This is a genomic window from Hydrogenophaga sp. NH-16, assembly GCF_004006415.1.
GTDB lineage: Bacteria > Pseudomonadota > Gammaproteobacteria > Burkholderiales > Burkholderiaceae_C > Hydrogenophaga > Hydrogenophaga pseudoflava.
The window spans coordinates 3142059-3196233 of record NZ_CP029344.1 but is presented as its reverse complement, the minus strand read 5'-3'; the positions used below and the strand labels follow the sequence as shown (position 1 = coordinate 3196233).

Here is a 54175-nt window from a genome sequence, read left to right as displayed (position 1 = left end):
CCATGATGAACGCCAATCCGCTGTAGCCCGTGAGGTACAGCGTGCCGGCCATGCCGATGAACGACGCCGCCGACATCCAGTCGGCACCGGTCGCCATGCCGTTGTAGACCGCGGGCACCCGGCGCCCCGCCACGTAGTACTCGGCAGCGTCCGTCGTGCGGCTCATGATGCCGATGCCGGCGTACAGACCGATGGTCGCGAGAAGGAAGATGAAGCCGATCCATTCGCGGGACAGTCCCATCTGCTCAAGGATGGCCAACGTGATCACAAAGACGAAAAAGCCCCCCGTGTACCACTTGTAAACCTTGTTGAGCTGCTGCTTGAAGGCCTTGTTGGAGCCTCCGGCAGCGCCTGCAGTTTCAAACATGCCTGCCATGGTTCACTCCTCGGATTCTTCGACACCGTGCTCGATGTCAAGGCGGTTCATGTACCAAGCGTAGTACCCGATGATCAGGCAGTACACCACCAGCGCACCCTGCGCGCCCATCCAGAAGCTGAACGGCCAACCGAAGAAGTTGAAGTTCAGGTCACGGGCGAAGTAGCTCACAACGAAGGTCACCACGAACCAGATTGCTAGCAATATGGCGGTGATCTTCAGGTTTTTCCGCCAGTATCGGCGGTGGTTCTCAGTCAATTCCATGGCATCGACCACTTTTCAAGAACACCCTTTCGGGCAGATCACGGGCGCCACCCGTCTCCTTCCGGTGGCCTGCAACCGACCCGTGCGTGAGCAAACTCGCGTCACTGCACCTGCGCCAGGAAAATGACTGCCGGCATGTCGCCGGCAGGCACTCAGGTCGGGGCAACGCCCAGACCCGTCTCGCGTTCGAGCTGTGCCGCCACTTTCGGCTCGAACTTTTTGAGATGGCGAATGATCTTCGCCGCCTCTTCGGGCTCTTGCCGGTCAACATGAACCCTGGCCAGTTGGTACCAGCCGTAGGGACTCATGGGTTGCAATTCGGTGTTCTTGCGCAGAGCCACCACGGCGTCGTCGAAACGGCGCAGGCGGATCAGGCACAGCGCCAGGCCGTACCAGGCGCGATCCAGTTGGGGGTCGATGTCGGTGGCCCGACGAAAGGCCTCTTCGGCCTGCTCCAGCCGTCCCACCTCTTCCCGCAGAAATCCCAGGTTGAACCAGGCCGAAGCCTGACGCGGCTGCACGCTGACCAGCCGTTCGATCGAGTCAATGGCGCCGGACTTGTCCCCCAGTTCGGCCTGCAGATGGGCTCGGGTCGCCAGGGCATAGGCGTTGTCCGGACGCGAAGCCAGATGGCGCTCGATGCGGGTCAGGGCCTGCGTTTTCTGTCCAGCCAGCAACAGCAGACGGACCTGCCATCGCACATACCCGTCTTCGAAGGATCCCTTCATCAGCACAATTGCACCCCGATCTTCACGCAATGGGAGATCTTGGCCACGGTCGCTCCCGCCCATACCAGCCCCAACAACAGAAACGCCACCAGAGGGTGGTGGCGTTCAAGCACGAAACGTGGCGTGATGAAGCGAGCTAGCAGCACAAAGGGCCGCCCGATCTGTTCGAGCACCTGGTAGAACAGGTTGGTCGATTTGCGCTCCCCCGCAAGCAGCCCAAGCACCCATTGCCCGAACAACGCCATGAGGGCAATTTCGGCAATCAGTTTGATCGCGAGAATGAGCGTCAACATGTAAGGATCGTGTAACGGTGAGCCCATTCTGATTTGGCAACTTACCAACTCCTTACAAACCCGCCCTGCAAGAGCACCCCCGGTCAAACACCGAGAGGGTTTTCCCTGATTCACCCCGGCCCGGATGTAGGATCGATTCATCTCGTCACACAATCGTTGGGCCATGGACCACGCATCTTCCTCTTCCTGCTTGCTGGCCCGCGCGCTGGAGAACCACCGGGTTTTGGGCATGCTGGCGCCACCGACGCGGTCTTCCCTCTCAAAAGCCCTGATCCCGGTTCAGGCGTCGGCCGGCGAGCGGCTGACCGGAGGCGAGCGGTTCGGGGAGCACCTCTACTGGCTGATCGAAGGCCAAGCGCAACTGCTCGATGCGGATGGCGACGGGGTGCTGGATCTGCAGGCTGGGGACCTGTTCGGCCTTGGCCTCGGCGATGCGCTGGGCATCTGCGGTGCCAGGGCCACAACAGCCGTCACCTGCGCCCGGCTGGACGCACTCACGGTGCAGACCCTGTGCCGAGAAACACCTGGTCTGACCTATTTCCTTGGCAGCCTCCCCGGCGCCTCCAGGCCAGTACCCGGCGCCCGGGCCGGTGGTGGCGGGCCGAGCGACCCCGCACTCAACCTCATGACCACGCCAGTCCGAGCCCTGATCAAGCGCGAGCCGGTCGCGCTGTCACCGCAGACCAGCATCCGCGAAGCGGCCCAGGCGATGAGCGACCAGCGCGTGTCCTCGGTGCTGATCACTGAGCAGGGCCTGCTGTTCGGCCTCATCACCGACCGCGACCTGCGCAACCGCGTGATCGCGGCCGGGCTCGACACCTCGCGCCCCATCGCCGACATCGCCACCCTCGCGCCCATGAGCATCGATGTGCACAGCCCGGCGTTTGACGCCCTGCTGCTGATGGCGCGCCACAACATCCACCACGTGCCGGTGCTCGACGGCCAGCGCATCGTGGGCATGATCACCGCCACCGACCTGACCGAGCAGCACAGCACCTCGGCGGTCTACCTGGCGGGCGACATCTACAAGCAGACCACGCTCGATGGCCTGCAGGCCGTGGCCAGCAAGGTCCGGCGCCTGCAGCAGAACCTGGCCGCGGCCGAGGCCTCGGCCCACAGCACCGGCCACGTCGTCACCGCCATCACCGACGCGATCACCTGCCGGCTGCTGCAGCTGGGCGAGGCGCAGCTCGGACCGGCCCCGGTCGACTATGTGTGGGTGGCGGCGGGTTCGCAGGCCCGCAGCGAGCAGACCGCCAAGTCCGACCAGGACAACTGCATGGTGCTCGACGATGCCTACGACGAGGTGCGGCACGGGGTCTATTTCAAGGCCCTGTCGACCTTCGTCTGCGACGGGCTTGACGCCTGCGGCTACGTCCACTGTCCGGGCGAGATGATGGCAATGACGGACGAGTGGCGGCAGCCTCGGCGCAAGTGGATGGAGTACTTCGCGCGCTGGACCGGCCAGCCCGATCCAAAGTCGCTGATGCTGACCTGTGTGTTCTTCGACCTGCGCGCCATCCACGGCAACATGGAGATGCTCGACAAGCTGCGGCAGGACGTCCTGCAGCGCACCCAGGGCAACAGCATCTTTCTGGCCTACATGGTCGGCAACGCGCTCCTGCACCAGCCGCCGCTGGGCATGTTCAAGGGCCTCACCACCATCCGCAGCGGTGAGCACAAGGGAACCATCGACCTCAAACACAGCGGCATCGTTCCCATCGTCGACCTGGCCCGTGTCTACGCGCTCGCGGGTGGCGACAGCGCCGTCAACACGCACGACCGCCTGCTCGGCGCGGCAGCGGGTGGCGCCATCAGCGAGCAGAGCGCCCGCGACCTGCGCGACGCCCTGGAGTTCCTGGCCTTTCTGCGCATCCAGCACCAGTCGCGCCAGATCACCGCGGGCCAGAACCCCGACAACTTCCTCGACCCCGACGAGATCTCCAATTTCGAGCGCACCCAGCTCAAGGACGCGTTCGCCGTGGTGGCCTCGCTGCAAGGTGTGCTGGCCCAGCGGTACAGGATGTGACCCCCCGCGCCGCCTGCGGCGCGGGAGTCAATATTTCAGTCGCGCGTAGTAGGTCTTCTGCGCGGCTTCGCGCGCCTGGCCCAGGGTATGGATGCCCTTTTCGGCCAGCAGCGGAATCAGCTTGAGGAACACCTCGGCCGTCACCATGGCGTCGCCCATCGCGGTGTGGCGGCCGATGACGGTGACGTTGAAACGCTCCGCGATCGCTTCCAGGCGGTGCGAGTCCTGGTTCGGGTGGATGACCGCCGACAGCAGCAGCGTGTCCAGCACCGGCTGGTCGAACACCACGCCGGTCTGTCCTTCCTTGAGCTGCAGGAAGCGCATGTCGAACGCCGCGTTGTGCGCCACCAGCACCGTGTCCTGCGCGAAGGCGTGGAAGGCCGGCAGCACCTGGTCGATGGTCGGCTGGCCGATCACCATTTCGGGCTGGATGCCGTGGATCGGAATGGTGGCCGGCGGGATGGGCCGCTTCGGGTCCACCAGCTGTTCGAAGCACTCCTGCCGCAGCAGCTTGTTGTTCACCAGGCGCGCGGCACCGATCTGGATGATCTCGTCACCCTGCGACGGGTTCAGGCCCGTGGTCTCGGTGTCAAACACGGTGTAGGTCAGCTCGGTCAGCAGGCGGTCGTCCATTGAGCGCGTCTGCTCGGTAGTCTTGAACAGGTCGAAGTCGTAGTACTCGGGTCGGCTGTCGCTGCGTACGAAGGTGGCGGCGTCCACCTGTTCCTGCGGGCTGGCCAGCGGCAGCAGGAGGCGGAAGAAGGCCTGGTGGCGGATGCGCTCGCGCTCGAACCAGAAGGCGCCGTTGTGCCGCTCGACCACGTCGCGCACCGTCAGCCGCAGGGTCTCGTCCCCCACCTTCATCGGATCCATCTCCCAGCTCATCACGGTCTCGGTGCTCATGGCCTGGCCGCTCCAGATCAGGTCCAGCCAGGCCTTGCCCGCCGAGCCGGCGGCCGGCTGCAGGCGCAGCTGCACGAAGCGCACGTCGAACTCGTCGGACAGGCGCCCCGCCAGGTACGCCAGAGCCTGGATCAGCGAGAAGCTCTCGATCCGCAACCACAGCCCGCCATCCACCTCGGCGGCCGACACCGGCACAGAGGTTGCCACCTCGATGCGCCTCAGAGCCGCCGTCACGAAGTCGACGCCCAGCATGTCCTCCAGCGGCCAGCGGGTCTTGAGGCTGTCGGCCGAGCCGGCCTCCAGATCGCCAATGCGCCGGCTGAGGGCCGTCGTCTCGTCCCGGATCACACCCAGGAAACGCTCGCGCATGGCCGCATCCAGGTCGGGGTAGTCCAGCATGTCCAGCGCCGCCTGCATGTTGGCCAGCGCCGCCCGACTGCGCTCGGTCAGCGTGTGCAGCACCTGGTCCTTGGCCGCCTCGACCTCGAACTCGCGCGTGATGTTGTCCAGCATGAGCACGAAACCTGTCAATGCCGGGCTCGAGTCCTCGGCGCCACCGCCAGACGGCGCACGCACCGGCGCCATCTGCACCCGCAGCAGCTGCCCGGCAGGCGTGGTGGTGACGAACTGGGCCGAGGGTTGCGCGGCGCCGCGCGCCATGCGCTGCTGGATGTTCTCCAGCGCGTGCGCCACCAGCTTGCGGTCGAACACGCTGTAGACCGAACGCCCCAGCCCGATCAGCTCGGCGCCCCCGGCCACGCCCGGCGCCTGCGACAGCGCGCGGAACTGCATGCGCGCCCGGTTGTTGTAGAGCAGGATGCGCCCGTCCAGGTTGCACACCACCACGCTCTGGGTAAGTTCGGACATCAGCGCGGCCAGCCGGCTCTTTTCCTGCTCGATGCCGCGCGCCGCCTCGTGCACCTTGTGGTCCATCTCGCGGCGCAGGTCTTCCCGCTGCGCCACCAACTGGTTGAACAGGCCCACCAGCACCTTGGTTTCGGCATTGCCCTTGGGCGTGAGTGCGCGCACCACGTCGGTCTTGAGCAGCACCTGGGCCTCCTCGGCCAGCTGCACCGAGGGCGTCACCCACAGGTCGAACCAGCGCTTGAGGCCCCAGCCGATCACCCCCATGCCCGCCGCCCAGGTCAGCACGATCAGCACCAGCCGGTCGCCCACGGTCTGCAGCACCGCCTGGCGCTCCTGCGCATCCATGGCAGAGCCGATGAGGCCGAAGGTCGCCCCCAGCCACAGCAAAGAGGCCACCGCGGCCGCGCCCAGCAACCACCACAGGCGCGGGTCGGTCTTCTTCTGAAGACTCATGCACCGCCTCCCAGCAGCTCCCGCACCTTCTGCACCAGCTCCTTGGTCGAAAACGGCTTGGTCATGTAGGCATTGGCGCCCAGCGCGAGGCCCTTGGCCACGTCGGTGTCGCGGCCCTTGGCCGTGAGCATGACGATCAGCGTGTCTCGCACGGCTTCGTGGGCGCGCACCTCGCAACAGACGTCGAAACCGGTCTTGATCGGCATCATCACGTCCAGCAGCACCAGTGCGGGACGTTCACGGACGATGGCGTCCATCGCTTCCTGGCCGTCGCGCGCCAGCACCACCTCGTAGCCCTCGCGCTTCATCAGGAACTCCAGCGAAATCAGGATGTTCGGTTCATCGTCGGCAATCAGGATCTTCGTGCTCATGTGTCTTGTCTCCTCTGTGGGCCTGTCTGTTCACCTCCGGCCACCACCGGCAGCGAGAACCCGAAGCAGGCGCCCTGCCCCGCCTCTGACCGCAGCCACATGCACCCGCCGAAATGCTCGACGATCTGGCGGCTGATCGGCAGCCCCAGCCCGGTGCCGCCAGGCCGGTAGTGTGCGTCGCCGGCCACCTGCCGGAACTTCTCGAACACCATGGCCTGCTGATCCGGCGGAATACCGGGGCCGTTGTCCTGCACCTCGATGCGCACGCGGCCGCCATCGCAGTCCAGGCGCAACACCACCTGTCCGTTCTCGCGCGGCGCGTACTTCAGCGCATTCGACAGAAGGTTCAGCACCACCTGGGTCAGGCGGTCGGCATCGGCCTTCACCAGAGGCACATGCTCGGCCAGCACCCGCTGCAGCAGCACGCCACGCTCCCGGTACATCTCGGCCATGCTGTCGGCCGCCTGCTCGGCCACCTCGCGCAGATCCACCTCGGCCACGGTCCACTCCGCATGCCCTGCCTCGATCTTGGCCATGTCCAGCACCTGGTTGACCAAGCGGCTCAGGCGCTCGGCTTCGGTCACGATGATGCCCAGGAACTGCTGCCGCTGCGCCAATTCCATGGCGTCATCGTCCCGCATGAGTTCCGACAGCGCCCTGATCGATGTCAAGGGCGTGCGCAGCTCGTGCGTCACCGACGACATGAAATCGTCCTTGAGGCGGTCCAGGCTCTTCAGCTTCTCGTTCGCCTCCCGCAGCTCGGTGGTGGCGCGCTCCAGGGACTGCGATTTCTCCTCCAGCGCCATCGAGTAGGCCCGCAGCTGCGAGGCCTCGTCCAGGATGCGCATGACGTCGTCGAGGTCGAGCTGTTCTTCCTCGGCCACCGAGGCCACCATCACCCGGGCCGAGGCGCTGCCGATGGCACCCGCCAGCTGGGTTTCCACAAACTGCACCAGCCGCGCGTCGGCCGGGATGTCGGCCACCTGTGCCACCCCGCGGTCCCGCGCATGGGCCTGCAGCAACTGCCCTGCCCGGGTGGGCCCCAGGAACCGGACCATCAGGGCCTGCAGGTCGGGCACCTGCGCCCTGCCCTGCCAGAACACCGGACGGGGGGCACCCTCGGTGCGGTGGAACACGTCGACGAACAACAGGGCCTGGCTGGTCTCCGCCGCCGACGGGGCTCGCCAGAGCGACACCGCCACATAGGCCCCCACATTGGCCAGCAGGCTCCAGAACAGCGAATGGGTCAGGTTGTCGAGCCCGCTCAAGCCCAGAAAGGCCTCGGGTCTGAGCCATGTCCATCCGAACAGGCCGTGGTCCAGGAATCCGTCGGACAGCCAGCCCGACTTCGCCAGCGAAGGCAGCATCAGCGTGTAGGCCCAGAAGCCAAAGCCCAGCACCAGCCCCGCGAGCGCGCCTCGCTGCGTCCCGCCCTTCCAGTACATGCCGCCCAGCATCGCGGGGGCGAACTGTGCAACCGCGGCAAAGCTGATCAGGCCGATGCTCACCAGCGCGTAAGCCTCGCCCGCCAGGTGGAAATACAGGTAGCCCAGCAGCAGGATCAGAAGGATCGCCAGCCGCCGGATCTGCAGCAGCAGCCCGGTCAGATCGCTGGCCGAGCGCATGCCGACCCGGCGGCTGCGCAGCAGCATCGGCATCACCAGGTCGTTGCACAGCATGGTGGATACAGCGATGGCCTCGACGATCACCATGCCCGTGGCGGCCGACAGCCCGCCCACGAAGGCCAGCAGCGCCAGACCGTTCAGGCCCTCGGACAGCGGCAGCGACAGCACGAAGGTTTCCGGGTCCATGCGACCGGGGCCGAAATGCATCAGACCGCCGATGGCGATCGGCAGCACGAACAGGTTGATCAGCAACAGGTACAGCGGAAACACCCAGACCGCGCGGCGCAGGTGCTGCTCGCGAACGTTTTCCACCACCATGACCTGGAACTGGCGCGGTAGGAACAGCACCGACAGCATGGCCAGCAGGGTCTGTCCGGTCCACTGAGCGTAGGCGAAGGGCTGGCCCTGGTCAAACTGCAGCAGCCGGTTGATGGCCTCCTGCGCCGCCGCCTGCGCGAACAAGTTCCCCAGCCCGTCGTACAGGCCGTAGGCGACGAACAGGCCCACCGCGAGAAACGCCACCAGCTTGACCACCGACTCGAAGGCGATCGCCGCCACCATGCCCTCGTGGCGCTCGGTGCTGTCCAGGTGCCGTGCGCCGAACACCATGGTGAAGCCGGCCAGCGCCAGCGCCACATAGAGCGTGCTGTCGCGCCACCACTGTTGTGGCGGAGGCGCCGCCTCGCCCAGCGGGGAGGTCAGCACCGCATAACCGCTGGCAATAGCCTTGAGCTGCAGCGCGATGTAGGGAACGATGCCCACCAACGTGATCAGCGTCACCAGCCCGGCCAGCAGCGGGCTCTTGCCGTATCGGCTGGCGATGAAATCGGCGATGGAGGTGATGCGGTAGGTGCGCGCGATGCGGATCATCTTGCGCACCACCATCCAGGCCAGCACCATGGCCAGCATGGGCCCCAGGTAGATCGGCAGGAACCACACGCCCGAACTGGCGGCGCGGCCGACGCTGCCAAAGTAGGTCCAGGCCGTGCAATAGACCGCCATCGACAGCGCATAGACCCAGGCGTTGCCGATGACCGAGCGCCCCGCCTGCGCGCGGCGGTCGCCCCAATAGGCCACCGCGAACAGCAGCAGCAGGTAGGCAAAGGAGACGCCGATGACCAGCGGGGCGGACAGCATGGTTCAGTGGCGATCGCCGCCGGGCGACGTGTCCGGCGAACGCTCGACGATCCAGGCCAGCGCGCAGATGAGCAGTGCCCAGATCAGGAACAGCGCCGCCGGGAACAGGGGCAGCCCCAGCACGCGGATGTCATGGTCCCAGAGCGCGAGCAGCGGAAAGTTGAACAGCAACAGACCGGCCACGAACAGGGCCACCAGGCGTTGGGCGTCCAGTCCTCGAAACATGCGCGTCTCCTCTGTCGGCGGCGACCTCGTGGGGTCGCCTTTGTGCCTGATTGTGCGCCAGGCACTGACCCCGGCCTTACGCTGGAGCACAAAGAAAAACGGCCGGACAGAGCCCGGCCGTTTCGGCATTCAAAGACCGGCGGTCACTTGGCGGAAGACGCCAGCAACTGCCAGGTGTCGACCACCGAGTCCGGGTTCAGGGAGATCGAGCTGATGCCCTCGTCGCGCAGCCACTGGGCGAAGTCCGGGTGGTCGCTGGGGCCCTGGCCGCAGATGCCCACGTACTTGCCCTCGGCCCTGCAGGCGCCGATGGCCAGCCTGAGCAGCGCCTTGACGGCCGGATCGCGCTCGTCGAAGTCGTGTGCCAGCAATTCCAGACCGGAGTCGCGGTCCAGGCCCAGGGTGAGCTGGGTCAGGTCGTTGGAGCCGATCGAGAAGCCGTCGAAGTACTGCAGGAAGTCCTTGGCCAGTACCGCGTTGCTCGGGATCTCGCACATCATGATCAGCTTGAGCTCGTGCTCGCCGCGCTTGAGACCCTTGGCCGCCAGCAGCTCGGTGACCTTGCGCGCCTGCTCCAGCGTGCGCACGAAAGGCACCATCACCTGCACGTTGGTCAGGCCCATGTCCTCGCGCACGCGTTTGAGGGCTTCGCATTCCATGGCAAAGGCTTCGGCGAAGTCCTCGCTGATGTAGCGTGCGGCGCCGCGGAAACCCAGCATCGGGTTCTCTTCGTCGGGCTCGTAGCGGCTGCCGCCCACCAGCTTGCGGTACTCGTTGGACTTGAAGTCCGACAGACGCACGATGACCGGCTTGGGCCAGAACGCGGCAGCAATCGTCGCCACACCTTCGGCCACCTTGTCGACGTAGAAGGCGCGCGGCGAGGCGTGGCCGCGGGCCACCGACTCCACCGCCTTCTTCAGATCGGCGTCGACGGCCGGATAGTCCAGGATGGCCTTGGGGTGCACGCCGATGTTGTTGTTGATGATGAACTCCAGCCGCGCCAGACCGACGCCACCATTGGGCACCTGGGCGAAGTCGAAGGCCAGCTGCGGGTTGCCGACGTTCATCATGATCTTGACGTCGACTTCGGGCATGGTGCCGCGCTGCACCTCGGTCACCTCGGTCTCCAGCAACCCGTCGTAGATGTGACCGGTGTCGCCCTCGGCGCAGCTGACCGTCACCAGCGTGCCGTCCTTCAGGTGGTCGGTGGCGTTGCCGCAGCCCACCACGGCCGGGATGCCCAGCTCGCGCGCGATGATGGCAGCGTGGCAGGTGCGGCCGCCGCGGTTGGTCACGATGGCGCTGGCGCGCTTCATCACCGGCTCCCAGTTCGGGTCGGTCATGTCGGTCACCAGCACGTCGCCGGGCTGCACCTTGTCCATCTCGCTGATGTTGTGCACCAGTCGCACCGGGCCGGTGCCGACCTTCTGGCCGATGGCGCGGCCACTGGCCAGCACGGCACCCTTGCCCTTGAGCTTGTAGCGCACCTCGGTCTTGCCGGCCGACTGGCTCTTCACCGTCTCGGGGCGGGCCTGCAGGATGTAGAGCTGGCCGTCGGTGCCGTCCTTGCCCCACTCGATGTCCATCGGACGGCCGTAGTGCTGCTCGATCACCAGCGCGTAGTGCGCCAGCTGCTCGACCTCGGCGTTGGTCAGGCTGTAGCGGTTGCGCAGCTCGACCGGCACGTCCACGGTCTTCACCAGCTTCTTCGTCGCAGCCTTCTCCTCGGGTGTGGAGAACACCATCTCGATCAGCTTGCTGCCCAGGTTGCGGCGGATCACCGCCTGCTTGCCCGCCTTGAGCATGGGCTTGTGCACGTAGAACTCGTCGGGGTTCACGGCGCCCTGCACCACCGTTTCGCCCAGGCCGTAGCTGGAGGTGATGAAGACCACGTCTTCAAAGCCCGACTCGGTGTCGATGGTGAACATCACGCCCGCGGCGCCCAGGTCGGAGCGCACCATGCGCTGTACGCCGGCCGACAGGGCCACGTCGGCGTGGGCGAAGCCCTTATGCACGCGGTAGCTGATGGCGCGGTCGTTGTACAGGGAGGCGAACACCTCCTTCATCTTGTGCAGCACGTCCTCGATGCCGTGCACGTTCAGGAATGTCTCCTGCTGACCGGCGAACGAGGCGTCGGGCAGGTCCTCGGCGGTGGCGGAGGAGCGCACCGCGAAAGACGCGTCGGGGTTGCCTTCGCTCAGGCGGGCGAACTCCTCACGGATGGCCTTTTCCAGATCGGCCGGGAACGGCTGGTTCTCGACCATGGCGCGGATCTCGGCACCGGCCTCGGCCAGCGCGCGCACGTCCTCGGTGTCCAGCGCGTCCAGGCGCGCGTTGATGCGGTCGGTCAGGCCATCGGCCTTGAGGAACTCGCGGAAGGCGTGGGCCGTGGTGGCAAAGCCCGTGGGCACTTTCACCCCCTGGGGCAGTTGCGAAATCATCTCGCCGAGGCTGGCATTCTTGCCGCCGACGATCTCGACATCGCTCATTCGCAGTTTTTCGAAGGGCACGACCAGGGCGGTCGGCTCGAACAGGTTGGACATGGAAGACTCCTAAGGTTGAAAAACCGGGGGCTCCATGCGCCAGCGGGTGACCTGTGGTTCTGTTATGGGTCGTGCACCGGGCAGGGGGCAAGCATTCTGGGCGTCCATGATTGTAGGATGGTGCCGCCAGCCCCGGACCACCCCGGGCCGGCCACCCCCGTGAAATCAGCGTGGGGTGGTCCTGAAATTTCTTGAACCCGAGCGAGCCTTGCCATGCCCAACCGCACCGTCTTTTTCATCTCCGATGGCACCGGCATCACCGCCGAAACCTTTGGCAACGCCATCCTGGCCCAATTCGAAGCCACGGTCCGCCGGGTGCGGCTGCCGTTCCTGGACAGTGTGGACAAGGCCCACCAGGCCGTGCGCCAGATCAACCACACCGCCGAGGTCGAAGGCCGCCGCCCCCTGGTGTTCGCCACCGTGGTCAACATGGAGGTGCTGGCAGTGGTCAAGGAGCACTGCCACGGCATGATGCTGGACATGTTCGGCACTTTCGTCGAGCCGCTGGAGGAAGAGCTGGGCATCAAGTCCAACCACCGGGTCGGCCGTTTCTCGGACGCCTCCAAGAGCAAGGAGTACAACGACCGCATCGAGGCCATCAACTTCGCGCTCATGCACGACGACGGCCAGAGCCACAGGGACCTGGAGGGCTCGGACGTGATCCTGGTGGGTGTCAGCCGCAGCGGCAAGACGCCGACCTCGCTCTACCTGGCCATGCAGCACGGCCTGAAGGCGTCCAACTACCCGCTGATTCCGGAAGACTTCGAACGCCGCAAGCTGCCGCCGGCGCTGATGCCCCATCGCAAGAAGATCTTCGGCCTGACCATCGCCCCCGAGCGGCTCTCGGAGATCCGCAACGAGCGCCGCCCGAATTCGCGCTACGCCAGCCTGGAAAACTGCCGGGCCGAGGTGAGCGAGGCCGAGGCCATGATGCGGCGCGAGGGCATCCGCTGGCTTTCGACCACGACCAAGTCGATCGAAGAAATCGCCACCACGATCCTGCAGGAAATCCGTCCGGAACGGCTGGCTTACTGAGAGCGGCGTACCGGATCGCGCAGCCTGCGCCGCCGGCCACCGCTCAACCCTTGGCCTTCTTCTCCCGCGCCTCGGCCGATTTCTTGGCCAGCTCCGTCATGCCACCGTGTGCGTGGCGACCCAGCGCGAACGACAGGAACAGCTTCGTCCACAGGGTGGAGCCGGCAATGGCCACCCAGTCCTCGCTGGCCAGCGCCTGAAAGCCCAGCACCGCCACCAGCACCACCACCATCACCACGCCACCGACCAGGTTGATGACCATTTCGTAGGGAGCGAATTTCTCGGGGTTGGGCGGTGGCAGGCCTTTTTTCAGGGCCACCTCGGAAAAGTCGCGTTTGACCAGAATGCGCCAGGCCCTGCGCAGCCAGAAGAAGGCCACCGGAAACAAGGCCAGCAGGAAGATCCAGTTGAAAATGAAAATGCTCATGCCATCCAGTCGATAGGCCGGGTGCGGACTGCACCCTTGTTGGGATTCTCTCAATAAAAAAAGCCCCGTTGGTCACCCAACGGGGCTTCCGGTCAGGGGATGCTCATCCCCTGCAGGTGTCGCTCACACCATCAGTGGGCCACAGCACCGCCGGCGCCCTTGGGCACGCGAACGGATTCGACCAGCTCGGCGATGTGGGCCGGCACCGGCTTGGTGGCCTTGCTCACCAGGTAAGCCACGATGAAGTTCACCAGGGCGCCCACGGTGCCAATGCCTTCCGGCGAGATGCCGAAGAAGCCGTTGTTGCCGCCAACCAGGTTCAGGAACTCGGTGCCCTTGATGAAGAACAGGCCCTTGTGTGCGAACACATAGAACAGGGTCACGAACAGACCTGCCAGCATGCCGGCACTGGCGCCCTTGTCGTTGATGGACTTACTGAAGATACCCATCATGATGGCCGGGAAGATCGACGAGGCAGCGATGCCGAAGGCCAGGGCCACGGTACCGGCCGCAAAGCTCGGCGGGTTCAGACCCAGCCAGCCCGAGATCACGATGGCCACGGCCATGGAGATCTTGCCTGCCAGCAGTTCGTTCTTCTCGCTGATGTTCGGGTTGATGGAACCCTTGATCAGGTCGTGCGACACGGCAGAGGAGATGGCCATCAGCAGACCGGCGGCGGTGGACAGCGCGGCGGCCAGACCACCGGCGGCGACCAGGGCGATCACCCAGTTGGGCAGCTGAGCGATTTCCGGGTTGGCCAGCACGATGATGTCGGCGTTCACGGTCAGCTCGTTGCCCTTCCAGCCGGCGGCTTCGGCCTTGCCCTTGACGGCTTCGTTCTTGGTGGCGTCGTTGTAGTACTGGATGCGGCCGTCACCGTTCTTGTCTTCGAACTTCAGCAGGCCGGTCTTTTCCCAGCGCTTCATCCACTCCGGGCGGTCTTCGTACTTCAGGCTGGCTTCGGCGGCGAACAGGTCGGCGTTGGCCTTGACCACATCAGCCTTCACGACCATCTGGCCATCCGGGCCAGCGCCGATACCGACGGCGGTGTTGGCGGTGCCGATCAGGTTCAGGCGGGCCATGGCACCGACGGCGGGGGCCGTGGTGTACAGCAGGGCGATGAACACCAGGGCCCAGCCGGCCGACATGCGGGCGTCAGAGACCTTGGGCACGGTGAAGAAGCGGACGATCACGTGCGGCAGACCGGCGGTACCGATCATCAGCGACAGCGTGAAGCAGAACATGTTCAGCATGGAACCGGCAGAAGCGGTCGTGTACTGGCTGAAGCCCAGATCGGTCACCACCTGGTCCAGCTTGGCCAGCAGGGACACGTCGGTACCAGCCAGGTCAGAGCCAAGACCCAACTGCGGCAGGAAGTTGCCGGTCAGGTTCAGGGAGATGAAGATCGCCGGGATGACGTAGGCCAGGATCAGCACGATGTACTGGGCCACCTGGGTGTAGGTGATGCCCTTCATGCCGCCGAACACCGCGTAGAAGAACACGATGGCTTGGCCGATGTAGATACCGGTTTCGCTGGACACGCCCAGGAAGCGCGAGAAGGTCACGCCCACACCGGTCATCTGACCGATGATGTAGGTGGTGGAGGCCACCAGCAGGCAGACCACGGCCACGGTACGCGCCGTCTGCGAGTAGTAGCGGTCACCGATGAACTGGGGCACGGTGAACTTGCCGAACTTGCGCAGGTACGGAGCCAGCAGGCAGGCCAGCAGCACGTAGCCACCGGTCCAGCCCATCAGGAACACGGCGCCGCCGTAGCCCATGTTGGAGATCAGGCCGGCCATCGAAATGAACGAAGCGGCCGACATCCAGTCGGCCGCCGTGGCCATGCCGTTGGTGATGGGGTGCACGCCGCCACCGGCCACGTAGAACTCGGAGGTGCTGCCGGCACGTGCCCAGAAGGCAATGCCGAGGTAGAGCGCAAAGGTTGCGCCCACAACCACATAGGTCAGGGTTTGAAGATCCATGGTGTGATGTCCTCTTGATCAGTCTTCTTGCATGCCGAACTTGCGATCGATGTCACCAATCTTCTTCGCGTACCAGAAGATCAGCGCGATGAAGATGTAGATGGATCCCTGGTGGGCGAACCAGAAGCCCAGGGGGTAGCCGCCCAGCTTGATGCTGTTGAGCGCGCTGGCAAAAATGATGCCGGCCAGGTAGGACACGACGAACCAGATGACCAGCACCTTGGTCAGCAGTCCCAGCGTTGCAGACCAATAGGCCTTCGCGTTGCTTTCACTACTCATGAAAGTTGTCTCCTCTAAGTGATGCGTTTGCAGTTTCGACGGCTGACGCCGCCACGCTGTGTGTACCCGAAAAAGGGCTTTCCCAAGTACTACGCGGCGGACTTTGGTTGCGATTCCTTACAGCTAAATTGCTGCGGCCCGTCAGCTGCTGTAATCCAAGGGTAAGTCCTAGGTAAGAGGGTCCACTTAGCCTGCGGAGCGTTTCCATCCAAAGGAGGACTCCATGGAAGACAAGATGGTCCAGCGCATCCTGGACAACCCCAAATACCAGCAACTCAGGCGCAAGCGTTCCAGCTTCGGCTGGTGGCTGACCGCCGCAATGATGATCGTCTACTACGGCTTCATCCTGCTGGTGGCCTTCAACAAGGAGTGGCTGTCGCAGCGCCTGGGTGAAGGCGTCATGACGGTGGGCATCCCCGTCGGTTTCGGAGTGATCCTGTTCACTATCGTGATCACCGCGATCTACGTCCGCCGCGCCAACAGCGAGTTCGACGACCTCTCCCACGCCATCATCACCGAGGTGCACAAATGAACACCCGCACCTTGCTGCGCCCCGCCCTGACCCTCGCCTCGCTGTTCGCCGTTTCTGCCGCCGCTCTGGCTGCGGGGGCCGATCTCGGCCAGGCCGAAAAACAGGCCACCAACTGGACCGCGATCACCATGTTCGCGCTGTTCGTGGTGGCCACGCTGTTCATCACCAAGTGGGCCGCCGCCAAGACCAAGAGCGCCGCCGATTTCTACACCGCCGGAGGCGGCATCACCGGCTTCCAGAACGGTCTGGCCATCGCAGGCGACTACATGTCGGCAGCGTCCTTCCTGGGTATCTCGGCGGCCGTGATGGCCTCGGGTTTTGACGGCCTGATCTACTCCATCGGCTTCCTGGTCGGCTGGCCGGTCATCACCTTCCTGATGGCCGAGCGCCTGCGCAACCTGGGCAAGTTCACTTTCGCCGACGTGGCCGCCTTCCGCTTCGAGCAGAAGCCCATCCGCATCTTCGCGGCCTCGGGCACGCTGGTCGTGGTGGCTTTCTACCTCATCGCCCAGATGGTGGGCGCGGGCCAGCTGATCAAGCTGCTGTTCGGCCTGGAGTACTACATCGCGGTGATCATCGTCGGCGCGCTGATGATGGTCTACGTGTTGTTCGGCGGCATGACAGCCACCACCTGGGTGCAGATCATCAAGGCCTGCCTGCTGCTGGGCGGCGCCTCGTTCATGGCCTTCATGGTGCTGTGGCACTTCGGCTTCAGCCCCGAGGCGATGTTCGCCAAGTCGGTCGAGATCAAGGCGGGCCTGGCCAGCGCGGCGGGCAAGACGTCCGAAGAAGCCGCTGCGGCCGGCCAGTCCATCATGGGCCCCGGCAACTTCGTGAAGGACCCGATCTCTGCCATCAGCTTCGGCATGGCGCTGATGTTCGGCACCGCCGGCCTGCCCCACATCCTGATGCGCTTCTTCACCGTGCCCTCGGCCAAGGAAGCGCGCAAGAGCGTGATGTGGGCCACCGGCTGGATCGGCTACTTCTACCTGCTGACCTTCATCATCGGCTTCGGCGCCATCACCTTCGTGCTGACCAACCCCGACTTCCTCGACGCCAAGGGCGGCCTGCTGGGTGGCAACAACATGGCGGCGGTGCACCTGGCCAACGCCGTGGGTGGCAACGTGTTCCTGGGCTTCATCTCGGCCGTGGCCTTCGCGACCATCCTGGCCGTGGTGGCCGGCCTGACGCTCTCGGGCGCCTCGGCCGTGTCGCACGACATCTACGGCACCGTGATCAAGAAGGGCAAGGCCAACAGTGCCGACGAGCTGCGCGTGTCCCGGATGACCACCATTGCACTGGGCATCATCGCCGTGGTGCTGGGCATTGCCTTCGAGAAGCAGAACATCGCCTTCATGGTGTCGCTGGCCTTCGCGATTGCCGCCTCGGCCAACTTCCCGGTGCTCTTCATGAGCGTGCTGTGGAAGGACTGCACCACCAAGGGCGCGGTGATCGGCGGCTTCCTGGGCCTGATCTCGTCGGTCGCGCTGACCGTCGTGTCGCCCTCGGTGTGGGAAGCCACGCTGGGCAACCCCAAGGGCTCGGCGCTGTTCCCCTACACCTCGCCCGCGCTGTTCTCCATGACCATCGGCTTCGTCGGCATCTGGCTGTTCTCCATCCTGGACAACAGCGCGCGTGCCAAGAAGGACCGCGCGGGCTTCGTGGCCCAGCAGGTTCGCTCCGAGACCGGCATCGGTGCATCGGGCGCATCGGGTCACTGAGTTTCTGACCTTGTCATGGAAAAGGGCCACCGCTCATGCTGTGGCCCTTTTTTCTTTTCCCCCAACGACGCCCTGGTTGTGAGGTTCAGGCCGGCGCCATCTCGGCCGGCACGGGGGTGCGGATCAGGTGGTCGAACGCGCTGAGCGCGGCCTTGGCGCCCTCGCCCGCGGCGATCACGATCTGCTTGTAGGGCACCGTGGTGCAGTCGCCCGCGGCGAACACGCCTTCCACATTGGTGTGGCCCTTCGCATCGACCACGATCTCGCCGAAGCGGCTGAGTTCGACCGTGCCCTTGAGGAACTCGGTGTTGGGCACGAGGCCGATCTGCACGAACACGCCTTCGAGTGGAACCAGCTGTTCTTCACCACCCACGCGGTCCTTGAACTTCAGTCCGTTCACCTTGCTGCCGTCGCCGGTGATCTCGGTCGTCTGCGCGTTCACGTGGATGGTCACGTTGGGCAGGCTCTTGAGCTTGCTCACCAGCACCGCGTCCGCCTTGAGCTGGTCGGCAAATTCGATCAGCGTGACGTGCTGGACGATGCCGGCCAGGTCGATGGCCGCTTCCACGCCCGAGTTGCCGCCACCGATGACCGCCGTGCGCTTGCCCTTGAACAGGGGGCCATCGCAGTGCGGGCAGTAGGCCACGCCCTTGTTCTTGTATTCCTGCTCGCCCGGCACGTTGACGTTGCGCCAGCGCGCGCCGGTGGACAGGATCACGCTGCGCGCCTTGAGCACGCCGCCATTGGCCATCTGCACCTGCACCAGGCCACCCGGCTCGCTCGCAGGGATCAGCTTGTCGGCGCGCTGCAGGTTCATCACATCCACCTCGTAGTGACGCACCTGGGCCTCCAGCGCGGCGGCGAACTTGGGGCCGTCGGTTTCCAGCACCGAGATGTAGTTCTCGATGGCCATGGTGTCGTTGACCTGGCCGCCCATGCGCTCGGCTGCGATGCCCACACGGATGCCCTTGCGGGCCGCGTACACGGCCGCCGCGGCACCGGCCGGGCCACCGCCGACGATCAGCACGTCGTAGGCGTCCTTGGCGTTGAGCTTGGCGGCTTCGCGCTCACCCGACTTCGTGTCGAGCTTGGCGACGATCTCTTCCACGGTCATGCGGCCGGAGGCGAACACCTGGCCGTTCATGAACACCATGGGCACGGCCATGATCTCGCGCTCGGTCACTTCCTGCTGGAAGGCGCCACCCTCGATCACCACGGTGCGAATCTTCGGGTTGACGATCGCCATGAGCGACAGCGCCTGCACCACGTCCGGGCAGTTGTGGCAGGTCAGGGACATGTAGACCTCGAAGCTGTACTCGCCGTCGAGCGACTTGATCGAGTCGATCACCTCCTGCTCGACCTTGGGCGGGTGGCCACCGGTCCACAGCAGCGCCAGCACCAGCGAGGTGAACTCGTGGCCCAGCGGCAGGCCGGCGAAGCGCACGCCTGTGGTTTCGCCGGCGCGGGCGATCACGAAGGACGGCTTGCGAGCGTCGTTGCCCGAGGTGTCCAGCGTGACCTTGTTCGACAGGCTGGCAATGGTCTGCAACAGCTCACGCATCTCGGCGCCGGTGTCGCTCTCGTCCAGCGACGCGATCAGCGTGATGGGCTGGCGCAGCATGCCGAGGTACTGCTGCAACTGGGCTTTGAGGGTGTCGTCGAGCATGGTGGACTCCTTGAATGTGGTGCGTTGTGCGCGAAGCGTTGGGTGAAGGGCGCTCGGCGGATAGCCGCCGAACGCCCGACGCTCAACACTCAGCGGGGATCAGATCTTGCCGACCAGGTCCAGCGAGGGGGCCAGGGTCTTGGCGCCTTCGTTCCACTTGGCGGGGCACACCTGGCCGGGGTTGGCGGCGGTGTACTGGGCGGCCTTGAGCTTGCGCACGGTTTCCTTGACGTCGCGGGCGATTTCGTTGGAGTGCACTTCCATCGTCTTGATCACGCCTTCGGGGCTGATCACGAAGGTGCCGCGCAGGGCCAGGCCTTCTTCTTCGATGTGCACGCCGAATGCGCGGGTCAGCTGGTGCGTCGGGTCGCCGACCAGGGGGAACTTGGCCTTGCCCACGGCGGGGCTGGTCTCGTGCCACACCTTGTGCGAGAAGTGGGTGTCGGTGGTGACGATGTAGACCTCGGCGCCGGCTTTCTGGAACTCGGCGTAGTTGTCGGCGGCGTCCTCGATCTCGGTCGGGCAGTTGAACGTGAAGGCGGCCGGCATGAAGATCAGCACGGACCACTTGCCCTGCAGGCTCTTCTCGGTCACTTCGATGAACTCGCCCTTGCCCGTGCGGTTGACGAAGGCGGTGGTCTTGAAGGGCTGCACTTGCGTGTTGATGATGGACAGCGCGTTGATCATGGACATGGTTTTTCCTGTGAAGAGGTTGAAGGGAATCGGAAACGGGAAGCGATGGATATCGCGACGGGATAAATCATAGTCGACATCTATCAATTTTCCGCATTGATAGTTTACATGAGGCCGATAGTTTCTGCTGCTGTGCAGCAATCACCCACCCCGTCGACAGGCTCGGATGCTGTGGACTGCTTGCTACAAATAGCGCAAAAAATGTCTGCCGGGTAAAGACTTTATTGAGAATCGTTTTTGTTTGCAATATCATCGGCGATCCAGCCAGCCACAGCGCCTTGCGTTGAAGCCAGCCGACAACCTGTTCGACCCGAGCTTCCATGTCCCAACGTCGCAAGAACCTGCGCGCCCGTGCCGGCCGCCCCCTCCCCGCCCCATCCGCCAACCTGCCAGCCGCCTCCGGCGTGATGCTGCCCCTGGGTGCCATGCTGCTGGCCAGCTCCTTTGGCGCCCTGGCCCAGACCGCTCCCGCCAGCGAAGACAAGCAACTGCCCACCGTGGTCGTGCGCGAAAAGGCCCTGGCCCCTGAAGGCAAGGACGCGCTGCAGGCCACCGAGACCACCATCGGCAAGGGCAAGCAGCAGCTGCGCGACATCCCTCAATCGGTCACGGTCGTGACCGAACGCCTGATCGACGACCGCAACCTCGACACCGTCAAGGAAGCGCTCAAGAACACCGCCGGCATCACCTTCCTGGCCGCCGAGGGTGGCGAGGAAGACATCCGCCTGCGCGGCTTCGCCCTGCAGGCCACCGGCGACCTGTTCATCGACGGCATGCGCGACCCCGCGATCTACGACCGCGACACCTTCGCCATGGACCGCATGGAAGTGCTGCGCGGCTCGGCCTCGATGCTGTTCGGCCGTGGCTCCACCGGCGGCGCCGTCAACCAGGTGTCCAAGGTGCCCCGGCTGATCGACGAGCACCAGGTCGACCTCACCCTGGGCAACCACAAGTACGTGCGCGCCACGGGCGACTTCAACATCATGACCGGCGAAAGCTCCGCGCTGCGCCTGAACGCCATGGCCACCAAGGCCGACAACAACGGCAGCGGCGCCAGCCTGGACAAGCGCGGCATGGCGGTGGCCTACCGCACTGGCATCGGCGAGCGCGACGAATTCCTCGCCAGCCTCTACCACCTGGACAACAACAACGGTGTCAACTACGGCATGCCGTTCATTGCCCCGGCCCGCGGTTCCAGCGACCGCACGCTGCTGCCGGTCGACCCCGACACCAACTACGGCCTGGCCAGCGACTACAACGACTCCAGCGCCACCATCGCCGGCTTGGCCCACACCCACCGCTTCAGCCGCGACAGCGAACTCAAGACCCAGGTGCGCGTGGGCAAGTTCGACCGCGATCTGCGCTCGGGTGCGATCCGCTTCTGCACGCAGGGCGTGAACCAGCAGACCGGCGCCATCACCAACCCGAACTGCCCGACCTCGGTCAGCCTGGACAACTTCGGCCCCGGCACCGTGCTCACCCGCGGCACCCACCTGAAGATCCAGAAGCTCGACTCGGTGCAGGCGCAGTCGGACTTCAGCACCAAGTTCGACGCGCTGGGCGTGAAGCACGAGCTGATCGCCGGTGTCGATGTCTCCCGCGAGGAGCGCACGGTCTACGCCGCGCGCTCGGCCGCGCAGGGTGGCGTCACCATCACCAAGCCCACAACCACCGTCGGCACCCCGGACGACGGCGCCTCGGTGAACGAAGCCAGCCGCGTGCTGCGCGTGAACAACGCTTACGTCGCGACCGGCGTCGGTGCCTACGTGCAGGACGTGATCCAGGTCGCTCCGGCCTGGAAGGTCGTCGGCGGCGTGCGCTACGACAACCTCAACGGCGACTACGACATCAACGCCATCCCGGACGCAGCCCCCGGCCCGGTCACGGCCACCAAGTACCGGATGCATGTCTCGGAGTTCAGCCCGCGCATCGGTGCGCTGTTCCAACCAACGCCGCTGCACTCCTTCCACGTGTCCGCCGGCTCCTCGTTCAACACCTCGGGCGACGCCTACTCGCTGAGCGCCTCCAACGCCGACACCGATCCGGAAAAGAGCGTCAACCTCGAACTCGGCGCGAAGCTCGACTCGACGGACAAGCGTTTCTCCACCCGCCTGGCCATCTTCCGCTCGACCAAGACCAACGAGCGCAACACCGACCCGGACCTGCCGGTCACGGTGCTCAGCGGCAAGCGACACGTGGCTGGTTTTGAGGCCGACATCACCGGCCGCCTGACCCCCCAGTGGGAGGTCTACGGTTCCTACATGTGGTTGCCGGTGGCGCGCGTCGACAAGGCCGCGCCCTGCCCGGCCAATGGCCAGTGCGCGCAAGGCGCGATCGGCGAGCGCCCCGGCGACCGCCCGGCTCTCACGCCCGAGCACAGCGGCACGGTGTGGAGCACCTACCAGGTCACCCCGCGCCTGCGCATGGGTGCCGGCCTGAACTTCCGCAGCGCCCAGAGCCCGACCCGCGTGGCCTTCAAGGTGCCGTCCTACACCACCGTCGACCTGATGGCCGAGTACACGTTCGACTTCGAGCGCCTGTCGATCAAGGCCTACCTGGCCAACGCCACCGACAAGCTCTACGCGGACCAGCTCTACCCGGCGCACTACATCCCGGGTGCCGGTCGCACGCTGCAGGTGACCGCCAGCCTGAAGTTCTGACGCCCACACCGCGCCGAACCCACCGCCGCCCCGCGCAAGCCGGGCGGCTTTTCCGCTGAAAGACCACGACAGATCCCACGATGCTGCTGACCCTGCCCGACATCCTGTCGCCCGACGACATCCGCACCGCGCGCGCCCTGCTGCGCAGCGCCCCCTGGGCCGATGGCCGCGACAGCGCCGGCCCGCAGGCGCTCACCGTCAAGAACAACCAGCAGCTGCCGCACGACTGCGAAGCCGCGACCCGCATCCGGCAGATGGTGCTGGGCGGCCTGAACCGCTCCGCCCAGTTCTTCAGCGCCGCGCTGCCGCTGCGCATCTTCACCCCGCGCATCAACCGCTACGGTGGCGAACACAACACCTACGGCAACCACATCGACAACGCCGTGCGCCTCAAGGCCACGGCCGCCGGCACCGAGTACGTGCGCACCGACGTCTCCTGCACCGTGTTCCTGAACGACCCCGGCGAGTACGACGGCGGCGAGCTCACCGTCAGCGACACCTACGGCACGCGCGGCGTCAAGCTGCCCGCCGGCCACGCCGTGCTCTACCCCGGCACCAGCCTGCACCAGGTCACACCGGTCACGCGCGGCGAGCGCCTGGCCTGCTTCCTCTGGGTGCAGAGCATGGTGCGCAGCGACGAACAGCGCCGCCTGCTCTACGAACTCGACATGAACCTGCTCGCACTGCGCCAGCGCCACGGCGAGACCACCGAAACGACGGGCCTGACCGGGACGTACCACAACCTGCTGCGCATGTGGGCAGAAACATGACCGAGCCCGTCACGCTGGAAGACCACGAACGCCTTGCGAAAGAGCGCATGGCACCAGACATCTGGGCTTACCTCTGCGGTGGGGCCGCCGACGAGATCACCTTGCGTGACAACCGCGCCGCCTGGCAGCGCCTGCAGTTGCGCCCCCGGGTGCTGTGTCCGCTCGCCGGCGGCCACACGCGCCGCACGCTGCTCGGTCGGGAACTGGCCCACCCGCTGCTGGTGGCCCCCATGGCCTACCAGCGACTGGCACACCCACAGGGTGAACGGGCCAGCACACTGGCGGCGGCGGTGATGGGGCTGGGCTATGTGCTGAGCACGCAGGCCTCGGTGCCCATGGAAGAAGTCGCCCGCCTCGCCCACGGCGAGGCCGCCCGCGGACCGCTGTGGTTCCAGCTCTACCTGCAGCCCGACCGCAGCCTGACGCAGTCGCTGCTGGCGCGCGCCGAGGCCGCCGGCTACGAGGCCCTCGTGCTCACGGTGGACGCCCCCGTGCAGGGCAGCCGCGACCAGGAGCGCCGCACCGGTTTCCAGCTGCCCCCTGGGGTGGCGGCGGTCAACCTGCCTGAGGGCGTTGCCATGGCGACTGGTGGCCCTGGCCTCTGTGGTGGCCTGGCGGAACACACCCCAACCTGGGAGGACCTGACCTGGCTGCGCTCGGTCACACGGCTGCCCATCCTGCTCAAAGGCATCACCCACCCGGACGACGCCCATCTGGCAGTCGAACACGGCGCGAGCGGCGTGATCGTCTCCAACCATGGGGGGCGCACCCTGGACACCCTGCCCGCCACCGCCACCCTGCTGCCCGAGGTCGTGGCCGCGGTGGAGGGTCACGTGCCCGTGCTGGTCGATGGCGGCGTGCGCCGCGGCACCGACGTGCTCAAGGCGCTGGCGCTGGGTGCCAGCGCCGTGCTGGTCGGGCGACCGGTGCTGCACGGGCTGGCGAACGCCGGTGCGACGGGTGTCGCCCAGGTGCTGCGCCTGATCTGCGACGAGTTGGAGATCGCCATGGCGCTGTGCGGCTGCCGCACGCTCGATGCACTGGGACCCGCGCATCTGCAGCCGCGCTCGTGAGCACAAAAATTTTTCCTCATCAATAGAATACGAACCATTCTCATTTATAATCAAGACATCGTTTTTCGGCCCAACGCCTTCACCAGAGAGCTCACCATGACCGGAACCCTGACCACCCTCTTCGTCAGCCTTGCCCTGCTTCTGGGCGCTCTGTGGTGGGTGTTCCGCCCCTGACAAGGACCGGCTCCGTTCCGACGACACCTACACTATGAGTTCCGCCGCTCTTGGCCTTCCCGTCCCTCCGGCAACGTCTGCCGGCAAAGCACGCAAGGCACGTTCCAACCCAGCTCCCATGGACCGCCGTCTGTTCATCGTGGCCGCCGTCATCGGCTTTCACGTGCTGGGCCTCTGGGCCCTGCAGGCCGGTCTGCTGCGCCGCGCCGTGGAACTGGTGGTGCCCGTGACGGTGATGGCCGAGCTGATCGAGCCGCCCCAGCCCCTGGTCGCGCCGGAGCCCACCCCGCCCAAGCCACAGCCGGCCCCGAAGCCGGTGGCGCCGGTGCAGCGCACGGTGAAACAGGCCCCGATGCCGCTGGCCGTTCCCGACCCGGCTCCAGTGCCCGAAGCGCCCACGGGCGTGGTCAGCGCACCACCCGAACCCCAGCCGGCGGTCACCGAACCGGTGGCGGCCGCTCCCGTCGCGCCACCAGCCCCGCCCAAGGTGGAACTGCCCTCCAGCGACGCCAGTTACCTGAACAACCCGCCACCGCCCTACCCGCAGATGTCCAAGCGGCTGCGGGAGCAGGGCCGTGTCGTGGTCCGTGTCCACATCAGCACCGACGGCATCGCCACCCGCGCCGAAGTCCAGAAATCCAGCGGCTTTCCGCGCCTGGACGAAACCGCCGTCCAGACCGTGCTGCGTTGGCGCTATGTACCAGGCAAACGGGCCGGCGTTCCCGAAGCCATGTCGTACCTGATTCCCATCGATTTCCGTCTCGAAGACTGACCGTCGTCAACCCTCCGCCTTCTCAGAATCTTTCATGGACACTCCTCTCGCAAGCTCGGGCCTGGCCCACGTCTGGTCGCAAGGCGACGCCGTCACCCGCACCGTCGCCCTGGTGCTGCTGGTCATGTCGCTGGCCACCTGGATCATCATTCTCTGGAAGGTGCTGGACCAGCGCGCCCAGCGCCAGCAGGCCAAGGCCAGCGAAGGCTTCTGGCACAGCGCCGATTTCGCCGAGGGGCTGGACAAGCTCGGTGCCGCCGACAACAACCCCTTCCGCGCCCTGGCGGTCGAAGGCCGTGAGGCACAGCGCCACATCCTGCACAAGGACGGCCGCCAGGTCCCGCAGCTGCACGACAGCCTGGACGTGAGCGACTGGATCGAGCGCTGCCTGCGCCGCACGCTGGACGACCACGTCGCCAAGGCACAGAGCGGCCTGACGGTGCTGGCCTCCATCGCCTCCACCGCACCCTTCGTGGGCCTGTTCGGCACCGTCTGGGGCATCTACCACGCCCTGCTGGGCATCGGCGCCGCGGGCCAGGTCAGCATCGACCAGGTGGCCGGCCCGATCGGCGAGGCGCTGATCATGACGGCCCTGGGCCTGCTGGTCGCCATCCCCGCGGTGCTGGGCTACAACGCCCTGGTGCGCGGCAACAAGGCCATCCTGCACAAGCTCAACCGCTTCGCCCACGACCTGCACGCCTACTTCGTCACCGGTGCCCGCGTCAGCTCCGGCGCCGACGCCAAGGTGCTGCCGATGAAGAAGGCCTGATCAAGGAGTCCCCATGGCCATCGGAACCCAGGACGACAGCGACGAAATGATGGCGGAGATCAACATGATCCCGTTCATCGACGTCATGCTGGTGCTGCTCATCATCTTCATCATCACCGTGCCGGTCATCAAGCACGCGGTCAAGGTCGACCTGCCCCGCGCCAGCAATGAAAAGCTGGTCGACAAGCCGGAGAACGTGCGCCTGTCGGTCGACGCCTCGGGCGCCTACTACTGGAACGAAACGCCCATCGCCGACGCAGAGCTGAACACCCGCCTGTCGCAGATCGCGGCCATGGAGCCGCAGCCCGAGCTGCACATGCGCGGCGACAAGGACGTGCGCTACGAGCGCGTGGCACTGGCCATGGCCAGCGCCCAACGCGCGGGCGTGCGCAAGATCGGTTTCATCACGGAGCCCGCACAGCCATGAACCGTCCGACCGCCTCCACTCCCGTGGCGACCAGCCCGGTCACGGCCCCAGCACCGGCGTCCGCCTCGACCGCTGCGCCCGTGCTCAGCAGCCAGTCGGTGCTGCAGGGCCGGTCGCAGGTGGCCATCGAACACAACGGCGCGGTCTACCGCCTGCAGACCACCCGTCAGGGCAAGCTCATCCTGACCAAGTGAGCGACCCGACCAGAACGCTTTCTTCAATCGTGGGGCGACCCGGGGTATGAGCAATTCCCCGAGCGTCGTTTTTCGCCAGCCAGGGGGCCGAAGGCCCCGTTAGCCAGGCGTTTTTTCAGATCACAGGCCGATTGCAGCGATGCCTGCCTTGGCGATCTGCGCGTCCTCGCTGGACTTCACACCGCTGACGCCCACCGCGCCGATGCACTGGCCATCCTTGATCACCGGCACCCCACCTTCGAGCAGGCCCTGAATCGTCGGCGCGCTCAGGAACGAGGTGCGGCCCTGGTTGATGACGTCCTCATAGACCTTGCTCTCCTTGCGGCTGAGCGCAGCCGTGTGGGCCTTGGCCGGTGCGATGTGCGAGGACATCGCCGGCGCGCCGTCCAGGCGCTGCAGCCAGAGCAGATGACCGCCGTCGTCGACGATGGCAATGGTGACGGCCCACTGGTTTTTCATGGCTTCGGCTTCGGCAGCGGCGGCAATGGCCTTGACATCGGCGAGTTCGAGCACGGCTTTGGTTTTCATGAAGGCAATCCTGCGGAAAATGGAATGAAGGGCGAACGATAACGCGTTCATTGCAGAACTGGCGATCAAAACTGTTCTCACCACGCGGTGGCCTGGCAGCACATTCCACACACCAACGAGCGCCGCCCTACAATTCGCCGCAAGCGGCGTTCCGCCAACCACCAGGAGAGACCATGACCGACTTCACCCAATACCAAGGCACTGCCGGCGCCCTCAGCGCCGAACGCAACAAGGTGCTGCGCAACACCTACTGGTTGCTGGCCCTGTGCCTGCTTCCGACCGTGCTGGGCGCCTGGATCGGCGTGAGCACCGGCATCACCCGCAACCTCGGCGGCATCGTCGGCATGGTGCTGTTCATCGGCGGCATGATGGCCTTCCAGTTCGCGATCTACCGTTTCCGCAACTCCGGCGCGGGTGTGGCCATCCTGATGGCCTTCACCTTCTTCATGGGCCTGATGCTCTCGCGCTTGCTGGGCATGGTGCTGGGCATGGGCAACGGCACCACGCTGGTGATGGCCGCCTTCGCCAGCACGGCCGGCGTGTTCTTCACCATGGCCACGCTGGCCACCGTGATCAAGCGCGACCTCAGCGGCATGGGCCGCTGGCTGTTCGCCGGCATGATCGCCATCCTGATCGCGGCCGTGGTCAACATCTTCATCGGCAGCTCGGCCATGATGCTGGCCCTGACCGCCCTGAGCACGCTGGTCTTCAGCCTGTACATGCTCTACGACGTGAAGAACATCGTCGACGGTGGCGAGACCAACTACATCGTGGCCGCCACCCAGCTGTTCATCGACATCTTCGCGGTGTTCCAGAACCTGCTGGCGCTGTTCGGCATCATGGGCGGTGACGACTGATCCGTCGGACTGCACATTCGACTCAAGGGGACCTCCGGGTCCCCTTTTTCATGCCTGCGCGCGCTCAAGTTCCCGTCCGCCCGGCCGAAAACGAAGACACACCCCGTTCAAGCACCATGCGACACCTTGCCCTGCCCCTCTGCCTCTGCTCCGCCCTGCTGGCCGGCTGCGACGCACTGGGCATCGAAAGTGCCTCCCAGCTGGCCGAGCGCAAGCAGGCCGAGGCCCACGCCATCGGCAGCGCCTGCCGACACGCGATCCGCAGCATCGAGGACTGCTTCAAGGCCAACCCCAAGGCTGGCAAGGCCGCCGTGTTTGCGGGCTGGAAGGAAATGGACCAGTACATGCGCGACAACCAGATCGTCGGCATGCCGTCTGCCATCGAGTCGCCCACTGGCGAAGAGGTCGTCGAACACGAAGACACCGCGGCCCCGGACGAACACGCTTCGGGTGATGCGAAGCCATCCGCCGGGAAGAAGGCGGCCGACAAGACCCCGGCCACCAGGTCGTCCGGCGACGCCAAAACCCAAAGATCCTGACGCCCTGGGCCCACACCGAGACCGGCTGAGCCTCAGGGCAGCTCGAACACCGCCATGCTTTCGACGTGTGCTGTGTGCGGGAACATGTTGACCACCCCCGCCGCCGTGCAGCGGTAGCCCGCCTGGTGCACCAGCAGGCCGGCGTCGCGCGCCAGCGTGGCCGGGTTGCAGCTCACGTAGACGATGCGCCGGGGCGGTGTCCAGCCAGCGCGCAGCTCCGGCTGCTGGTGCAGGTCGGCCAGCGCCTTGGTCAGCGCAAACGCGCCCTCCCGCGGCGGGTCGACCAGCCACTTGTCCGCCACCCCATCGGCCACCAGCATCTCGGGCGTCATCTCGAACAGGTTGCGCGCCACGAAGGTCGTGGGCGCCAGCGGTGACGGACGCCCCTGCTGGTTGAACGCGAGGTTCTCACACGAGCGCGCCACCAGCGCCTCGCTGCCCTCGATGCCCAGCACCTCGCCGGCGCCCGTGGCAATCGGCAGGGTGAAGTTGCCCAGACCGCAGAACCAGTCGATCACGCGCTCGCTCTTTTGCGCATCCAGCAGGCGCAGCGCACGCGCCACCAGCACCCGGTTGATGTGCGGATTGACCTGCGTGAAGTCGGTCGGTTTGAACGGCATGGTGATGCCGAACTCGGGCAGGCGGTAGCTCAGCTGCGGTCCGCCCTCGTCCAGCAGCCGGACCGTGTCAGGGCCCTTGGGCTGCAACCACCATTGCACGCCGTTCTGCTGACCAAAGGCGCGCAGCCGGGCCAGATCGTCGTCGCTCAGGGGCTCCAGATGCCGGAGCACCAGGGCGGTCACGTCATCGCCGCAGGCCAGTTCGATCTGCGGGCAGGTCTCGCGCGCGTCCATGCCGTAGATCAGCTCGCGCAAGGGCATGAGCAGGTTGCTCACGTGGAGAGGCAGCACACGGCAGACCTGCATGTCGGCCACGTAGCGGCTCTTGCGCTCGTGGAAACCGATCAGCACCACCCCCTTCTTGTGCACGAAGCGCACCGACAGGCGCGCGCGGTAGCGGTAGCCCCAGGCCGGCCCTTCGATCGGGCGCAGCAGCGTTTCGGCCTTGACCTTGGCCAGATGCCAGAGGTTGTCCTCCAGCACGCGCTGCTTGATGGCCACCTGCGAGCTGGCATGCAGGTGCTGCATCTTGCAGCCACCGCACGCACCTTCGTGCAGACCGAAATGCGGACAGCCGGGCGTGACGCGCTGGGGCGACTCGCGGTGGATCTCGGTCAGCGTCGCCGCTTCCCAGTTGTTCTTCTTGCGATGGACCTTGGCGCTGACGATCTCGAACGGCAACGCGCCGTCGATGAACACGACCTTGCCGTCGGGCCGGTGGGCGATGCCCTGCGCCTCGATGTCGAGCGACTCGACAAACAGCTGGCCTTCGGACAGACCGGCGGAGGGCGACATGGGGGTGTGGGGATCTTGTTGTGTGGGGCTGTCTTGGCTCATGCCCCGATTGTCTCAGGCCCAGGCGGCGAGGTATTCCTGCCAGTGGCTCTCAGCGGGCGCCATCCGCCCCAGCGTCTCTTTCACGAACGCGATTTCCTGCTCGTACTCGGCCTCCGTGAGGCCGCCACGCATCTTCTGGAAACGGCAGTACACCAGATAGGTGTTCATCACGTCCGTTTCGCAGTAGCGGCGGATGTCCTCCAGCCGGCCTTCCAGGTACTGCGGATAGACCTGCGAGCCGTCCATGCCCAGCTTGCCGGGAAAGCCGCACAGCTTGGCCAGCGCGTCCAGAGGCGCGTTGTTCTTGGGGCTGTACATCGCCAGCAGGTCCATCAGGTCCAGATGGCGCATGTGGTATCGGCTGATGTAGTTGTTCCACTTGTACTCGCGGTCGTCCTCGCCCATATCCCAGTACTTGCTGGCCTCGACGCCGTGGCGCAGTCCGCGGTAGTGCAGCACGGGCAGGTCGAAGCCGCCGCCGTTCCAGCTCACCAGCTGCGGCTGGTGCTTTTCGATACTGTTGAAGAAGGTCTGGATGACCCGGCCTTCACCCTGGCCGTCGCGGTCGACGAAGGAGTGCACGCGCAGGCCTTCGGCGTTGCGGAACACCACGCTGATGACCAGCACGCGCTGCAGGTGCAGCGGTGCGAAATCGCTCTGGCCCTTGTCCTTGCGCTCGTTCAGCCAGGCCTCGTAGACCTGGGCATCGGTGGCATCGGCAGGCGCACCCCGCAACGCGCGCAACCCGTCGACATCCGGAATCGACTCGATGTCAAAAACGAGAACCGGCCAGGCCATGCACCGGCCAGCTCAGCGCTTGGGCAGGTAGGCCACCGGATCGACAGGCTTGCCGTTGCGGCGCACCTCGAAGTGCAGCTTGACGCGGTCGGCGTCGCTGCTGCCCATCTCGGCGATGCGCTGTCCCTGCTTCACGGTCTGGTCCTCGCGCACCAGCAGGGCCTGGTTGTGGGCGTAGGCCGTGAGGAAGGTGTTGTTGTGCTTGAGGATGATCAGGTTGCCATAGCCGCGCAAACCGGCGCCGGCATACACCACGCGCCCGTCGGCGGCAGCGAGCACCGGATCGCCCAGACGACCGCTGATGGACACGCCCTTGTTCTTGCCCTCATCGAAAGAAGCGACCACTGCGCCCTGGGCAGGCCACACAAATGCAACGTCGTCGGCACCGGCAGAAACGGGCTCGGTGGCCGGCGCGGGTGTGGCAGCGGTCGGCGCCGTGGGTGTTGCACCCGGCGTGCCCGATGCAGGGGGCGTGTTCAGGGGCCGTGCCACCACGCCCGGCGTGGCCACCGGCGCAGCGGTCACACCCGTCGCTGTGGGGGCGGTGCCCGATACGGGCGGGGCCACCCGCAGCACCTGACCGACTTCGATCAGGTTGGGGTTGGTCAGGTTGTTCCATGCCTGCACGTCGCGCGGTGCCTGGCCGGCCTCCAGTGCAATCCGGTACAGGGTGTCGCCGGGGCGCACGGTGTAGTAACCCGGTTTGCCCGCGTTCTCCGCACCTGGCAAGGGCTTGCCTTCGGACGGCCGCGCCGCGCCGGAACGGTCCTCGACCGGTGCGGGCTGGCTCAGTCGCCGCGCGGAGCATCCGGCCGTCAGCACCAGTCCCCCCATCAGGGTCCACAGGGCCACACCGCGCCACGAGATGCGCTGCGTGCGCACTGGCTGTCTATCGAAATCCCGCTTGTTCATTCCTGTTTCCTGCCTGATGTCAGGCCCGTTTCCACCCGGGCACTGCCTCTACGAAACACTCGCCAGCCACGTGTCGGCCGAAAGGTTTCACGAAACGCCTGATTTTAGGGGCACGAAGAGCACCGGTTCCAATACAGAACGTGTGAATCCGTGAGCATGGCGCTCAATGACGATCAGGTGCTGCTGGCCCGAGTCGGTCACCGCCGGTGCCACCAGGCGCCCCCCCACCGCGAGCTGTTCGATCCAGGCCTGCGGCACATCGTTCCCACCTGCGGCGGCCACAATGCCGGCGTATGGCGCGCCTTGCGCATAGCCCGCCATGCCATCGCCAAACAGGAGGTGGACATTGGCCAGCCGGAAGGCCCGCAGGTTCTCGCGCGCCTTCTCGTGCAGCGCCCGCAGCCGCTCGATGCTGTAGACCTCCTGCACCAGATGGCTCAGCACCGCAGCCTGGTAGCCACACCCGGTTCCGATGTCCAGCACCCGGCCAATGCGGCCCTCCCTGCCCTGGCACAGCAACTCCAGCATGCGCGCCACCACACTGGGCTTGGAGATGGTCTGCCCCAGGCCGATCGGCAGGCTGGTGTCTTCATATGCCTGGTTGGCCAGCGCGGTGTCCACGAAGCGGTGCCGCTCCACGATCTGCATGGCCCCCAGCACGCCTGGGTAGGAAATGCCCTGGGCCTGCAGCTTGCGCACCATGGCCAGACGAACTGCCAACGAATCCATGCCGACACCGCGGGGGGCCGTGGTCGCAGCCATGGGAGCCGGGCTGCGGCCCTGCACCGCCGACGGGACGCCCGGCCTGTTGACCGATACCACCGGCCCTGTGTCCAGGCGAGCGGGAAATGCCGGCCGGGGCCTTCCGGAGGCGGGGACAGTGGAAGCGCTCGTGGCCGGCGAAGTTGGAATTGTCCGTTTCATGGCGTCCCAGCGCCCAAGGCGGCCGCCGTCGGAACCCAATAAGAGAGGCGCTCGTGGTCGGTCAGGTCCACCTGCAGCGGCGTGATGCTGGCGAAGCCCTGCGCCGTGGCGTGAAAGTCGGTGCCTTCGGCATCGTCCTTGGCCGGACCGGCGCTGCCGATCCAATACATGGTTTCACCGCGGGGGTTGGTCTGCGTGATCACCTGCTCGGCCGCGTGGCGGCGCCCGAGGCGGGCGACCTTGAAGCCCCGGATCTGCTCGGCCGGGCGGCAAGGAATGTTGACATTCAGCAGCCACGGAGCCTGTCGCCGACCCGCGTCGCCACCGGACGGCAGCGTCGGCAGCAGGTGTCTGACCAGCTCGGCGGCCTTCTGTCCAGCCACGTCCAGATGTGCCCAGCCGCGCTCCGTCTGGGAGAACGCGATGGCAGGGATGCCGAACAGGTAGCCCTCCATGGCCGCTCCGACGGTGCCAGAGTAAATGGTGTCGTCCCCCATGTTGGCGCCGTTGTTGATGCCGGACACCACCAGATCGGGCCGGTAGCCCAGCAGCCCGGTCAGCGCGATGTGCACACAGTCGGCAGGGGTGCCGTTCACATAGCGGAAACCGTTGGACGCGCGGTGCACGTACAGCGGCGAGTGCAGGGTCAGCGCGTTGGACTTGGCACTGTTGTTGTGCTCCGGCGCCACCACCTCCACGTCGGCCAGGCCCTTGAGCGCCTCGTACAGGGCCACGATGCCGGGCGCCTGGTAACCATCGTCGTTGGAGATGAGAATTTTCATTGGCAGGATTTTAGGCGGCCCGCCCCGGGTCACGCCCGGGACATGGGGCCGCACAGGTGACGCCCATCGTGCGTGGCACTGCCTATCATGCATCGACCCTGACAACTCCGGAGACGACCGATGCAAGCCTGGCTTTGCGAAAACCCTGTGGGCGTGGACGCCCTGACCTGGAAAGAACTGCCCACCCCCGAACCCGGAGCGGGCGAGGTGCTGATCGAGATCCAGGCAGCGAGCCTGAACTTTCCCGATCTGCTGATCGTCCAGAACAAGTACCAGATGAAGCCACCGCTGCCCTTCGTGCCTGGCTCGGAGTACGCCGGAGTGGTTCGCGCGGTGGGTGAAGGCGTGACGCATCTGCAGGTGGGCCAGAGCGTTGCCTGCCTGAGCGGCACCGGCGGTTTCGGCACCCATACGCTCGCGCCCGCGGCGCTGTGCATGCCGCTGCCACCGGGCTTCCCGCCGGTGGATGCCGCCGCCTTCATCATGATCTACGCCACCTCGCAGCACGCGCTGGTGGACCGCGCCCAGCTCAAGGCCGGAGAAACGGTGCTGGTGCTGGGTGCCGCCGGAGGCGTCGGCACGGCCGCAATCCAGCTCGCCAAAGCCGCCGGGGCACGGGTAATCGCCGCCGCGTCGAGCGACGACAAGTGCGCCCTGTGCAGGCAGCTGGGGGCCGACGAAACCATCAACTACAGCGTGCACACACCGCAGACCACGCTGCGCGACGAAATCAAGCGGCTGACCGGAGGCAAAGGGCCCGACGTGATCTACGACCCCGTCGGCGGCGACTTCGCCGAGCCGGCCTTCCGCTCCATCGCTTGGCGCGGCCGCTATCTGGTGGTGGGCTTTGCCAGCGGCCCGATCCCGAGCCTGCCGCTGAACCTGTCGCTGCTCAAGGGCGCGAGCATTGTGGGCGTGTTCTGGGGCGACTTTGCCAAGCGCGAACCCAAGGCCAACGCCCAGATGATGCAGACGCTGGCCACGATGTACATGAAGGGCCAGATCAAGCCGGTGATCGACCAGACGCTGCCGATGAAGGACCTGCCCAAGGCCTACGCCATCATGGGTTCGCGTTCGGTCAAAGGAAAGCTGGTGCTGGTGAACTGACCCAGCGGGTCCACCAGGAGCCTGAAACGACAAAGCCCGGCAAACACCGGGCTTTGTTCATATATTTTTGGGGTGGCTGATGGGACTCGAACCCACGACAACAGGAATCACAAGCTGAGGCAGCAATCCAGTGTTTCCGGGGCCTGCGGGCTGAGTCGTGGGAATTCTGAGGGCTTTCGTGGCCTAGTGTTTCTGCCCTCTCCAGGATGTTCATTCCCGCGGTTTCCATTGGAATGGGGATGCGCTTCGGAGCGCTGCCGGAGATACTGCGTGCTCCTCCAAGGCAGTGACAGCCTTTGGTTCTAGCCCGGCCAGTCCGGGCTTCTTTTTTCATGCATCGACACGCTCAGCGTGCACGGCCGTCCAGAACCAGTTCTCCGACTTGCCGTGCCGGTGCCGCATCAGCCGGTACTTGATGCGCACCAGGCCATGCGGGCGGCCGGAGTCGACCTCCACCACCTGCTCGGCAGGCTGGCCAGCGCTTGGCGTTGGCAGCATCTCTCGCGAGGTGCGGCCGATCACATCGCCCAGGATCAGCGGCAGTATGCCGTTCGGTTCGTCTTGCATGGCAGCATGGTGCCAGAACGCAAAAAAGCCCGCCGACCCCGTGAAGGGCCGGCGGGCGAAGCGTCGGGAGCTGATTGCGCCACCCGACGAGGAGACAACAGTGGCGTCTGTTGATCAGTCCGCGGGTGTGAAGTCCACGTAGAACTTCTCGCCCGGGTTCAGCTTGCCGAACAGTGCCGGGTTGGCGATGGTGATCTCGCACTTGGCCGACGGGCTGAACTTGGCGTAGGTGTTGTCTTCGTCGCTGCCATCGGCCGGGTAGCCGGTCGGCTTGGGCACAGCGACAAAGTGCACGTTTTCGCAAGAGGCGAAGCGCTCGACCTTGCTGACTTGGAACTTGGCGCGCATGGTGGTCATGGGTGGGTACTCCTAATGTGGGTGACGGCTCTTTCTCAATCGCGGTGAGCCGCCGAAACCGGAACCTCAGTCGACAGGCGGTCCGCCCTGCCCTGCCCGGCAGCTCGTGGACACGAAGTCCTGCAGGCCGCTCACCTGGTCGCCGAGCGCCTGAGCTCGTCCGTCCACCCTTCGATACGCTTCGGCGCATCTTCCGAGTAGGTCTCGGGCGGTACGGGCTTCGCCAGCGATGGCGGCAAGCTCGGCACCCTCGGGCACTGGTCGAGCGTTAAGCCGCTGGATTTCGTCGCGCAGGCCTGCAGCAGCGCGCTCAGAAGCAGCAAGGCGGGCAGCAGTGCGCGCCGCGCGTCGTTCTTGTTCATCGGTGATCCTTTCGGTGTTTCTGACGCGCACCATCTCGTCGGCGCGCGCTTCCTTGATGGCCTTGGCGGCCTGCTCGGCGATCTGCCGGGCTTGTTCGGCGTGGCGCCATCCCTGCACCTTCCAGCCGCCCCAGGCGCCCATGGCCGCGCCCAGCAGCAGCGTGGCGACCAGGCCGGTCAAGCCGCCACCAGTGAAAAGGCCCACGAAGCCGGTGATGAAGCTGCCGAGCCACTTCATACGGGCACCCCAACAGCCAGCAACACGAGGGCGCCGATCACACCGACGGCCATCGCGCCCAGCACCAGCAAGGCAGCGCCGAGCCCATCGAGCAGCCAGGCGGACTCGGGCGCGCGGTCTCGCCCGCTCACGACAGCACCTGTATGCCCACCTGGGCGCCGGCGTCGGTAATGGTGATGACGCGGTTGAACAGCTTGTCGGGGATGCGTGTGGACACATGCACCCACTGCTTGCCCTTGACGCCCTCCAGGATCAGTTGGCCGATGCCCAGGGTGCTGACCAGCGGCGCCAGCAGGCGGGCCAGCTGGTACGGCGTGCCGAACGCCGGCGCCACGATGTCTGCGGCCTGGCCGGTGACGTGGTCGCTGCTGGTGACACCGCCCACCGCCCGGTTCAGCGGCGGGCAGCGGTAGCCGCTGGTGACGACGATGGGCCGGCCGACGGTGGACCGGATGCGCTCCAGCATCTCGGCGGTGCCCTGCAAGCGGCGCAGCACGTCCGCCGGCGGCGTGTTGTCGATCCGCAGGGCGGCGGCCTTGTTGCTGGCCGTGAGCTCGGCCAGGCTGAAATGGGCGGTGAGTCGCATGGTCATCCTTCCTTCACGCGGGTACGAACGATGAGGACGGCGAAGCCGGCCAGCACCAGGGGGCCGGCCCAGCGGGCCAGCAGATCGAACAGGCCCGCCGCCTGCAGCAGCACGGCGGCCAGGTAGATGCCACCGCCCAGCGTCAGCAGGCACCAGGCGGCGCCCTTGAGCCATTCGCTGATGCGCTGGCGCAGGGTGAGGCCGGGGGCGCGTGGTGCGGCGCGCTCCAGCTTGTTCAGGCCCTCGGCCACCACCACCAGCGCGCACAGCGCGAGCAGGATCTGCAGCAGCAGGTTCATGGCTTGGCACCTCCGCTGCTGGTGATCGGCGGGTTGATGCGGTCGATGACGCCGCGCAGGATCTTTTGAGCACCAGCGCCCACGCTGAACGCCACCGCCAGCAGCAGCGCGTCGGGCAGGTTCGCCATGAGCAGGGCCAGCGGGGTGATGTAGCCCGCCACCAGGCTGCTGGCCAGCACCACGGCCACGCGCCGCGCAGTGGCGCGCACCAGGTGCTGCCAGGTGTCGCCATCGCTGGGCACGCTGTGCAGCAGCACGATGGCGACCAGCGCGCCAGCAAAGCCGGCGACCAACACGTCGGGCCGCAGGCCCAGGTTGACGCCAAAGGCGGTAAGCATGGCGACTGCGGGCGGCGCCGCCGCCAGGGTGGCCGCTGCTGGCGTGATGACGGGTTCAGGCACAGATGCTCCTTTTTCTCGGTTTCAGATCTCGATCTCGGCGAACGGCAGGTCCGGCGCAAGCCCTTCGACCACCCCAGCGCGCACGAACACGCGATCGCCGGCCGCAAACACGCCCCGCGCGCGCACCTCTCCGCCGCCTGGCAGCTCCACGGTGACGGTGCCGTCGGCGTGCTGCACGGTGACTTCGCCAGACAACAGCGGGTCTCCCGGGAGCAGGTTCAGCAGCTCCCGGTACAGGTTCAGTTCCATGGGTTCGGCTCCTACGGTGTGACTTCGAGGTGGCGCTCGATCTGCACGCTCTGGCGCACCTCGCGCCCGAACGCAGCCGCCACGCTGACGGACCGCACACGGCCCCGCCAGGGCTGCGCGGCGTTGATCTGCACCAGCTGGCCCACGTCGAGCACGCCGGGCTGGCTGGGGCCGGTGAGCACGGGCAGGCTCACGCGCACCAGGTGCTTGGGGCCGGCCGCGCCCAGGATGGCGGTGCCGCGCTGGCGGGCGGCCTCGTTGGCGGTGATCAGAGGGTCGGTCACCGGGCTGGCCAGCTTGTCGGCGGCGCTGCCGGTGCGCTTGACCAGGCGCGACACACCCTGGTTCTGCCCGGACACATAGACCGCATTCAGGTCGGGGCCGTCGCTGCGCTCGATGGCGGTGGTCACCAGAGCATCGGGCGCCAGCTCCACGTCTGGCGTGACGCCGCTGGCGTACCAGTTCCACGGGCCGCCAGGGATGCCACCGGCCAGCGTGGGGTACGGGTGGCGGGCCAGCAGCGTGGCCGCGTTGCGCGCGCTCTGCAGGTAGCCGCCGGCAGCCTCCACGATGGCCTGCACGGCAGCCAGAGCCGTGCCGCTGTGGCTCCAAGCACCGGCAGGCACCAGCCAGTCCTCCAGGCCCCAGCTGAGGCCCACGCCGGTCAGGTCCAGCGCCTGCAGGGCCAGTTGCTGGGCCGTGATCGGCGCCGAGTTCAGGCGCTGCGTTTCGCGGGCGAACGGGCGCCCCAGCAGCGCTGTGATGCTGCGGCCCGCGATACGCGCGCCGCGGCGGCCGAACTGCTCGTCGTGGGTCAGGCTGTCGACGATGAAGGCGAACGGGATGCCGTCGAGCGTGATGCGCAGCTGCTGCGGCACGCCCGCTGTGGGCGCTAGCTGCTCGAACACGCTTGCGGGGGCCGATGCGTTGAACGTCCAGGCGTAGGAACCGGCGTCGGCCGAGAGCGTGGCGTCGAAGATGGGCACCTCGGCCAGGTCCGGCAGACGGTGCGCCACCAGGGTGTGGGCTTGCATGAAATACCTCGCGGGAAGGATGAACAGGGGCGCGCCTGGCCCCACCGGCGGCAGGCACACATGCCCGAACACCAGATCGATCGGGGCGCCCTGCTCGTAGGGCGGGCAGGCGAACACCAGGTCCAGGCTGACCGGGTGCGGGGTGATGCCACCCTCACCCGGTGGCACCAGCACGGTGAGGCCGGGCGGGATGAGCTGGGCGGCCACCTGCCAGCGGGCGCGGATGGCGCGCTGGGCCGGCGTGGCCACCTGGTGTGGCGCGTGGGCGCGGGCGCTGATGGGCGCACCCTGCTGGGCGCTGACGGTGCGCAGCTGGTGCAGCACATCGGCCACCTGGTGCGGCGCCAGCAGGTTGACCGTGGCGGGCACGGCCAGCTGCCAGCCGATGGCAGCCAGCACGTCCAGCGGCGTGCAGGCCTGGTAGACCATGCCCCGCTGCTGCGCCACCGGCGTGGCGGCCTGCCAGGCGGTGCGCGCGGGCGTGTCGGCGCGGTCGGTCTTGCCCCACGGCGCCACGGGCGCAGCGGCGGCCCGGTCGGCGCTCTGCCAGGCGCTGGCGCTGGACTGGCCGGCCGGCGCCGGCTGGCCCCAGGGCGCCACCGGCTGCACCTGTGCGGGCGCGGCCACCTGGTGGCGGGCCGTGAAGCCGGTGGACACGGTGGCGGGCAGGCGGTTGTCGTAGAGCAGCGTGCCGGTGGCTTCCGGCGCCTCCAGGTACAGCGTGCCTTGCAGCGTCAGCGGCAGGATCTCGGGCGCGAGCGTGTCGCCGAACACCAGGTCCAGCGGATCACCCGGGACGTATCGCGGCCGGCTGAAAACCAGATCCACGGTCAGAGCCTCACGAACTCGACGGACATGGTGACCACCCCGCCCGGGTACATCGCTGCGCCCGGCGGCTCCTGGCCGTCGCTCACGATCAGCTGCGCGCCACTGCCCGGCAGGCCGGCGCTGGCGTCGTACACCGTGGCGCCAGTGCCATCGACAAAGCGCGCCCAAGTGGGCGTGCCGGACAGCGCCACGTTGGCCTCCACCTCGATCAGCATGTACGCCTCGGTGGCGTCCATCACCAGGTCGGCGGCAGACAGCGAGCGGATCACTAGCGGCGGGTCGGCGCTGGGCGCCTCAGTGCCCGGGTAGACCGAACCATAGACGTGCACCGCACCCCCGCCGCTGGCCAGGATGCGGTCGCGAATGTCCAGCACCTGGGCACGCCGGATGTAGAGACAGTGAAACGACTTTGCGCCGATGATAGTGCGGGTTCCCGTGTGAAAGTAGGTCATCGTCAGGCTATTATTGAGAAAGGCCCCAAGTAGAGATACTTGGGGCCTTTTGCTTTAGCACTTTTACCGGTGCAAAGGTCAGAGCATGAGTGGTTACTGATCGAAGATCATTTCACCTTCACATCTGACGGCTTTGGCTCGCTCGAGGTCACAGATCAGTTCTTGCAACCATTGGTCAGGTGTGTTCGATCCAGACACTGGAGTTGGAGTTGACCCGAATCCGTGGATACATCATTGTTTGTGTTCAAGGGATGGTCTGCAAAACCCCGGCGCCCATGGCCCGATGTGAGACATTGACGGCATGAAGCAACTGAGCCTGGGCGAGAGCGGATTCGAGCGCAAGACCAAGAGGACGCGCAAGCGTGAGTTCCTTGACGAGATGAACCTCGTGGTGCCTTGGGCCGAGCTGGTGTCGCTGATCGCGCCGCATGCGCCGGCACCGGGTGCCAAGGGCGGACGCCCACCGTTTGCCGTCGAAACCATGCTGCGCATCCACTTCCTGCAGCAGTGGTTCAACCTCTCGGACCCGGCCATGGAAGAGGCGCTGTACGACATGGCGCTGTTCCGTGAGTTCGTGGGGCTGGATGCCGGGGAAGACAACCTGCCTGTTGACGCCGACCGAAAACTGACCATCTGAAGGCAGGAGTGCCGCTTCAAAATTGACCAGGGTGTATCACGCGACTGCTGAATTTTTTGGCAGGAGCAAAAGAGGTGATCACCATGGACATGATTGGCAAGGTCAGGCGCATGAAGATGCGCGATGGGATTTCGATCAGCGAGATCTCGAGGAAGACGGGTTTGGCCAGGAACACCGTCAAGAAGTGGCTGAAGGCGCCGGCGGCGATGGAGCCGCGGTATGAGCGGGCGCAGAAGATGGGCAAGCTCTCGGCGTTCGAGGCGACGCTGGTGGCGGCGCTCAAGACGGATGCCCACCGAGCTCGGGATCAGCGGCGCACGGCGCGGGCGCTGTTTGTGCAGATCCAGGCTCAAGGCTACCGGGGCGGCTACAGCGCGGTGACGGACTTCATCCGGGCGTGGCGACAGGACTCGGGCAAGGACACCACGAAGGCGTTTGTGCCGCTGAGCTTCGAGCTGGGCGAGGCGTTCCAGTTTGACTGGAGCGAGGAAGGCATCGTGGTGGGCGGGGTGTACCACCAGGCGCAGGTGGCGCACCTGAAGCTGTGCGCCTCGCGCGCGTTCTGGCTGGTGGCGTACCCCAGCCAGGGGCACGAGATGCTGTTTGACGCGCACACGAGGTCGTTTGCGGCGCTCGGCGGCGTGGCCCGCCGGGGCATCTACGACAACATGAAGACGGCGGTGGACAAGGTCAAGAAGGGCAAGGGCCGGGTGGTCAACGCCCGGTTTGCGGCCATGTGCAGCCACTACCTGTTTGATGCGGACTTCTGCAACGTGGCCTCGGGCTGGGAGAAGGGGGTGGTGGAGAAGAACGTGCAGGACAGCCGGCGACGGGTGTGGCTGCAAGCGCGAGAGCGCAAGTTCACCAGCTTTGCCGAACTCAACGCGTGGCTGGCCGAGCGCTGCAAGGCGGTGTGGGCGGACACGCCGCACCCGCAGCACCGGGAGCTGAGCATTGCCGAGGTGCTGCAGCTCGAGTGCGAGCACCTCATGGGCATGCCAGCGCCGTTTGACGGCTACGTGGAGCGCCCCGCGCGGGTCAGCAGCACCTGCCTGGTGACGGTGGCGCGCAACCGCTACTCGGTGCCCTGCGAGTGGGCCGGGCACATGGTGAGCACGCGGCTGTATCCCGGCCGCGTGGACGTGGTCGCTGGGGACGCGCTGGTGGCCAGCCACGAGCGGGTGCTCAACCGGGGGCAGACGGTGTTCGACTGGCAGCACTACATCGAGCTGGTGCAGCGCAAGCCCCGGGGCACTGAGGAACGGCGCACCGTTTGCCGATATGCCCCGGCCGCTGGCGCAACTGCGTCATGCCCTGATGCGCCACACCGGTGGTGACCGGGTGCTCTCGGAGGTGCTGGCCCTGGTGCCTACGGCAGGGTTGGACACGCTGCTGGTGGCGGTGGAACTGGTGCTGGAACACGCCACGCCCAGCGGACACATCAGCGTGGAGCACGTGCGCAACGTGCTGGCGCGCCTGAGTGATCCGCAGCGTCCGCCACCGGCGGACACGGCCCTGGCGCTGCGCGAGGCGCCACGCGCCGACACCCACCGCTACGACCGGCTGCGCGCTGCCGACGCCCAGGAGGCTGGCCATGCGAACTGAGATTGCCAGCGAACTCAAGAGCCTGCGGCTGTACGGCATGGCCAGCGCCTGGGATGATCTGCTGGGGCAAGGGGAGACGGCGGCGCTGCAGAGTGCACGCTGGCTGCTGGAGCACCTGCTGCAGGCCCAAGGGGTGGACCGGGCGATGCGTTCGGTGTCCTACCAGATGAAGGCGGCACGATTCCCCATGCACCGGGATCTGGCCGGCTTCGACTTCGAGGCCTCAGCGGTGGAACGGGTGCTGGTCAGTCAGTTGGCCAGCCTCGCGTTCACCGACCAAGCCCACAACGTGGTGCTGATCGGTGGCCCTGGCACGGGCAAGACGCACCTGGCCAGCGCGCTGGGCATTGCGGCCATCACCCAGCACGGCAAACGGGTGCGCTTCTACTCCACGGTCGATCTGGTCAATGCGCTGGAGCAGGAGAAAGCCCAGGGGCGTGCGGGGCGCATCGCTGCCAGCCTGCTGCATGTGGACCTGCTCATCCTCGATGAGCTGGGCTATCTGCCGTTCAGCCAGGCCGGCGGGGCGCTGCTGTTCCACCTGCTCAGCCGGCTGTACGAGCACACCAGCGTGATGATCACGACCAACCTGGCGTTTGCCGAGTGGTCCAGCGTGTTCGGCGACGCGAAGATGACCACGGCACTGCTGGACAGGCTGACGCACCATTGCCACATCGTGGAAACGGGCAACGAGTCCTACCGGTTCCGCCACAGCTCAGCGCAGGTCAAGGCCAAGGGCAGAGCACGTGAGCAGGCCAAAGACAAAGGCAAGACGGTCGTTCAGACACCAGCGCCCGAGCCATTCTGAGTTGACGGGCCGCCAGCAGGCCGCTGCGGGCTACGCCCTTCGCAGCTGGCTTGCGGCCATGCACAACGCAGCAAGAAGGAGATGCAAGAAGCAGCGATGACCGTATAGTTATCCACAACCGGGCATCAAAAAACCCGGTGCAGGCCCCTGGTCAAAATTCAATCGGCACGCCTGGTCAGATTTGAATCGGCGCCAACAAGTTGCGCGTCAACGTGCCGGTCACCTTCGGCGTGCTGCACCTGGCGCCGCTGTGGCCGGCCTTCATGGCGCAGCACCCGAAAGTGAAGCTGGACGTGACGCTGTCCGACCGCCTGGTCGATCTGGTCGACGAGGGCTTCGATGTGGCGGTCCGCATTGCGCGCCTCCAGGTGTCCTCGCTCATCAGCCGGCAGCTGACCACGACGCGGCTGATCCTGTGCGCCTCGCCGGAGTACCTTCGCCGGCACGGCGCGCCCCGGCATCCGGCCGAGCTGGCCGGGCACTCGGTGATCGCCTATTCGTTGCTGGCCGCGGGGGACCAGTGGGAATTCTTTTCGTCGCAGGGGTCCAGGGAACCGATCCAGGTGAAGGTGTCGCCCCGCATGCGCACCAACAGCGGCGACACCTGCACCGCCGCCGCCCTGCAGCACATGGGCCTGGTGCTGCAACCCTCGTTTCTCGTCGGGCCGCACCTGGACTCGGGCGCGCTGGTGGAGGTCATGCCCGGCTTCCGCTCCACCGAACTCGGTGTGTACGCGGTCTACCCGAGCCGCCGGCAACTGACCCCCAAGGTCCGTGCGCTCATCGACTTCCTGGTGGACGCGTTCCGCATGCGGGCCTGGCCGGCCTGAGGCATCGGCAGGGGAGCGTGCAGCGCGCGACAGGGTGGCGGCTGCACCGGCAATGACCCTGGCAGACAAGCGGTCAACGCCGCTTTTTGTGGTCATCGGCATTAAAGATGCATATCATATGAATCTTTAAAAGAGGCTGCAGATCAACACCAAAACCACTTCGGTGGCGCATCGAATCTGCACCCATCGCCGCAGGAGCCCCACCATGACCACCGTTGAACAGGCACCGCCGCTGACCCAGGCGTTGCATCAGCCCTACCAGCACGGCTTCGTCACCGACGTGGAGACCGACTCGCTGCCACCGGGGCTGGACGCCGACACCGTGCGCGCCATCTCGCGCCGCAAGCGCGAGCCCGAGTTCCTGCTGCAATGGCGCCTGGCGGCACTGGAGCGCTGGCAGACCATGGAGCATCCGCACTGGGGCCAGCTGCGCATCGAGCCCGTGGACTTTCAAGCGCTGAGCTACTACTCGGCGCCAAAGTCCCAGAAGGACGGCCCCAAGAGCCTGGCCGAGGTCGACCCCAAGCTGCTGGAGACCTACGAAAAACTTGGTGTGCCGCTGCACGAGCGGGCGCGGCTGGCCGGTGTGGCGGTGGACGCGGTGTTCGACTCGGTGTCCGTGGGCACCACCTTCCGCGAACAGCTGGCCGAAGTCGGCGTGATCTTCTGTTCGTTCTCGCACGCGGTGCAACACCACCCCGAACTGATCGAACGCTACCTCGGCACCGTGGTGCCACCGGGCGACAACTTCTATGCCGCACTGAATTCGGCGGTGTTTTCCGACGGCTCCTTCGTCTACATCCCCAAGGGCGTGCGCTGCCCGATGGAGCTGTCGTCGTACTTCCGCATCAACGCCGCCAACACCGGCCAGTTCGAGCGCACGCTGATCATTGCCGAAGAGGGCAGCCATGTGAGCTACCTCGAAGGCTGCACCGCACCGCAGCGCGACCAGCACCAGCTGCACGCGGCGGTGGTCGAGCTGGTGGCGCACGACGATGCTCACATCAAGTATTCGACGGTGCAGAACTGGTACCCCGGCGACGAACAGGGCCGCGGCGGCATCTACAACTTCGTCACCAAGCGCGGTCTGTGTGCGGGCCAGCGCTCGCACATCGCCTGGACACAGATCGAGACCGGTTCGGCCATCACCTGGAAGTACCCGAGCGTGGTGCTGCGCGGCGACGATTCGCGCGGCGAGTTCCATTCGATCGCCGTGAGCAACCATTTCCAGCAGGCCGACACCGGCACCAAGATGATCCATCTGGGCCGCAACACCAAGAGCCGCATCGTCTCCAAAGGCATCAGCGCGGGGCACGCCCAGAACAGCTACCGCGGCCTGGTGCGCGTGGCGCCCACCGCGAGCGGTGCCCACAACCACACGCAGTGCGACTCGCTGCTCATCGGCCCGGACTGCGGAGCCCACACCTTCCCGTACATCGAGGCTGCGCGCGACGACGCCATGGTGGAACACGAGGCGACCACCACCCGCATTTCCGAAGAGCGCCTGTTCTATTGCCAGCAGCGCGGCATCCATCCACAGGACGCCACCGCCCTCATCGTCGGCGGCTTCTGCCAGGCGGTGCTGGACGAGCTGCCGATGGAGTTCGCGCTCGAAGCCAAGGCGCTGCTGGCCGTCTCGCTCGAAGGCGCCGTCGGCTGAGCCCCACCCCCCGATTTCCCAGGAGAGAACCACCATGACCCATGCCGAACCCCTGTTGCAGGTGCGCGATCTGCGCGTTGACGTTGGCGGCCGCCACGTGTTGAAGTCGATCTCGCTCGATGTCCCCGCCGGTGCGCTGGTGGTGCTCATGGGCGCCAACGGCAGCGGCAAGAGCACACTGGGCCTGACGCTGGCCGGCCATCCGCGCTACCGCGTGGTCGGCGGCGAAGCCCGCTTTGCGGGCCAGGACCTGCTGGCCATGAGCCCCGAGGCGCGCGCCCGCGCCGGGCTGTTCGTTTCGTTCCAGGCACCGCCCGAGATCCCGGGCGTGAAGAACAACCTGTTCATCCGCACGGCCCTCAACGCCGTGCGCGAGGCGCGCGGCGAAGCACCGCTGGATGCCTTCGATTTCCTGGGCGATGCGCGGGCCACGGCCACCCGTCTGGGCCTGCCCGAGGCGATGCTGGCGCGCCCCGTCAACGACGGTTTTTCGGGTGGCGAGCGCAAGCGCAACGAACTGCTGCAACTGGCCCTGCTGCGGCCGCGCCTGGCATTGCTGGACGAGATCGATTCCGGCATGGACGTGGATGGCACCCGCGCGGTGGTGGAGCTGGTGCAGTCGCTGCGGGCGCAGGGCACGGCCTTCGTGGTGGTGTCGCACTACCTGCACCTGATCGAGTCGCTGCAGCCCGACGCGGTGCTGCGGCTGGACCAGGGCTGCATCGCCGAGACCGGCGACCTGGAACTGGCCCGCAAGATCGAGCGGACCGGTTTCGCGCGCGTGGCCGACGCGCTGGAGGTCTGAGCATGGACACCGCACGCGCCGACATCCTGGCCGCCCGCCACCGACTGGAAGACGCCGGCTGGGTTCCCCGCAACGCCGATGCGTTTCGCCATCTGCCGCCACCCCCGGCCGCCGTCTGGCTGGGCGAGGCGCCCGAAGCCACATCGACCCCCTGCGACGCCCACCCGCTGAGCGGCGCTGGGTGGACATTGCACCCGCTGGGCGACACGCCGCAAGGCCGTGTGGATGCCCGCTGGCTCGACGCCGCCGACCCGGCGCAGCGCCAGGAGCTGTTCGCCGGTCTGCCGCTGCCGACCCACCCCGATGGCGCGATGGCCCCCGACACCATCGCCCAGCACGACGCCGCGCCGTTCACCTGGGTGCATCGCGCGCTGTGCCGTCGCGGCTTGCGGCTGCGCATTGGCGGTGAACACGCCAACAGCCGCGGTGCGGCCGAGACGGTGTGGATACAGCTGAGGCACCAGCCACGCAGCGCGGTCGAAGCGCCGATGCTGGTGATCGATGTGCAGGAGGGCATGCACTGCGTGCTGGTGGAAACCCATCACCGTGAACCGGTGGCCTGCGAACAGACGGTGGTGCAGAACCTGCACGCCCACATCCGCCTGGGCGCGGGCGCCACGCTGCAGCACCTGCGCAGCGTGCGCCCCGGCGCCGCCGACCAGGTTGCCCACCATCTGCAGCTGCAGCTGGGGCAGGGCGCGCGCTACGAACAGGGCCTGATCGCCACCGGTGGCCGCTACCACCTGCAACGCCAGGAAGTTGGGCTGGCGGGCGAGCGTGCCCAGGCCCACAGTGCGGGCCTGCTGCTGGCGGCCGCCGCCAACGTCGAACAACAGGTGCGCATGCTGCACACCGGCGAGCGCACCCACAGCACCATCGAGACGCTGGCGCTGGCCAGTGGCGCGGCGCGCGCAGTGGTCAACGCCCACACCCGCATCGCACCCCATGCCGCCGACGCCGAGGTGCGGCAGCGGCTCACGGGCGTGCCCACCGGCGGCCAGCCCCGGCTGGTGCTGCGCCCGCACCTGGAGATCCACCACGACCAGGTGCAGGCGGCCCACGGGGCCACCTGGGGCGCCCTGCCAGAGGACGCGCTGTTCTATGCGCGCCAGCGGGGCCTGGACGAACGCAGCGCGCGCGGGCTGATCATCGAAGGCATGGCCAGCGCCTTGCTCTCGCGGGCGTTTGGCGATCCCCAGTTCATCGAGTCGCTGGGCCTCGCAGGCCTGCTGCGCGAGGTGGTGGCCCAGCACCTGGGTGGCGATCCCGCTGCCCCCATGGCCCAGCCGGAGGCCGCACATGGGTGACGCCTTTTTGATCGATCCTCTCGCGCCCGATACCGTGCGCACGCAGTTCCCGGTGCTCGCGCAGCGCATCCACGGCGCGGAGCTGGCCTACCTCGACAACGCGGCCACCACCCAGATGGCCCTGCCGGTGCAGGACGCGATGCGCGCCTTCGAGCAGCACGACCGGGCCAACATCCACCGCGGCGTGCACGTGCTGAGTCAGCGCGCCACCGATGCGTTCGAGCACGCGCGCAGCACGCTCAAACGCTTCGTCGGCGCGGGCGCAGACCACGAGCTGGTGTTCACCTCGGGCACCACCGATGCGCTGAACATGGTGGCCCATGGGCTCTCCACCCGCGGCATGCGGTCGGCCTGGCTGCAGGCGGGCGACGAGATCGTGGTCAGCGGCCTGGAACACCACGCCAACCTCGTGCCCTGGCAGCAGGCGGCGCGGCGCACCGGGGCTGTGCTGCGCGTGCTGCGGCCCGATGCCCAGGGACGGCTGCACGCCGCCGACCTGCGCCGCCTGCTCAACCCCCGCACCCGCGTGCTGGCGCTCACCGCCTGCGCCAACGCCACCGGTGAGCGGCCGCCCTACGAGGACTTGCTCCAGCTCGCCGCCGGCGCGGGCGCGCTGACCGTGCTCGACGCGGCCCAGGCCGTGGCCCACGGCGGGCCCGACCTGTCGTCGCTGGCCTGCGACTTCATGGCCTTCTCGGGCCACAAGATGTACGGGCCCATGGGCACCGGCGCATTGGTGGGCCGGCGAGCCGCGCTGGAACGCCTGGAGCCCCTGCGCTACGGCGGAGACATGGTGGCCTGGGTCAGTGCCACCGAAGCCAGCTTTGCCGAACTGCCGGCGCGGCTGGAAGGCGGCACGCCCAACGTGGCGGGCGCGATTGGCATGGCCGTTGCGGCGGGCTTCATCGACGGGGTCGGGCGTGATCGCATCGACGCCCACCTGAACGCGCTGCGCGAACACGCGGTGGCGGGTCTGGCCGAGCTGCCCGGCATCACGGTGCTGTCGGCCCACAGCCGCGCATCGGCCATCGTCTCGTTCGTCGCCGACGGCGTGCACCCTCACGACATCGGCACCTTGCTGGACCAGCGCGGCATCGCCGTGCGCACCGGCCACCACTGTGCCCAACCGCTGCTCGAACACCTGGGCCTGGGGCCTACCACGCGCGCCTCGTTCGCGCTCTACAACACGCACGCCGAGGTGGAGCGCCTGCTCGCCGGCGTCGCGCACGCCATGAAGGTGTTGCAATGACTTCAGAAACCGCCGCCGAACTCGACCTCTACCAGGAGGTGGTGATGGACCACAAGCGCGCGCCGCGCCACTTTGGCCCGCTGGCCGCGCCGACCCACCAGGCGCGCGGCCAGAACCCGCAATGTGGTGACGACCTGCAGGTGGCCCTGGTGGTCGACAACGGGCGGGTGGGCGACATCCGCTTCCAGGGCCAGGGCTGCGCGATCTGCATCGCGTCCGCTTCCATGATGACCGAGGCGGTTCTGGGGCAGGAGGTGGCGCAGGCCCAGGCCCTGCAGGCGCGCTTTCGGGCCGTGCTCACGGGCCAGATGGCGCCCGAAGAGGCGCACCTGGGCAAGCTGGTCAGCCTGGCGGGCGTGCGCCACTACCCCGGCCGCATCAAGTGCGCGCTGCTGGGCTGGCACGCCCTGATGCACGCGCTGGGCGCCGAGGCCGGCAGCGCCAGCAACGCGCCGGAGGCCACGCCATGAGCTCGCCCCGCGAACGGGCGGTGGTCACGCGCACGGTGGCGGTGACCTGTGTGCCCGACGGAACCCCCGCGGAACTGACGGCCGGCACGCTGGTGCAGATCACCCAGGCGCTGGGCGCGGCGTTCACCCTGCTGGTGGACGGCCAGCTGATGCGCCTGGCCGGCGCCGATGCCGACGCCATCGGCAAGCCGGTGCCTGTGGCGCCGGTGCTGGCGGACGTGGAGGGGCCCGAGGGTGTGCGGGCACAGGTCTGGCAGACGCTCAAGACCTGCTACGACCCGGAGATTCCGGTCGACATCGTCGAGCTCGGGCTGGTCTATGGGTGCGACGTGCTGCCAACGGACGGCGACGGGTTCAAGGTGTCGATCAGGATGACCTTGACGGCGCCCGGCTGCGGCATGGGCGACATGCTGGTGGACGAGATCCACGAAAAGCTGCTGGCCTTGCCCCAGGTGGCCGATGTCGACCTGGAGTTCGTGTTCGATCCGCCCTGGGACCGCTCCCGGATGTCCGAAGCCGCGATGCTGTCACTGGGCTTGTGACACAGCCCGGCCCGGATCGCGGGCACAGAGCCCGCCCATCCGGGCCGGGCGGATTCAGCGTTCGAGCTGGTCGCGTTTGTCCTGGACCGTGCTCCAGGTGTCGGCGTCGGGCAGCGCCGGCTTGGTCCGTGTGATCGGCTTCCACACGCGCGCCAGCTCGGCGTTGAGCGGTGTGAAGTCCTGCTGGTCGTTGGGAACGTCTTCTTCGGCGTAGATCGCCGAGACAGGGCACTCCGGGACACAGACCGCGCAGTCGATGCAGTCGTCGGGATCGATCACCAGGAAGTTCGGTCCTTCCCGGAATGCGTCCACCGGACAGACATCGACGCAGTCGGTGTACTTGCACCGGATGCACGATTCGGTCACCACAAAGGTCATGGTTGGCTCCCGGTCAGCCGCCGCACGAGCCGCAGCAGGAATCCACCCCGTGCACAGGCTGGCTGTCGGCCGGTTTGGCGATCTGCACGCGCCACTGTTCCGGGCCGCTTTCCAGCATGGTCCAGCTAAAGGCGCCATAGAGGCCGCTCTCGAACTGCCCGCGCAGCGGCTGCGGGTTGTGGTCGTTGATGAGCTCCATGGCCGCGCCGGGTGGCAGGGCCTTGAAGGTGGAGAACACCAGCGAGTGGCGTTCGCGCGGCGCAATGCTGCGCAGGTCGACGGTGGGGGTGGGAGCGGTGATGGTGTTCATGAGCAGTTCCTTGAGTGGTTGAAGAGGGAAGGGTTGAGAAAGCGCGTCAGCCGTCCTTGCCGTCGAAGCGCGTCTTGAGCAGCCAGGGCGTGTAGATGAAGAGGTAGATCGCAAACGCCACCGACCAGCCGGCGGCAGACAGCACCAGGGCCATGGGCAGCCACGTCGGCAGGGCCAGCGGCAGCAGCACGCGGACGGCGGCCGCCAGCATGACGAGCACATAGGCCGTGGTCTCCGCGCGCGACACCTGCAGCGCGCGCCCGGTGTGGCCGCGGGCGGTGCGGGTGATCATGCCGATGATGAGACCGGCGGTGGCTCCGATGGCCAGCGCATGCACGCCGGCCGACACGCCGATCCAGCCGAACCGGGCCGCTGCCAGCAAGGCCAGCCCGAAGGGAATCCAGGCGTGCGACAGGTGCAGGATCCAGAGGATCGGGCGGTGCCGTGTGATCGCAGGCCGCCACTGCAGCAGCCGCACCACCTGGGCCAGCGCGGCGAGCAGAAGGGCCAGGCCACCGACCAGGTTCCAGCCTGCGGCGGCGGGTGCGAACACCCACAGCAGCAAGCCCAGCGCTGTGAGCGCCATCGCGGCGCGCTCCACCGGTGCGCGCACCTGGAGTTTCAGACCCGGCGTCGCGCTCATGGTGAAGGCCGGAATCACCCGGCCCGCGATCACGCACTCGATCATCACGATCAGCGCCAGGGCGGCGTGCAGAGGGACCAGCGGAGAAATCTCCAGGACACCGGTCACGCCCAGGTGAAAGACGCCGTTGGCCAGCGCGAGCAGCATCAGCATGCCCGCCAGCGGCAGGTTGCGCCGGTTGCGCGCGCGCAGCAGCAGGCGGGTGAGCACCGCGGCCACCAGGGGCAGCAGCGCCAGGTCCAGCACGGCATACAGCGTGTAGGGCCCGGTCACGGCGGCCACCCGGGCCGCCAGCCACAACAGGGCCAGGGCACCCAGGAAGGCGCCGCGCGGCGTGGCCAGCCCGGTCCAGGCTTTGACCGCGGTCAGCAGGAAGCCCAGGATGACCGCGATCGCAAAGCCGAACAGCATGTCGTGCGCGTGCCACAGCAGCGGGGGCAGCGCCATCGTGAGGTTCCACTGGCCCAGGAACAGCGCCACCCACAGCGGGATCGCGAGCAGCGCGAACACCGCAGCGCCCAGGTAGAAGGGCCGGAATCCGAGCCTCAGCAGCGGCCAGCCCCGGGGCTGTGGCGCGGCAGAAGGTTCGGACGGGGAGGCGTGCAAGGGCAGGGTGGTCATGGTGGGGGGACGTTGCAGAAGCTGTCGGGCCGCTGCAAAGACCTCATAAGAAGCATGTGAAATGAATATTAAACCCAAATAGCCTTTAAAGAAATATACTTGGTACCTCTTTAGGGGCTTCCATGCGACTTGCCGAGTACACCGACTACACCTTGCGCGTGCTGATGTATTGCGCGGCCCGCCCGCACCAGATGGTGACCATCAGCGAGCTGGCCGAACACCACAGGGTGTCCAGAAACCACCTGATGAAGATCGTCACCGACCTCGGTCGACAGGGCGTGCTGGAAACCACGCGCGGTCGCGGTGGCGGACTGCGCCTGCTGAAAGATCCGGCCACGGTGCGCATCGGGGATGTGGTGCGCGCCTCGGAGACCGACTTCCGCCTGGTCGAGTGTTTCGACCCGGGTTCCAACCAGTGCACGCTGTCACCGACCTGCCGCCTGAAGGGCTTGTTCAACGCCGCGCTGGGGGCCTACCTCAGGGAACTTGATGGCACGACCCTGGCCGACCTCGTGGCGCCCGCATCGCCGCGGGGCACCGCGACGGCTGTGCCGGTGGCGGCGCCCCGAAGCCTTCGAAAGCCCACGGGCAAAGCAACACCTGTTATTCCACGGAGCGTTCCATGAACATCGACAAACTCAAACACCAGCACCAGGACATCATCGGCGCCATATCGGCCCTTCGGACGCTCGCGCAGGCGGGGGTGGCGCAGAACGCCGCCGACATCGCAAGGCTCGTCGTCAGCATGAGCTCCACCATCAAGCTGCACCTGGCCGTCGAAGACCAGGCGCTGTACCCGGCCCTGCGGCGGGGTGGCAACCCCGAGCTGGCGCGCATGGGCCAGCAGTACCAGGAGGACATGGGCCCGATTGCCCAGGCCTACGACGCCTTCGCCCGTCGCTGGAACCGGCCCGAGAGCGTTCGCAGCGACGAGCAGGGCTTCCGCGACGACGCCAACCGCGTGCTGCGCATGGTGCATGAGCGCATGCAGCGCGAGAACCGTGACTTCTACCCGCGCATCGAGGCTGCGTGATCGGCGGAAGAGCCCGCAGCTCCCATCACACGCCGGCCTGGATCAACCCGGGCCTGGCCCGACCGTGAGATGCCAGGGCCGCGTGGTGTCTATCGGCTCCGCAGGCGCAGCGCATTGCCGATCACGGACACCGAACTCAGGCTCATGGCCAGCGCGGCGACCATCGGCGAGAGCAGCCAGCCGGTGAACGGATACAGCAGCCCGGCGGCCAACGGAATGCCCAGCGCGTTGTAGACGAAGGCAAAGCCCAGGTTCTGCTTCATGTTGGCCACGGTGGCCACCGAGAGTTCGCGCGCGGTGGCGATGCCGCGCAGGTCCCCCTTCACCAGCGTGAGCTGGGCGCTGTTCATCGCCACGTCGGTGCCGGTACCCATGGCGATACCCACATCGGCGCGGGCCAGCGCCGGGGCGTCGTTGATGCCATCGCCCGCCATGGCCACCACGCGGCCTTCGGCCTGCAGCCGTTCCACGAGCCGGAGCTTGTCGGCCGGCTGCACCTCGCCGTGCACCTCGTCGATGCCCAGGCGCTGGCCCACTGCGTGCGCCGTGGTCAGGCCATCGCCGGTGGCCATCACCACGCGGATGTGCGCGCGGCGCAGCGACGCCAGGGCCTCGGCGGTGGTCGGCTTGACCGGGTCCGACACCGCCAGCAGGCCCGCCAGCCGCCGGTCCACGGCCAGGTACATCACGCTCGCCCCCTGGCTGCGCAGCGATTCGGCCTCTTTAGCCAGCGCCGCGGTGTCCACACCCTGCTGGTCCATCAGGACCGTGTTGCCCAATGCCAGCGCCCGCCCGCCCACCACGCCGTGCACGCCGATGCCCGACGCCGAGTCGAACTGCGCGGGCTTTTCCAACACCAGCCCCTGCTGCCGGGCCGCTGCCACGATGGCCGCCGCCAGGGGGTGTTCGCTGCCCTGGTCCAGGCTGGCCGCCAGCCGCAACACCTCGGCGTCGGAGTGGCCCGCCACGCCCAAGGCGCGTTCGAACCTGGGCTTGCCTTCCGTCAGCG

At 66.8% G+C, this 54175-nt stretch carries 59 protein-coding genes and 2 pseudogenes (2 of these 61 only partly in view); 26 read left to right on the top strand and 35 right to left on the bottom strand.

Features of this window, described 5'->3' with window-relative positions:
• The 4 genes from DD542_RS15395 to DD542_RS15380 form a co-directional block, all read right to left on the bottom strand.
• Positions 1-376 carry the start of a sodium:solute symporter family protein gene (locus DD542_RS15395; RefSeq protein ID WP_066154577.1) on the bottom strand. Its footprint begins 1736 nt before the window's first position, so the window shows 376 of its 2112 coding nt (coding positions 1-376); its start codon is at positions 374-376; its stop codon lies beyond the left edge, outside the window.
• Positions 377-379: 3 nt separating this feature from the next.
• Positions 380-640, bottom strand: coding sequence for a DUF4212 domain-containing protein (locus tag DD542_RS15390; protein WP_127806241.1), 261 nt, complete (start codon positions 638-640; stop codon positions 380-382).
• Positions 641-792: 152 nt separating this feature from the next.
• Positions 793-1368, bottom strand: coding sequence for a tetratricopeptide repeat protein (locus DD542_RS15385; RefSeq protein WP_066154584.1), 576 nt, complete (start codon positions 1366-1368; stop codon positions 793-795).
• A complete protein-coding gene (locus tag DD542_RS15380) occupies positions 1368-1661 on the bottom strand; it encodes a hypothetical protein (protein ID WP_066154750.1) in 294 nt (97 codons plus the stop codon). Before DD542_RS15380 ends, DD542_RS15385 begins: the two co-directional genes overlap by 1 nt.
• 163 nt (positions 1662-1824) lie before the next feature.
• On the opposite strand from DD542_RS15380, the gene DD542_RS15375 reads away from it, so the two are divergent.
• Entirely contained in the window at positions 1825-3690 is a 1866-nt protein-coding gene (locus DD542_RS15375) for a putative nucleotidyltransferase substrate binding domain-containing protein (protein ID WP_206610679.1), read from the top strand.
• Between the two features lie 27 nt (positions 3691-3717).
• On the opposite strand, the gene DD542_RS15370 is transcribed toward DD542_RS15375, so the two are convergent.
• From DD542_RS15370 to ppsA, 5 genes are all read right to left on the bottom strand, one after another.
• A complete protein-coding gene (locus DD542_RS15370; RefSeq protein ID WP_127806240.1) occupies positions 3718-5913 on the bottom strand; it encodes an exonuclease domain-containing protein in 2196 nt (731 codons plus the stop codon).
• Complete coding sequence (locus DD542_RS15365) at positions 5910-6284, bottom strand: response regulator (RefSeq protein WP_066154590.1); 375 nt, start codon at positions 6282-6284, stop codon at positions 5910-5912. The genes DD542_RS15370 and DD542_RS15365 overlap by 4 nt, the downstream gene beginning before the upstream one ends.
• The gene (locus tag DD542_RS15360) at positions 6281-9046 is read right to left on the bottom strand and encodes a sensor histidine kinase (protein ID WP_127806239.1); all 2766 of its coding nucleotides are present in this window, start codon (positions 9044-9046) and stop codon (positions 6281-6283) included. Before DD542_RS15360 ends, DD542_RS15365 begins: the two co-directional genes overlap by 4 nt.
• Before the next feature lie 3 nt (positions 9047-9049).
• Positions 9050-9271, bottom strand: coding sequence for a hypothetical protein (locus DD542_RS15355; RefSeq protein ID WP_066154596.1), 222 nt, complete (start codon positions 9269-9271; stop codon positions 9050-9052).
• Positions 9272-9414: 143 nt separating this feature from the next.
• Positions 9415-11814, bottom strand: a complete 2400-nt coding sequence (ppsA, locus tag DD542_RS15350; RefSeq protein WP_079366090.1) for a phosphoenolpyruvate synthase — start codon at positions 11812-11814, stop codon at positions 9415-9417.
• Positions 11815-12027: 213 nt separating this feature from the next.
• On the opposite strand from ppsA, the gene DD542_RS15345 reads away from it, so the two are divergent.
• Positions 12028-12849: a pyruvate, water dikinase regulatory protein gene (locus DD542_RS15345; RefSeq protein ID WP_066154603.1), complete on the top strand. Its 822-nt coding sequence runs from the start codon at positions 12028-12030 to the stop codon at positions 12847-12849.
• A 43-nt stretch (positions 12850-12892) separates the two neighbouring features.
• Here the strand turns inward: DD542_RS15345 and DD542_RS15340 are convergent, their stop codons facing one another.
• The 3 genes from DD542_RS15340 to DD542_RS15330 all read right to left on the bottom strand — a co-directional run bounded on the left by DD542_RS15340 (position 12893) and on the right by DD542_RS15330 (position 15540).
• Entirely contained in the window at positions 12893-13276 is a 384-nt protein-coding gene (locus DD542_RS15340; RefSeq protein WP_066154606.1) for a hypothetical protein, read from the bottom strand.
• 131 nt (positions 13277-13407) lie between these two features.
• Positions 13408-15261 carry a sodium:solute symporter family protein gene (locus DD542_RS15335; protein WP_066154609.1) on the bottom strand — a complete coding sequence of 618 codons (1854 nt, stop codon included), beginning with the start codon at positions 15259-15261 and terminating at the stop codon, positions 13408-13410.
• 18 nt (positions 15262-15279) lie between these two features.
• Entirely contained in the window at positions 15280-15540 is a 261-nt protein-coding gene (locus tag DD542_RS15330) for a DUF4212 domain-containing protein (RefSeq protein WP_066154614.1), read from the bottom strand.
• Positions 15541-15763: 223 nt separating this feature from the next.
• On the opposite strand from DD542_RS15330, the gene DD542_RS15325 reads away from it, so the two are divergent.
• On the top strand, positions 15764-16072 hold the full coding sequence (locus tag DD542_RS15325) for a DUF485 domain-containing protein (RefSeq protein ID WP_066154617.1): 309 nt from the start codon (positions 15764-15766) through the stop codon (positions 16070-16072).
• Entirely contained in the window at positions 16069-17793 is a 1725-nt protein-coding gene (locus tag DD542_RS15320; RefSeq protein WP_066154620.1) for a cation acetate symporter, read from the top strand. Before DD542_RS15325 ends, DD542_RS15320 begins: the two co-directional genes overlap by 4 nt.
• Before the next feature lie 85 nt (positions 17794-17878).
• On the opposite strand, the gene ahpF is transcribed toward DD542_RS15320, so the two are convergent.
• The 3 genes from ahpF to DD542_RS15305 form a co-directional block, all read right to left on the bottom strand.
• The gene (gene ahpF, locus DD542_RS15315; protein ID WP_127806238.1) at positions 17879-19459 is read right to left on the bottom strand and encodes an alkyl hydroperoxide reductase subunit F; all 1581 of its coding nucleotides are present in this window, start codon (positions 19457-19459) and stop codon (positions 17879-17881) included.
• 99 nt (positions 19460-19558) lie between these two features.
• Positions 19559-20134 carry an alkyl hydroperoxide reductase subunit C gene (ahpC, locus tag DD542_RS15310; protein WP_066154756.1) on the bottom strand — a complete coding sequence of 192 codons (576 nt, stop codon included), beginning with the start codon at positions 20132-20134 and terminating at the stop codon, positions 19559-19561.
• 85 nt (positions 20135-20219) lie between these two features.
• Positions 20220-20474, bottom strand: coding sequence for a hypothetical protein (locus tag DD542_RS15305; RefSeq protein ID WP_127806237.1), 255 nt, complete (start codon positions 20472-20474; stop codon positions 20220-20222).
• On the opposite strand from DD542_RS15305, the gene DD542_RS15300 reads away from it, so the two are divergent.
• The 7 genes from DD542_RS15300 to DD542_RS15270 all read left to right on the top strand — a co-directional run bounded on the left by DD542_RS15300 (position 20473) and on the right by DD542_RS15270 (position 26991).
• A complete protein-coding gene (locus DD542_RS15300; protein ID WP_241559570.1) occupies positions 20473-22812 on the top strand; it encodes a TonB-dependent siderophore receptor in 2340 nt (779 codons plus the stop codon). The two genes, DD542_RS15305 and DD542_RS15300, sit on opposite strands and share 2 nt — an antisense overlap.
• A gap of 80 nt (positions 22813-22892) precedes the next feature.
• Complete coding sequence (locus DD542_RS15295; RefSeq protein WP_127806236.1) at positions 22893-23582, top strand: Fe2+-dependent dioxygenase; 690 nt, start codon at positions 22893-22895, stop codon at positions 23580-23582.
• Positions 23579-24655 (top strand): alpha-hydroxy acid oxidase, encoded by a 1077-nt coding sequence (locus tag DD542_RS15290; RefSeq protein ID WP_127806235.1) that lies wholly within the window; start codon positions 23579-23581, stop codon positions 24653-24655. The genes DD542_RS15295 and DD542_RS15290 overlap by 4 nt, the downstream gene beginning before the upstream one ends.
• Positions 24656-24947: 292 nt before the next feature.
• The gene (locus DD542_RS15285; RefSeq protein ID WP_127806234.1) at positions 24948-25601 is read left to right on the top strand and encodes an energy transducer TonB; all 654 of its coding nucleotides are present in this window, start codon (positions 24948-24950) and stop codon (positions 25599-25601) included.
• Between the two features lie 34 nt (positions 25602-25635).
• On the top strand, positions 25636-26370 hold the full coding sequence (locus DD542_RS15280; RefSeq protein WP_066154636.1) for a MotA/TolQ/ExbB proton channel family protein: 735 nt from the start codon (positions 25636-25638) through the stop codon (positions 26368-26370).
• Between the two features lie 13 nt (positions 26371-26383).
• Positions 26384-26797, top strand: coding sequence for a biopolymer transporter ExbD (locus DD542_RS15275; protein WP_066154639.1), 414 nt, complete (start codon positions 26384-26386; stop codon positions 26795-26797).
• On the top strand, positions 26794-26991 hold the full coding sequence (locus DD542_RS15270) for a hemin uptake protein HemP (protein ID WP_066154642.1): 198 nt from the start codon (positions 26794-26796) through the stop codon (positions 26989-26991). The genes DD542_RS15275 and DD542_RS15270 overlap by 4 nt, the downstream gene beginning before the upstream one ends.
• A gap of 120 nt (positions 26992-27111) precedes the next feature.
• On the opposite strand, the gene DD542_RS15265 is transcribed toward DD542_RS15270, so the two are convergent.
• Positions 27112-27519 carry a heme-binding protein gene (locus DD542_RS15265; protein ID WP_066154645.1) on the bottom strand — a complete coding sequence of 136 codons (408 nt, stop codon included), beginning with the start codon at positions 27517-27519 and terminating at the stop codon, positions 27112-27114.
• A 173-nt stretch (positions 27520-27692) separates the two neighbouring features.
• Between DD542_RS15265 and DD542_RS15260 the strand changes: the two genes are divergently transcribed.
• Together DD542_RS15260 and DD542_RS15255 are read left to right on the top strand one after the other, a co-directional pair.
• Complete coding sequence (locus DD542_RS15260) at positions 27693-28376, top strand: Bax inhibitor-1 family protein (protein WP_079366082.1); 684 nt, start codon at positions 27693-27695, stop codon at positions 28374-28376.
• A gap of 116 nt (positions 28377-28492) precedes the next feature.
• A complete protein-coding gene (locus DD542_RS15255) occupies positions 28493-28915 on the top strand; it encodes a hypothetical protein (protein ID WP_206610678.1) in 423 nt (140 codons plus the stop codon).
• 32 nt (positions 28916-28947) lie between these two features.
• Here DD542_RS15255 and rlmD read toward each other — a convergent pair whose 3' ends face one another.
• The 5 genes from rlmD to surE all read right to left on the bottom strand — a co-directional run bounded on the left by rlmD (position 28948) and on the right by surE (position 33788).
• The gene (gene rlmD, locus DD542_RS15250) at positions 28948-30330 is read right to left on the bottom strand and encodes a 23S rRNA (uracil(1939)-C(5))-methyltransferase RlmD (protein ID WP_127807409.1); all 1383 of its coding nucleotides are present in this window, start codon (positions 30328-30330) and stop codon (positions 28948-28950) included.
• 54 nt (positions 30331-30384) lie between these two features.
• On the bottom strand, positions 30385-31170 hold the full coding sequence (locus DD542_RS15245) for a 3'-5' exonuclease (protein WP_066154655.1): 786 nt from the start codon (positions 31168-31170) through the stop codon (positions 30385-30387).
• Positions 31171-31182: 12 nt separating this feature from the next.
• Positions 31183-32004, bottom strand: coding sequence for a peptidoglycan DD-metalloendopeptidase family protein (locus DD542_RS15240; protein ID WP_241559804.1), 822 nt, complete (start codon positions 32002-32004; stop codon positions 31183-31185).
• Positions 32005-32169: 165 nt separating this feature from the next.
• Positions 32170-32844: a protein-L-isoaspartate(D-aspartate) O-methyltransferase gene (locus tag DD542_RS15235; RefSeq protein ID WP_241559569.1), complete on the bottom strand. Its 675-nt coding sequence runs from the start codon at positions 32842-32844 to the stop codon at positions 32170-32172.
• Positions 32845-33002: 158 nt separating this feature from the next.
• Positions 33003-33788, bottom strand: a complete 786-nt coding sequence (surE, locus tag DD542_RS15230) for a 5'/3'-nucleotidase SurE (protein ID WP_066154658.1) — start codon at positions 33786-33788, stop codon at positions 33003-33005.
• A 120-nt stretch (positions 33789-33908) separates the two neighbouring features.
• Between surE and DD542_RS15225 the strand changes: the two genes are divergently transcribed.
• Positions 33909-34895, top strand: coding sequence for an NADPH:quinone oxidoreductase family protein (locus DD542_RS15225; RefSeq protein ID WP_127806231.1), 987 nt, complete (start codon positions 33909-33911; stop codon positions 34893-34895).
• Between the two features lie 330 nt (positions 34896-35225).
• Here DD542_RS15225 and DD542_RS15220 read toward each other — a convergent pair whose 3' ends face one another.
• The 10 genes from DD542_RS15220 to DD542_RS15180 form a co-directional block, all read right to left on the bottom strand.
• On the bottom strand, positions 35226-35462 hold the full coding sequence (locus DD542_RS15220) for a hypothetical protein (protein WP_127806230.1): 237 nt from the start codon (positions 35460-35462) through the stop codon (positions 35226-35228).
• Between the two features lie 114 nt (positions 35463-35576).
• The gene (locus DD542_RS15215; RefSeq protein WP_127806229.1) at positions 35577-35819 is read right to left on the bottom strand and encodes a hypothetical protein; all 243 of its coding nucleotides are present in this window, start codon (positions 35817-35819) and stop codon (positions 35577-35579) included.
• Between the two features lie 66 nt (positions 35820-35885).
• Positions 35886-36419 (bottom strand): hypothetical protein, encoded by a 534-nt coding sequence (locus DD542_RS15210; RefSeq protein WP_127806228.1) that lies wholly within the window; start codon positions 36417-36419, stop codon positions 35886-35888.
• On the bottom strand, positions 36416-36550 hold the full coding sequence (locus tag DD542_RS24220) for a hypothetical protein (RefSeq protein WP_277750657.1): 135 nt from the start codon (positions 36548-36550) through the stop codon (positions 36416-36418). The genes DD542_RS15210 and DD542_RS24220 overlap by 4 nt, the downstream gene beginning before the upstream one ends.
• Positions 36547-37005 (bottom strand): D-Ala-D-Ala carboxypeptidase family metallohydrolase, encoded by a 459-nt coding sequence (locus tag DD542_RS15205; protein WP_206610676.1) that lies wholly within the window; start codon positions 37003-37005, stop codon positions 36547-36549. The genes DD542_RS24220 and DD542_RS15205 overlap by 4 nt, the downstream gene beginning before the upstream one ends.
• 2 nt (positions 37006-37007) lie before the next feature.
• The gene (locus DD542_RS15200) at positions 37008-37304 is read right to left on the bottom strand and encodes a hypothetical protein (RefSeq protein WP_127806226.1); all 297 of its coding nucleotides are present in this window, start codon (positions 37302-37304) and stop codon (positions 37008-37010) included.
• Complete coding sequence (locus DD542_RS15195; RefSeq protein ID WP_127806225.1) at positions 37301-37705, bottom strand: hypothetical protein; 405 nt, start codon at positions 37703-37705, stop codon at positions 37301-37303. The genes DD542_RS15200 and DD542_RS15195 overlap by 4 nt, the downstream gene beginning before the upstream one ends.
• Before the next feature lie 21 nt (positions 37706-37726).
• Positions 37727-37954, bottom strand: coding sequence for a hypothetical protein (locus tag DD542_RS15190; RefSeq protein ID WP_127806224.1), 228 nt, complete (start codon positions 37952-37954; stop codon positions 37727-37729).
• A gap of 11 nt (positions 37955-37965) precedes the next feature.
• Positions 37966-39816, bottom strand: a complete 1851-nt coding sequence (locus DD542_RS15185; RefSeq protein WP_127806223.1) for a hypothetical protein — start codon at positions 39814-39816, stop codon at positions 37966-37968.
• 2 nt (positions 39817-39818) lie between these two features.
• Entirely contained in the window at positions 39819-40268 is a 450-nt protein-coding gene (locus DD542_RS15180; RefSeq protein ID WP_127806222.1) for a hypothetical protein, read from the bottom strand.
• Between the two features lie 301 nt (positions 40269-40569).
• On the opposite strand from DD542_RS15180, the pseudogene DD542_RS15175 reads away from it, so the two are divergent.
• From DD542_RS15175 to sufT, 10 genes and pseudogenes are all read left to right on the top strand, one after another.
• Positions 40570-40884, top strand: a pseudogene (locus tag DD542_RS15175) (transposase); the annotation flags it as partial.
• A gap of 104 nt (positions 40885-40988) precedes the next feature.
• A pseudogene (gene istA, locus DD542_RS15170) lies at positions 40989-42510 on the top strand (IS21 family transposase).
• Complete coding sequence (gene istB, locus DD542_RS15165; protein ID WP_127806221.1) at positions 42500-43318, top strand: IS21-like element helper ATPase IstB; 819 nt, start codon at positions 42500-42502, stop codon at positions 43316-43318. The pseudogene istA and the gene istB overlap by 11 nt, the downstream one beginning before the upstream one ends.
• 200 nt (positions 43319-43518) lie before the next feature.
• On the top strand, positions 43519-44148 hold the full coding sequence (locus DD542_RS15160; protein ID WP_241559568.1) for a substrate binding domain-containing protein: 630 nt from the start codon (positions 43519-43521) through the stop codon (positions 44146-44148).
• A gap of 205 nt (positions 44149-44353) precedes the next feature.
• Positions 44354-45808, top strand: a complete 1455-nt coding sequence (gene sufB / locus DD542_RS15155) for a Fe-S cluster assembly protein SufB (protein ID WP_066151738.1) — start codon at positions 44354-44356, stop codon at positions 45806-45808.
• Between the two features lie 34 nt (positions 45809-45842).
• Positions 45843-46613, top strand: coding sequence for a Fe-S cluster assembly ATPase SufC (gene sufC, locus DD542_RS15150; protein ID WP_127806219.1), 771 nt, complete (start codon positions 45843-45845; stop codon positions 46611-46613).
• Positions 46614-46615: 2 nt separating this feature from the next.
• Positions 46616-47920 (top strand): SufD family Fe-S cluster assembly protein, encoded by a 1305-nt coding sequence (locus DD542_RS15145; protein WP_127806218.1) that lies wholly within the window; start codon positions 46616-46618, stop codon positions 47918-47920.
• Positions 47913-49169, top strand: coding sequence for a SufS family cysteine desulfurase (locus tag DD542_RS15140; protein WP_127806217.1), 1257 nt, complete (start codon positions 47913-47915; stop codon positions 49167-49169). Before DD542_RS15145 ends, DD542_RS15140 begins: the two co-directional genes overlap by 8 nt.
• Positions 49166-49639, top strand: a complete 474-nt coding sequence (gene sufU, locus DD542_RS15135; RefSeq protein ID WP_066151729.1) for a Fe-S cluster assembly sulfur transfer protein SufU — start codon at positions 49166-49168, stop codon at positions 49637-49639. Before DD542_RS15140 ends, sufU begins: the two co-directional genes overlap by 4 nt.
• Entirely contained in the window at positions 49636-50181 is a 546-nt protein-coding gene (gene sufT / locus DD542_RS15130; RefSeq protein ID WP_127806216.1) for a putative Fe-S cluster assembly protein SufT, read from the top strand. The genes sufU and sufT overlap by 4 nt, the downstream gene beginning before the upstream one ends.
• 54 nt (positions 50182-50235) lie before the next feature.
• Here sufT and fdxA read toward each other — a convergent pair whose 3' ends face one another.
• Genes fdxA through DD542_RS15115 form a run of 3 tightly spaced genes read right to left on the bottom strand, consistent with a single transcriptional unit; the run spans position 50236 to position 52133 of the window.
• The gene (gene fdxA / locus DD542_RS15125; RefSeq protein ID WP_127806215.1) at positions 50236-50559 is read right to left on the bottom strand and encodes a ferredoxin FdxA; all 324 of its coding nucleotides are present in this window, start codon (positions 50557-50559) and stop codon (positions 50236-50238) included.
• Positions 50560-50572: 13 nt separating this feature from the next.
• Complete coding sequence (locus DD542_RS15120) at positions 50573-50869, bottom strand: DUF2249 domain-containing protein (RefSeq protein ID WP_066151723.1); 297 nt, start codon at positions 50867-50869, stop codon at positions 50573-50575.
• Between the two features lie 46 nt (positions 50870-50915).
• Complete coding sequence (locus tag DD542_RS15115) at positions 50916-52133, bottom strand: NnrS family protein (RefSeq protein WP_127806214.1); 1218 nt, start codon at positions 52131-52133, stop codon at positions 50916-50918.
• Positions 52134-52255: 122 nt separating this feature from the next.
• On the opposite strand from DD542_RS15115, the gene DD542_RS15110 reads away from it, so the two are divergent.
• Positions 52256-52759, top strand: coding sequence for an Rrf2 family transcriptional regulator (locus DD542_RS15110; RefSeq protein WP_127806213.1), 504 nt, complete (start codon positions 52256-52258; stop codon positions 52757-52759).
• Positions 52756-53166: a hemerythrin domain-containing protein gene (locus tag DD542_RS15105; protein ID WP_127806212.1), complete on the top strand. Its 411-nt coding sequence runs from the start codon at positions 52756-52758 to the stop codon at positions 53164-53166. The genes DD542_RS15110 and DD542_RS15105 overlap by 4 nt, the downstream gene beginning before the upstream one ends.
• An 89-nt stretch (positions 53167-53255) precedes the next feature.
• Here the strand turns inward: DD542_RS15105 and DD542_RS15100 are convergent, their stop codons facing one another.
• Positions 53256-54175 carry the final stretch of a copper-translocating P-type ATPase gene (locus DD542_RS15100; protein ID WP_127806211.1) on the bottom strand. The gene runs 1249 nt beyond the window's last position, so only the last 920 of its 2169 coding nucleotides appear in the window; its start codon lies off the right edge, out of view — the gene reads right to left on this strand; the stop codon is at positions 53256-53258.

Bases quoted from the DNA above. Each gene is read 5' to 3' on its own strand.
- DD542_RS15390 (WP_127806241.1), bottom strand. From the start codon at position 640: ATGGAATTGACTGAGAACCACCGCCGATACTGGCGGAAAAACCTGAAG.
- DD542_RS15385 (WP_066154584.1), bottom strand. From the start codon at position 1,368: ATGAAGGGATCCTTCGAAGACGGGTATGTGCGATGGCAGGTCCGTCTG.
- DD542_RS15380 (WP_066154750.1), bottom strand. From the start codon at position 1,661: ATGTTGACGCTCATTCTCGCGATCAAACTGATTGCCGAAATTGCCCTC.
- DD542_RS15375 (WP_206610679.1), top strand. From the start codon at position 1,825: ATGGACCACGCATCTTCCTCTTCCTGCTTGCTGGCCCGCGCGCTGGAG.
- DD542_RS15370 (WP_127806240.1), bottom strand. From the start codon at position 5,913: ATGAGTCTTCAGAAGAAGACCGACCCGCGCCTGTGGTGGTTGCTGGGC.
- DD542_RS15365 (WP_066154590.1), bottom strand. From the start codon at position 6,284: ATGAGCACGAAGATCCTGATTGCCGACGATGAACCGAACATCCTGATT.
- DD542_RS15360 (WP_127806239.1), bottom strand. From the start codon at position 9,046: ATGCTGTCCGCCCCGCTGGTCATCGGCGTCTCCTTTGCCTACCTGCTG.
- DD542_RS15355 (WP_066154596.1), bottom strand. From the start codon at position 9,271: ATGTTTCGAGGACTGGACGCCCAACGCCTGGTGGCCCTGTTCGTGGCC.
- ppsA (WP_079366090.1), bottom strand. From the start codon at position 11,814: ATGTCCAACCTGTTCGAGCCGACCGCCCTGGTCGTGCCCTTCGAAAAA.
- DD542_RS15345 (WP_066154603.1), top strand. From the start codon at position 12,028: ATGCCCAACCGCACCGTCTTTTTCATCTCCGATGGCACCGGCATCACC.
- DD542_RS15340 (WP_066154606.1), bottom strand. From the start codon at position 13,276: ATGAGCATTTTCATTTTCAACTGGATCTTCCTGCTGGCCTTGTTTCCG.
- DD542_RS15335 (WP_066154609.1), bottom strand. From the start codon at position 15,261: ATGGATCTTCAAACCCTGACCTATGTGGTTGTGGGCGCAACCTTTGCG.
- DD542_RS15330 (WP_066154614.1), bottom strand. From the start codon at position 15,540: ATGAGTAGTGAAAGCAACGCGAAGGCCTATTGGTCTGCAACGCTGGGA.
- DD542_RS15325 (WP_066154617.1), top strand. From the start codon at position 15,764: ATGGAAGACAAGATGGTCCAGCGCATCCTGGACAACCCCAAATACCAG.
- DD542_RS15320 (WP_066154620.1), top strand. From the start codon at position 16,069: ATGAACACCCGCACCTTGCTGCGCCCCGCCCTGACCCTCGCCTCGCTG.
- ahpF (WP_127806238.1), bottom strand. From the start codon at position 19,459: ATGCTCGACGACACCCTCAAAGCCCAGTTGCAGCAGTACCTCGGCATG.
- DD542_RS15300 (WP_241559570.1), top strand. From the start codon at position 20,473: ATGTCCCAACGTCGCAAGAACCTGCGCGCCCGTGCCGGCCGCCCCCTC.
- DD542_RS15305 (WP_127806237.1), bottom strand. From the start codon at position 20,474: ATGGAAGCTCGGGTCGAACAGGTTGTCGGCTGGCTTCAACGCAAGGCG.
- DD542_RS15295 (WP_127806236.1), top strand. From the start codon at position 22,893: ATGCTGCTGACCCTGCCCGACATCCTGTCGCCCGACGACATCCGCACC.
- DD542_RS15290 (WP_127806235.1), top strand. From the start codon at position 23,579: ATGACCGAGCCCGTCACGCTGGAAGACCACGAACGCCTTGCGAAAGAG.
- DD542_RS15285 (WP_127806234.1), top strand. From the start codon at position 24,948: ATGGACCGCCGTCTGTTCATCGTGGCCGCCGTCATCGGCTTTCACGTG.
- DD542_RS15280 (WP_066154636.1), top strand. From the start codon at position 25,636: ATGGACACTCCTCTCGCAAGCTCGGGCCTGGCCCACGTCTGGTCGCAA.
- DD542_RS15275 (WP_066154639.1), top strand. From the start codon at position 26,384: ATGGCCATCGGAACCCAGGACGACAGCGACGAAATGATGGCGGAGATC.
- DD542_RS15270 (WP_066154642.1), top strand. From the start codon at position 26,794: ATGAACCGTCCGACCGCCTCCACTCCCGTGGCGACCAGCCCGGTCACG.
- DD542_RS15265 (WP_066154645.1), bottom strand. From the start codon at position 27,519: ATGAAAACCAAAGCCGTGCTCGAACTCGCCGATGTCAAGGCCATTGCC.
- DD542_RS15260 (WP_079366082.1), top strand. From the start codon at position 27,693: ATGACCGACTTCACCCAATACCAAGGCACTGCCGGCGCCCTCAGCGCC.
- DD542_RS15255 (WP_206610678.1), top strand. From the start codon at position 28,493: ATGCGACACCTTGCCCTGCCCCTCTGCCTCTGCTCCGCCCTGCTGGCC.
- rlmD (WP_127807409.1), bottom strand. From the start codon at position 30,330: ATGTCGCCCTCCGCCGGTCTGTCCGAAGGCCAGCTGTTTGTCGAGTCG.
- DD542_RS15245 (WP_066154655.1), bottom strand. From the start codon at position 31,170: ATGGCCTGGCCGGTTCTCGTTTTTGACATCGAGTCGATTCCGGATGTC.
- DD542_RS15240 (WP_241559804.1), bottom strand. From the start codon at position 32,004: ATGGGGGGACTGGTGCTGACGGCCGGATGCTCCGCGCGGCGACTGAGC.
- DD542_RS15235 (WP_241559569.1), bottom strand. From the start codon at position 32,844: ATGGCTGCGACCACGGCCCCCCGCGGTGTCGGCATGGATTCGTTGGCA.
- surE (WP_066154658.1), bottom strand. From the start codon at position 33,788: ATGAAAATTCTCATCTCCAACGACGATGGTTACCAGGCGCCCGGCATC.
- DD542_RS15225 (WP_127806231.1), top strand. From the start codon at position 33,909: ATGCAAGCCTGGCTTTGCGAAAACCCTGTGGGCGTGGACGCCCTGACC.
- DD542_RS15220 (WP_127806230.1), bottom strand. From the start codon at position 35,462: ATGCAAGACGAACCGAACGGCATACTGCCGCTGATCCTGGGCGATGTG.
- DD542_RS15215 (WP_127806229.1), bottom strand. From the start codon at position 35,819: ATGACCACCATGCGCGCCAAGTTCCAAGTCAGCAAGGTCGAGCGCTTC.
- DD542_RS15210 (WP_127806228.1), bottom strand. From the start codon at position 36,419: ATGAAGTGGCTCGGCAGCTTCATCACCGGCTTCGTGGGCCTTTTCACT.
- DD542_RS15205 (WP_206610676.1), bottom strand. From the start codon at position 37,005: ATGCGACTCACCGCCCATTTCAGCCTGGCCGAGCTCACGGCCAGCAAC.
- DD542_RS15200 (WP_127806226.1), bottom strand. From the start codon at position 37,304: ATGAACCTGCTGCTGCAGATCCTGCTCGCGCTGTGCGCGCTGGTGGTG.
- DD542_RS15190 (WP_127806224.1), bottom strand. From the start codon at position 37,954: ATGGAACTGAACCTGTACCGGGAGCTGCTGAACCTGCTCCCGGGAGAC.
- DD542_RS15180 (WP_127806222.1), bottom strand. From the start codon at position 40,268: ATGACCTACTTTCACACGGGAACCCGCACTATCATCGGCGCAAAGTCG.
- istB (WP_127806221.1), top strand. From the start codon at position 42,500: ATGCGAACTGAGATTGCCAGCGAACTCAAGAGCCTGCGGCTGTACGGC.
- sufB (WP_066151738.1), top strand. From the start codon at position 44,354: ATGACCACCGTTGAACAGGCACCGCCGCTGACCCAGGCGTTGCATCAG.
- sufC (WP_127806219.1), top strand. From the start codon at position 45,843: ATGACCCATGCCGAACCCCTGTTGCAGGTGCGCGATCTGCGCGTTGAC.
- DD542_RS15145 (WP_127806218.1), top strand. From the start codon at position 46,616: ATGGACACCGCACGCGCCGACATCCTGGCCGCCCGCCACCGACTGGAA.
- DD542_RS15140 (WP_127806217.1), top strand. From the start codon at position 47,913: ATGGGTGACGCCTTTTTGATCGATCCTCTCGCGCCCGATACCGTGCGC.
- sufU (WP_066151729.1), top strand. From the start codon at position 49,166: ATGACTTCAGAAACCGCCGCCGAACTCGACCTCTACCAGGAGGTGGTG.
- sufT (WP_127806216.1), top strand. From the start codon at position 49,636: ATGAGCTCGCCCCGCGAACGGGCGGTGGTCACGCGCACGGTGGCGGTG.
- fdxA (WP_127806215.1), bottom strand. From the start codon at position 50,559: ATGACCTTTGTGGTGACCGAATCGTGCATCCGGTGCAAGTACACCGAC.
- DD542_RS15120 (WP_066151723.1), bottom strand. From the start codon at position 50,869: ATGAACACCATCACCGCTCCCACCCCCACCGTCGACCTGCGCAGCATT.
- DD542_RS15115 (WP_127806214.1), bottom strand. From the start codon at position 52,133: ATGACCACCCTGCCCTTGCACGCCTCCCCGTCCGAACCTTCTGCCGCG.
- DD542_RS15110 (WP_127806213.1), top strand. From the start codon at position 52,256: ATGCGACTTGCCGAGTACACCGACTACACCTTGCGCGTGCTGATGTAT.
- DD542_RS15105 (WP_127806212.1), top strand. From the start codon at position 52,756: ATGAACATCGACAAACTCAAACACCAGCACCAGGACATCATCGGCGCC.